Annotated in this window: 51 protein-coding genes, 1 tRNA gene and 1 riboswitch (1 of these 53 only partly in view); of the genes, 11 read left to right on the top strand and 41 right to left on the bottom strand. The window is 73.6% G+C overall.

Features of this window, described 5'->3' with window-relative positions:
- On the top strand, positions 1–834 hold the end of the coding sequence (locus LIV55_RS00485) for an acyltransferase family protein (protein ID WP_229298870.1). The gene continues 1,083 nt to the left of window position 1, outside the view; the window shows 834 of its 1,917 coding nt (coding positions 1,084–1,917); its start codon lies off the left edge, out of view; the stop codon is at positions 832–834.
- Positions 831–1,892: a nucleotidyltransferase family protein gene (locus tag LIV55_RS00480; RefSeq protein ID WP_229298869.1), complete on the top strand. Its 1,062-nt coding sequence runs from the start codon at positions 831–833 to the stop codon at positions 1,890–1,892. The genes LIV55_RS00485 and LIV55_RS00480 overlap by 4 nt, the downstream gene beginning before the upstream one ends.
- Positions 1,893–1,905: 13 nt before the next feature.
- Here LIV55_RS00480 and polA read toward each other — a convergent pair whose 3' ends face one another.
- On the bottom strand, positions 1,906–4,581 hold the full coding sequence (polA, locus tag LIV55_RS00475; protein WP_229298868.1) for a DNA polymerase I: 2,676 nt from the start codon (positions 4,579–4,581) through the stop codon (positions 1,906–1,908).
- Positions 4,582–4,789: 208 nt separating this feature from the next.
- Between polA and LIV55_RS00470 the strand changes: the two genes are divergently transcribed.
- Together LIV55_RS00470 and LIV55_RS00465 are read left to right on the top strand one after the other, a co-directional pair.
- On the top strand, positions 4,790–5,146 hold the full coding sequence (locus LIV55_RS00470) for a hotdog fold thioesterase (RefSeq protein ID WP_229299539.1): 357 nt from the start codon (positions 4,790–4,792) through the stop codon (positions 5,144–5,146).
- 8 nt (positions 5,147–5,154) lie between these two features.
- Entirely contained in the window at positions 5,155–5,907 is a 753-nt protein-coding gene (locus tag LIV55_RS00465; RefSeq protein WP_229298867.1) for a DUF554 domain-containing protein, read from the top strand.
- Between the two features lie 86 nt (positions 5,908–5,993).
- On the opposite strand, the gene LIV55_RS00460 is transcribed toward LIV55_RS00465, so the two are convergent.
- From LIV55_RS00460 to LIV55_RS00385, 16 genes are all read right to left on the bottom strand, one after another.
- Complete coding sequence (locus LIV55_RS00460; protein ID WP_123091662.1) at positions 5,994–6,602, bottom strand: ANTAR domain-containing response regulator; 609 nt, start codon at positions 6,600–6,602, stop codon at positions 5,994–5,996.
- 51 nt (positions 6,603–6,653) lie between these two features.
- Positions 6,654–6,736 (bottom strand) — tRNA-Leu (locus LIV55_RS00455).
- Between the two features lie 37 nt (positions 6,737–6,773).
- Positions 6,774–8,219: a pyruvate kinase gene (gene pyk / locus LIV55_RS00450; RefSeq protein ID WP_123091661.1), complete on the bottom strand. Its 1,446-nt coding sequence runs from the start codon at positions 8,217–8,219 to the stop codon at positions 6,774–6,776.
- A gap of 98 nt (positions 8,220–8,317) precedes the next feature.
- The gene (locus LIV55_RS00445) at positions 8,318–9,775 is read right to left on the bottom strand and encodes a glutamate synthase subunit beta (RefSeq protein ID WP_191562808.1); all 1,458 of its coding nucleotides are present in this window, start codon (positions 9,773–9,775) and stop codon (positions 8,318–8,320) included.
- On the bottom strand, positions 9,768–14,321 hold the full coding sequence (gene gltB / locus LIV55_RS00440; protein ID WP_229298866.1) for a glutamate synthase large subunit: 4,554 nt from the start codon (positions 14,319–14,321) through the stop codon (positions 9,768–9,770). Before gltB ends, LIV55_RS00445 begins: the two co-directional genes overlap by 8 nt.
- Before the next feature lie 173 nt (positions 14,322–14,494).
- Positions 14,495–15,406 (bottom strand): prolipoprotein diacylglyceryl transferase, encoded by a 912-nt coding sequence (gene lgt, locus LIV55_RS00435; protein ID WP_123091658.1) that lies wholly within the window; start codon positions 15,404–15,406, stop codon positions 14,495–14,497.
- Positions 15,406–16,176 carry a DsbA family protein gene (locus tag LIV55_RS00430; protein ID WP_123091657.1) on the bottom strand — a complete coding sequence of 257 codons (771 nt, stop codon included), beginning with the start codon at positions 16,174–16,176 and terminating at the stop codon, positions 15,406–15,408. The genes lgt and LIV55_RS00430 overlap by 1 nt, the downstream gene beginning before the upstream one ends.
- A 49-nt stretch (positions 16,177–16,225) precedes the next feature.
- A complete protein-coding gene (locus LIV55_RS00425) occupies positions 16,226–16,729 on the bottom strand; it encodes a MauE/DoxX family redox-associated membrane protein (protein ID WP_123091656.1) in 504 nt (167 codons plus the stop codon).
- On the bottom strand, positions 16,729–17,544 hold the full coding sequence (gene trpA / locus LIV55_RS00420; protein WP_123091655.1) for a tryptophan synthase subunit alpha: 816 nt from the start codon (positions 17,542–17,544) through the stop codon (positions 16,729–16,731). The genes LIV55_RS00425 and trpA overlap by 1 nt, the downstream gene beginning before the upstream one ends.
- Positions 17,541–18,818, bottom strand: a complete 1,278-nt coding sequence (trpB, locus tag LIV55_RS00415) for a tryptophan synthase subunit beta (RefSeq protein WP_229298865.1) — start codon at positions 18,816–18,818, stop codon at positions 17,541–17,543. Before trpB ends, trpA begins: the two co-directional genes overlap by 4 nt.
- Positions 18,815–19,597, bottom strand: coding sequence for an indole-3-glycerol phosphate synthase TrpC (gene trpC, locus LIV55_RS00410; RefSeq protein WP_191562802.1), 783 nt, complete (start codon positions 19,595–19,597; stop codon positions 18,815–18,817). Before trpC ends, trpB begins: the two co-directional genes overlap by 4 nt.
- Positions 19,598–19,640: 43 nt before the next feature.
- Positions 19,641–20,222, bottom strand: coding sequence for a Trp biosynthesis-associated membrane protein (locus tag LIV55_RS00405; RefSeq protein WP_229298864.1), 582 nt, complete (start codon positions 20,220–20,222; stop codon positions 19,641–19,643).
- Positions 20,219–21,796 (bottom strand): anthranilate synthase component I, encoded by a 1,578-nt coding sequence (locus LIV55_RS00400; protein WP_229298863.1) that lies wholly within the window; start codon positions 21,794–21,796, stop codon positions 20,219–20,221. The genes LIV55_RS00405 and LIV55_RS00400 overlap by 4 nt, the downstream gene beginning before the upstream one ends.
- On the bottom strand, positions 21,793–22,173 hold the full coding sequence (gene hisI, locus LIV55_RS00395) for a phosphoribosyl-AMP cyclohydrolase (protein ID WP_123091651.1): 381 nt from the start codon (positions 22,171–22,173) through the stop codon (positions 21,793–21,795). Before hisI ends, LIV55_RS00400 begins: the two co-directional genes overlap by 4 nt.
- A gap of 84 nt (positions 22,174–22,257) precedes the next feature.
- Positions 22,258–24,069, bottom strand: coding sequence for an ABC transporter ATP-binding protein (locus LIV55_RS00390; protein WP_229298862.1), 1,812 nt, complete (start codon positions 24,067–24,069; stop codon positions 22,258–22,260).
- On the bottom strand, positions 24,066–25,964 hold the full coding sequence (locus LIV55_RS00385; RefSeq protein WP_229298861.1) for an ABC transporter ATP-binding protein: 1,899 nt from the start codon (positions 25,962–25,964) through the stop codon (positions 24,066–24,068). The genes LIV55_RS00390 and LIV55_RS00385 overlap by 4 nt, the downstream gene beginning before the upstream one ends.
- 93 nt (positions 25,965–26,057) lie before the next feature.
- Here LIV55_RS00385 and LIV55_RS00380 point away from each other — a divergent pair, with 93 nt between their 5' ends.
- Positions 26,058–26,696, top strand: coding sequence for a TIGR03085 family metal-binding protein (locus tag LIV55_RS00380; RefSeq protein ID WP_123091648.1), 639 nt, complete (start codon positions 26,058–26,060; stop codon positions 26,694–26,696).
- A gap of 14 nt (positions 26,697–26,710) precedes the next feature.
- Here the strand turns inward: LIV55_RS00380 and hisF are convergent, their stop codons facing one another.
- Positions 26,711–27,499: an imidazole glycerol phosphate synthase subunit HisF gene (hisF, locus tag LIV55_RS00375; protein WP_229298860.1), complete on the bottom strand. Its 789-nt coding sequence runs from the start codon at positions 27,497–27,499 to the stop codon at positions 26,711–26,713.
- A 37-nt stretch (positions 27,500–27,536) separates the two neighbouring features.
- Here hisF and LIV55_RS00370 point away from each other — a divergent pair, with 37 nt between their 5' ends.
- Complete coding sequence (locus tag LIV55_RS00370; RefSeq protein ID WP_229298859.1) at positions 27,537–28,097, top strand: nucleoside/nucleotide kinase family protein; 561 nt, start codon at positions 27,537–27,539, stop codon at positions 28,095–28,097.
- Positions 28,094–29,185: an FUSC family protein gene (locus tag LIV55_RS00365; RefSeq protein WP_163562365.1), complete on the top strand. Its 1,092-nt coding sequence runs from the start codon at positions 28,094–28,096 to the stop codon at positions 29,183–29,185. Before LIV55_RS00370 ends, LIV55_RS00365 begins: the two co-directional genes overlap by 4 nt.
- 23 nt (positions 29,186–29,208) lie before the next feature.
- On the opposite strand, the gene LIV55_RS00360 is transcribed toward LIV55_RS00365, so the two are convergent.
- The 22 genes from LIV55_RS00360 to pyrR form a co-directional block, all read right to left on the bottom strand.
- A complete protein-coding gene (locus LIV55_RS00360) occupies positions 29,209–29,586 on the bottom strand; it encodes a PH domain-containing protein (RefSeq protein ID WP_229298858.1) in 378 nt (125 codons plus the stop codon).
- Positions 29,587–29,648: 62 nt separating this feature from the next.
- Positions 29,649–30,488, bottom strand: a complete 840-nt coding sequence (gene hisG, locus LIV55_RS00355; protein WP_123091645.1) for an ATP phosphoribosyltransferase — start codon at positions 30,486–30,488, stop codon at positions 29,649–29,651.
- Between the two features lie 15 nt (positions 30,489–30,503).
- Positions 30,504–30,767, bottom strand: coding sequence for a phosphoribosyl-ATP diphosphatase (locus LIV55_RS00350; RefSeq protein ID WP_068276158.1), 264 nt, complete (start codon positions 30,765–30,767; stop codon positions 30,504–30,506).
- 11 nt (positions 30,768–30,778) lie between these two features.
- A complete protein-coding gene (locus LIV55_RS00345; protein WP_229298857.1) occupies positions 30,779–31,543 on the bottom strand; it encodes a nicotinamide mononucleotide transporter family protein in 765 nt (254 codons plus the stop codon).
- A 12-nt stretch (positions 31,544–31,555) separates the two neighbouring features.
- Positions 31,556–31,681: riboswitch (FMN riboswitch) on the bottom strand.
- A 104-nt stretch (positions 31,682–31,785) separates the two neighbouring features.
- Positions 31,786–32,445 carry a ribulose-phosphate 3-epimerase gene (gene rpe / locus LIV55_RS00340; RefSeq protein ID WP_229298856.1) on the bottom strand — a complete coding sequence of 220 codons (660 nt, stop codon included), beginning with the start codon at positions 32,443–32,445 and terminating at the stop codon, positions 31,786–31,788.
- 14 nt (positions 32,446–32,459) lie between these two features.
- Positions 32,460–32,843, bottom strand: a complete 384-nt coding sequence (locus LIV55_RS00335; protein WP_068276167.1) for a VOC family protein — start codon at positions 32,841–32,843, stop codon at positions 32,460–32,462.
- On the bottom strand, positions 32,843–34,333 hold the full coding sequence (locus LIV55_RS00330; protein WP_229298855.1) for an RsmB/NOP family class I SAM-dependent RNA methyltransferase: 1,491 nt from the start codon (positions 34,331–34,333) through the stop codon (positions 32,843–32,845). Before LIV55_RS00330 ends, LIV55_RS00335 begins: the two co-directional genes overlap by 1 nt.
- Complete coding sequence (gene fmt, locus LIV55_RS00325; protein WP_229298854.1) at positions 34,326–35,273, bottom strand: methionyl-tRNA formyltransferase; 948 nt, start codon at positions 35,271–35,273, stop codon at positions 34,326–34,328. Before fmt ends, LIV55_RS00330 begins: the two co-directional genes overlap by 8 nt.
- 23 nt (positions 35,274–35,296) lie before the next feature.
- Positions 35,297–37,384, bottom strand: a complete 2,088-nt coding sequence (locus tag LIV55_RS00320) for a primosomal protein N' family DNA-binding protein (protein ID WP_229298853.1) — start codon at positions 37,382–37,384, stop codon at positions 35,297–35,299.
- 47 nt (positions 37,385–37,431) lie between these two features.
- Positions 37,432–38,655: a methionine adenosyltransferase gene (gene metK, locus LIV55_RS00315; RefSeq protein ID WP_229298852.1), complete on the bottom strand. Its 1,224-nt coding sequence runs from the start codon at positions 38,653–38,655 to the stop codon at positions 37,432–37,434.
- Positions 38,656–38,775: 120 nt separating this feature from the next.
- Positions 38,776–40,029, bottom strand: coding sequence for a bifunctional phosphopantothenoylcysteine decarboxylase/phosphopantothenate--cysteine ligase CoaBC (gene coaBC / locus LIV55_RS00310; protein ID WP_229298851.1), 1,254 nt, complete (start codon positions 40,027–40,029; stop codon positions 38,776–38,778).
- 10 nt (positions 40,030–40,039) lie between these two features.
- Positions 40,040–40,396, bottom strand: coding sequence for a DNA-directed RNA polymerase subunit omega (rpoZ, locus tag LIV55_RS00305; protein WP_068276183.1), 357 nt, complete (start codon positions 40,394–40,396; stop codon positions 40,040–40,042).
- Between the two features lie 8 nt (positions 40,397–40,404).
- A complete protein-coding gene (gene gmk, locus LIV55_RS00300) occupies positions 40,405–41,016 on the bottom strand; it encodes a guanylate kinase (protein ID WP_191562793.1) in 612 nt (203 codons plus the stop codon).
- The gene (gene mihF, locus LIV55_RS00295) at positions 41,013–41,330 is read right to left on the bottom strand and encodes an integration host factor, actinobacterial type (RefSeq protein ID WP_123091635.1); all 318 of its coding nucleotides are present in this window, start codon (positions 41,328–41,330) and stop codon (positions 41,013–41,015) included. Before mihF ends, gmk begins: the two co-directional genes overlap by 4 nt.
- A 46-nt stretch (positions 41,331–41,376) precedes the next feature.
- Positions 41,377–42,297: an orotidine-5'-phosphate decarboxylase gene (pyrF, locus tag LIV55_RS00290; RefSeq protein WP_191562792.1), complete on the bottom strand. Its 921-nt coding sequence runs from the start codon at positions 42,295–42,297 to the stop codon at positions 41,377–41,379.
- Positions 42,294–43,319, bottom strand: a complete 1,026-nt coding sequence (locus LIV55_RS00285; protein ID WP_308012850.1) for a dihydroorotate dehydrogenase — start codon at positions 43,317–43,319, stop codon at positions 42,294–42,296. Before LIV55_RS00285 ends, pyrF begins: the two co-directional genes overlap by 4 nt.
- On the bottom strand, positions 43,319–44,230 hold the full coding sequence (locus tag LIV55_RS00280; RefSeq protein WP_229298850.1) for a dihydroorotate dehydrogenase electron transfer subunit: 912 nt from the start codon (positions 44,228–44,230) through the stop codon (positions 43,319–43,321). Before LIV55_RS00280 ends, LIV55_RS00285 begins: the two co-directional genes overlap by 1 nt.
- Positions 44,227–47,532 (bottom strand): carbamoyl-phosphate synthase large subunit, encoded by a 3,306-nt coding sequence (gene carB, locus LIV55_RS00275; protein WP_229298849.1) that lies wholly within the window; start codon positions 47,530–47,532, stop codon positions 44,227–44,229. The genes LIV55_RS00280 and carB overlap by 4 nt, the downstream gene beginning before the upstream one ends.
- A complete protein-coding gene (gene carA / locus LIV55_RS00270) occupies positions 47,532–48,710 on the bottom strand; it encodes a glutamine-hydrolyzing carbamoyl-phosphate synthase small subunit (RefSeq protein ID WP_229298848.1) in 1,179 nt (392 codons plus the stop codon). The genes carB and carA overlap by 1 nt, the downstream gene beginning before the upstream one ends.
- Positions 48,707–50,026, bottom strand: a complete 1,320-nt coding sequence (locus LIV55_RS00265) for a dihydroorotase (protein ID WP_229298847.1) — start codon at positions 50,024–50,026, stop codon at positions 48,707–48,709. The genes carA and LIV55_RS00265 overlap by 4 nt, the downstream gene beginning before the upstream one ends.
- The gene (locus LIV55_RS00260; RefSeq protein ID WP_229298846.1) at positions 50,023–51,036 is read right to left on the bottom strand and encodes an aspartate carbamoyltransferase catalytic subunit; all 1,014 of its coding nucleotides are present in this window, start codon (positions 51,034–51,036) and stop codon (positions 50,023–50,025) included. The genes LIV55_RS00265 and LIV55_RS00260 overlap by 4 nt, the downstream gene beginning before the upstream one ends.
- The gene (gene pyrR, locus LIV55_RS00255) at positions 51,033–51,623 is read right to left on the bottom strand and encodes a bifunctional pyr operon transcriptional regulator/uracil phosphoribosyltransferase PyrR (protein ID WP_068276210.1); all 591 of its coding nucleotides are present in this window, start codon (positions 51,621–51,623) and stop codon (positions 51,033–51,035) included. Before pyrR ends, LIV55_RS00260 begins: the two co-directional genes overlap by 4 nt.
- A 141-nt stretch (positions 51,624–51,764) precedes the next feature.
- Between pyrR and LIV55_RS00250 the strand changes: the two genes are divergently transcribed.
- The 4 genes from LIV55_RS00250 to LIV55_RS00235 all read left to right on the top strand — a co-directional run bounded on the left by LIV55_RS00250 (position 51,765) and on the right by LIV55_RS00235 (position 55,466).
- Positions 51,765–52,721, top strand: a complete 957-nt coding sequence (locus LIV55_RS00250; RefSeq protein ID WP_229298845.1) for a pirin family protein — start codon at positions 51,765–51,767, stop codon at positions 52,719–52,721.
- Between the two features lie 105 nt (positions 52,722–52,826).
- Positions 52,827–53,834, top strand: coding sequence for a methionine ABC transporter ATP-binding protein (locus LIV55_RS00245; protein ID WP_443667656.1), 1,008 nt, complete (start codon positions 52,827–52,829; stop codon positions 53,832–53,834).
- A complete protein-coding gene (locus LIV55_RS00240; RefSeq protein WP_068276216.1) occupies positions 53,831–54,532 on the top strand; it encodes a methionine ABC transporter permease in 702 nt (233 codons plus the stop codon). The genes LIV55_RS00245 and LIV55_RS00240 overlap by 4 nt, the downstream gene beginning before the upstream one ends.
- 85 nt (positions 54,533–54,617) lie before the next feature.
- Complete coding sequence (locus tag LIV55_RS00235) at positions 54,618–55,466, top strand: MetQ/NlpA family ABC transporter substrate-binding protein (RefSeq protein WP_068276219.1); 849 nt, start codon at positions 54,618–54,620, stop codon at positions 55,464–55,466.
- A 36-nt stretch (positions 55,467–55,502) separates the two neighbouring features.
- Here LIV55_RS00235 and LIV55_RS00230 read toward each other — a convergent pair whose 3' ends face one another.
- Positions 55,503–57,029, bottom strand: a complete 1,527-nt coding sequence (locus tag LIV55_RS00230) for an AI-2E family transporter (protein ID WP_225985041.1) — start codon at positions 57,027–57,029, stop codon at positions 55,503–55,505.
- Positions 57,030–57,184 lie beyond the last annotated feature (155 nt).

Raw genomic sequence — 57,184 nt, 5'->3', positions numbered from 1 at the left:
CGCGCCGTCGCCGTCGCCTCGGTCCCCGCGCTCGTCGTCGGGGCCGCGACCCTGCCCGCCCTCGGCTCGGCCCTGCGCCCGGCGAGCACCGACCCCGCCGACGTCGTGACGATCCAGGCCGGCCCCTACCGACCCGGGCCGGAGCGCCTCGACGTGCTCCTCGTCGGCAACTCGGTGCCGGCGAGCCTGCTCGAGGCCTACGACTCCTCCGCCTACCCCGACCTCGCCGTCACCGGGCACACGCACGTCGGGTGCGACGCCCTGCCGGCCGACAAGGTCAACGGCGGCGCCCTCGTGCGCACCCCCGCCGAGTGCCGCCAGTGGCGCGACGACTGGTCGGCGGCGGTGCTCGAGGCCAAGGCGGACGTCGTCGCGCTCTTCGTGCCGCACACCTTCCTCACAGACCGGTCCGTCGACGGGCGGACGCTGACCTTCGGCAGCCCGGAGTACGAGCGATACCTGCGCGAGCAGCTCGCCGCGATGGTCGACGACCTCTCCGTCGGCGGCGCCCGCGTCGTCCTCGTCGACGTCGCGTGCCACCGCATGCCCGACCTCGGCGGCAACGAGGAGGTCACGCGCACCAACGACGACCGCTACGTGCAGCGGCTCAACGACGTCGTCCGCGACTGGGCGAGCACCCGCGACCTGCCCGTCGTCGACCAGTACGCCCTGCTGTGCGACGGCGGGTACCGCCCGATGCTCGGCGACGACGAGCTCTACGGCGACGGCATCCACTTCACGCAGGACTCCGGCGAGACCTTCTGGACCTGGCTGGCGCCGCAGCTGCAGGCCGTCGGCGAGGACCGCCCGCTGACGACCCTCGCCGGGTCGTGAGCGTCTCCCCCGCGGCCGGTGTCGTTCTCGCCGGCGGGCTCGGCACCCGGATGCGTCCGCTCACCGCGAGCACCCCGAAGCCCCTCCTGCCGGTCGGTGGCGAGCCGGTCGTCGTGCACCAGCTGCGCATGCTCGCCGAGATCGGCGTGCGCGAGGTCGTCGTCGCGACCTCCTACCGTGCTGCGGACTTCGCCGTCCTCGACCCGGTCGCCGAGGACCTCGGGCTGCGGCTGCGCTGCTCGGTCGAGGAGGAGCCGCTCGGCACCGGCGGTGCGCTCGGGGCGGCGCTCGGTGCGCTCCTCCCCGGCGAGCCGGACGACCCGGTCGTCGTGCTCAACGGCGACCTGCTCACCGGTCACGACCTCGCCGCCCAGCTCGCCGTGCTCGCGTGCTCCCCGCGGGAGGTCGAGGTGGTGCTCCACGTCCGCGAGGTGGCCGACGCCCGGGCGTACGGCAGCGTCGTCGTCGAGGGCGAAGGGGTGGTCACCGCCTTCGTCGAGAAGTCCGACGCTCCCCCGTCCCGGCTCGTCAACGCCGGCACCTACGTCGTGCGGCGGCGACTGGGGCGAGACCTCGGCGCGAGCGGTGACGCACCGCTCTCGCTGGAGCGCGACGTGCTGCCCGGGCTCGTCGCGCGGCGCACGGTGCGCGCGCACGTCGACGACGCGTACTTCGTCGACGTCGGGTCCCCCGCCGCCCTCGTCGCCGCGTCGGCGGACGCCGTGCTGCGCGGCAGCCCCCGCGCCGAGCGAGCGACCGGTGCGACCGCGTGGGTGCACCCCGAGGCCCACGTCGACCCTCGCGCGCAGGTCGGGGCGGGGAGCACCGTGCACGCCGGGGCGTGGATCGGCCCGGGCGCGGTCGTGACGGGCAGCGTCGTCATGGCCGACGCGGTGGTCGAGGACCGTGCCGAGGTCGAGCGCAGCGCGCTCGGCCCGGGCGCGGTCGTCGCAGCCGGTGCCCGGCTGACCCGGTGCGCGCTCGGCGCCGGGGCGCGGACCGACGAGCGGGCCCGCCTCGCTGACGCCCTCGTCGACGGGCCGACGGATACGCGCTGAGGGCTGCGAGCGCCTAGTGCGCGGCGTCGTGCCAGGAGCGCCCAGAGCCGATGCTCACCTCGAGCGGGACGTCCATCGGCACCGCGCTGCCCATCTGCTCGCGCAGGAGAGCCTCGACCTGGTCGCGCTCGCCGTGGGCGACCTCGACGACGAGCTCGTCGTGGACCTGGAGGAGCACCCGTGAGCTCAGCTGCTGCTCGCGCAGCGCGGTGTCGACGCCGAGCATCGCGACCTTGACGACATCGGCCGCCGACCCTTGGATCGGTGCGTTGAGCGCCATCCGCTCGGCCATCTCGCGACGCTGCCTGTTCGAGCTCGTGAGATCGGGCAGGTAGCGACGGCGGCCGAGCATCGTCTCGGTGTAGCCGGTGGCGCGGGCCTGGACGACGACCTCCTGGAGGTAGTCACGCACCCCGCCGAAGCGCTCGAAGTACTCGTCCATGAGGCCCTTGGCCTCGCCGGCGCTGATCGTCAGCTGCCTAGAGAGGCCGAAGGCCGACAACCCGTAGGCCAGGCCGTAGCTCATCGCCTTGACCTTGCTGCGCATCTCGGACGTGACGTCCTGCGGCTCGACCCCGAAGACGCGCGACCCGACGAAGCGGTGGAGGTCCTCGCCGGACTGGAAGGCCTCGATGAGCCCCTCGTCACCGGACAGGTGGGCCATGATGCGCATCTCGATCTGGCTGTAGTCGGCCGAGAGCAGGCACTCGGCCTCGGGCCCGACGACGAAGACCTCACGGATGCGCCGGCCCTCCTCGGTGCGGATCGGGATGTTCTGCAGATTGGGGTCGGTCGAGGACAGCCGGCCGGTCGCGGCGATCGTCTGCTGGTAGGTCGTGTGGATCCGCCCGTCGTCGGCGACGGACTTGATGAGCCCCTCGACGGTGATCCGCAGCCGGGCGGCGTCACGATGACGCAGCAGCGCCTCGAGGAAGGGGTGCTCGGTCTTGACGTAGAGGTCGGCCAGCGCCTCGGCGTCGGTCGTGTACCCGGTCTTCGTCCGGCGCGTCTTGGGCAGGCCGAGGGTGTCGAAGAGGACGACCTGGAGCTGCTTGGGCGAGCCGAGGTTGATCTGCTCGTCGCCGATCGCCTCCCACGCGTCCTGCTGGGCCTGGGAGACCTTGTCGGCGAAGTCGGCCTCGAGGGTGGTCAGCGCCTCGCGGTCGGCGGCGATGCCGGCCTGCTCCATCGCCGCGAGCACGTGCACGAGGGGGAGCTCGACGCCGTGCAGCAGCTCGGTGCCACCGGTCTGCTCGACCTGGTCGACGAGCACCTCGGCGAGGTCGACGACCGCCCGGGCCCGGACCATCGAGGCCTGGGCGGCCTCGTCGTCGTCCGCGGAGAAGTCGAGCTGGCCCTGGTCGGCGTCGCCGCTGTCCTCGACGCGCAGCTCGCGACCGAGATGACGCACGACGAGGTCGCCGAGGTCGTAGGAGCGCTGGTCGGGCCGCACGAGGTAGGCCGCGAGGGCGGTGTCGACGCTCAGCCCGTCGACGACCCATCCACGGGCCCGCAGCGCGTGGATCGGCCCCTTCGCGTCGTGCATCGCCTTCGGCCGGGCCGGGTCGGCCAGCCAGGCCGCGAGGGCGGCGTCGTCGCGCGGGTCGAGGTCGACGACGTCGACCCAGGCCGCCTCGCCCTCGCCGGTGGACAGCCCGAGCGCGCTCACCTCACCGCTCCCCCGGCCCCAGGACCCGACGACGTCGAGACCGACGAGCGCGTCGGTGCTCGCGTGCTCCTGCAGCCACGGGGCCAGCTCGCCCCCGGCGAGAACGGAGCCCTGGACCTCGAGACCGCCGCTCACCTCGTCGGTCGTCGTCTCGAAGGTCTCGAAGAGCCGGTCGCGCAGCACGCGAAACTCGAGGCTGTCGAAGACCCGGTGCACCTCCTCGCGGTCCCACGAGACGCGCTCCAGGTCGGCGATCTCGACCGGCAGCTCGAGGTCGCGCAGGAGGTGGTTGAGCCGCCGGTTGCGCAGGACGTCGGGCAGGTGAGCCCGCAGGGACTCCCCCGCCTTGCCCTTGATCTCGTCGGCGTGGGCGACGACGCCCTCGAGGTCGCCGTACAGTCCGAGCCACTTCGCCGCGGTCTTCGGGCCGACGCCCGGCACACCGGGCAGGTTGTCGCTCGTCTCGCCGACGAGGGCGGCGAGGTCGCTGTAGCGCTCGGGCGGCACGAGGTACTTCGTCTCGACGGCCGCAGGGTCCATCCGCCACACCTCCGAGACGCCTCGCACGGGGTAGAGCAGCGAGACCTGCGGGCTGACGAGCTGGAAGGCGTCGCGGTCGCCGGTGCAGATGACGACCTCCATGTCCTGCGCCCGGGCCATCGTCGTCAGGGTCGCGATGACGTCGTCGGCCTCGTAGCCCTCGATGCCGACGTGCCGGATGCGCAGCGCGTCGAGGATCTCGCGGACCAGCGCGACCTGGCCCTGGAACTCGCCGGGGGTGGCCGAGCGGGTCGCCTTGTACTCCGCGTACTGCTCGCTGCGGAAGGTCTGGCGGGAGATGTCGAAGGCCACCGCGACGTGGGTCGGCTGCTCGTCGCGCAGGACGTTGATGAGCATCGCCGTGAAGCCGTACACCGCGTTGGTGTGCTGCCCGGTGCTCGTGGAGAAGTTCTCCACCGGCAGGGCGAAGAACGCGCGGTAGGCCAGGGAGTGCCCGTCGAGGAGGAGAAGTCGGCTCACGGCCACCACCCTAGGTGGTGGAGGTGACACCCCAGGGTGTCCGGGTCGCGACGGCCCCGGTCGTAGTCTGAGCCGGTCCGACCCGTTGCCGCACCGCCGCCCAAGGAGCCCGACCGTGCCCGAGAACCCCCTCGCCGACCTCCCCCCGCTCACCGACGAGGAGCGCGAGCAGCTCGCCGCCACCGGCCGCGGCACGCTCGTCGAGCGGATGGACATCGAGCTGCTCCAGGCCTCGGCGGAGCGCGTCGTCGGGCGCATGCCGGTCCTCGGCAACACCCAGCCCTACGGCCTGCTCCACGGCGGCGCCTCCGTCGTCCTCGCCGAGACCCTCGGGTCGATCGGCTCGGCGCTGCACGCCGGCGAGGGACGCATCGCCGTCGGGCTCGACATCAACGCGACGCACCACCGCGCCGCCCGCTCCGGCCACGTCGTCGGTGTCGCGACACCGCTCTCGCTCGGTCGCTCCGTCGCGGCCTGGGAGGTCGTCATCACCGACGACGAGCACCGTCGCGTGTGCACCTCGCGCATCACCTGCATGCTGCGCGACGCCCCTCCCGGCGCCTGAGCCCCGAGATGACCTTCGTCGGTCTCGGCACCGCGCTCAACGTGCTCACCGTGCTCGTCGGCGGGGGGCTCGGCATGCTCGTCGGCGGCCGCCTGCCCGAGCGCACCCGGGACGTCGTCACCGACAGCCTCGGGCTGGTCACCCTCCTCATGGCGGGCCTGTCGGCGGTCGAGGTGACCTCGCCGGTGCTGCGCGACGCCCTCGGCTCGGGCGCCCCCGTGCTCGTCGTCCTCGGCTCGCTGCTCGTCGGCAGCATCATCGGCTCGCTGCTGCGCATCGAGGAGCGTCTCGAGCGCGTCGCCGGCACCGTGCAGCGGGCCGTGGGCCGCGGGGGCACGAGCCACGAGTCGAGGGAGCGCTTCGTCGAGGGGTGGCTCACCGCGAGCCTGCTCTTCTGCGTCGGGCCGCTCACGATCCTCGGCAGCCTCGACGACGGGCTCGGCCGTGGCATCGACAAGCTCGCGCTCAAGTCGGTGCTCGACGGCTTCGCCGCCCTCGCCTTCGCCTCGACCTTCGGCGTCGGGGTGCTCTTCTCGGCGGTGAGCGTCCTCGTCGTGCAGGGCGCCCTCACGCTCGCCGGGGTACTCCTCGGCTCGGTGCTGCCCGAGCCGCACATCCTCGCGCTCACCGCGACCGGCGGGCTCGTCCTCGTCGGCATCGCCCTGCGCCTGCTGCGCATCCGCGAGATCCCCGTGGGCGACATGCTGCCCGCGCTCCTCGTCGCGCCCCTGCTCACCCAGCTCGTCGTCGTGCTGCGCTGAGGCTGCGGGCGGACGCACGAAGGGGGACCCGAGGGTCCCCCTTCGTCATGCGTGGTGCTGCGGTCGCCGGCGGGATCCCCCTTCGCTCAGGCCTTGTCCATCCCGGCGACGACGGCGTCGGAGACCTCTCGCATGCCCATGCGGCGGTCCATCGCGGTCTTCTGGATCCAGCGGAAGGCCTCGGCCTCGGAGATCTTCAGCTTCTTCATGAGCACGCCCTTGGCCTTCTCGACGGCCTTGCGGGTCTCGAGACGCTCGCCGAGGTCGGCGACCTCGGACTCGAGCGCCTTGAGCTCGGACCAGCGCGAGCTGGCGACCTCGATGGCCGGCAGGACGTCGGAGGCGCTGAAGGGCTTGACGACGTAGGCCATGACACCGGCGTCACGGGCGCGCTCGACGAGCTCCTTCTGGCTGAAGGCGGTGAGCATGATGACCGGGCAGATGCGCTGTCCGCCGACGGCCTCGGCCGCGGCGAGACCGTCCATGACGGGCATCTTGATGTCGAAGATCGCGAGGTCGGGCTTCAGCTGCTCCGCGAGCGAGACGGCCTGCTGGCCGTCGCTCGCCTGGCCGACGACCTCGTAGCCCTGCTCGGTGAGCATCTCGGCGAGGTCGGTACGGATCAACGCCTCGTCCTCGGCGATGAGGATCCGCAGGGCGGAGGAGCCGGTGGCGCTGGTCTCGGTGGAGCTCATGGTGACCTCACTCGTCGTGTCTCGACGGACTCGGGGACGGGGTGGAGCGGGTGCCGGGAGCGGGACTTGAACCCGCACGCCCTTGCGGGCAAAGCATTTTGAGTGCCTCGTGTCTGCCATTCCACCACCCCGGCGGGGGGCGGTTGGCAGCCTACCGGTGCGCCCGCCGGGTCACATCATGCGGTAGGCGCTCGCGACGCCGTTGCGGGCGTCGCCGATGCGGTGGACGCGCACGGCGTTCGTCGATCCCGGGATGCCGGGCGGGGAGCCGGCGACGATGACGACCTTGTCGCCCTCCTCGACCCGGCCCGCGTCGAGCAGGATCTCGTCGACCATCATCGCGTACTGGTCGGTGCTCGTCACGGGCGGCGTCAGGAAGGTCTCGATCCCCCACACGAGGGCGAGCTGGGAGCGCACGCTCTGGGTGGGGCTGAAGGCGAGCGTCGGCAGGGCGGGCCGCAGCTGGGCCAGCCGGCGCGCGCAGCCACCGGTCTGGGTGAAGGCGATGAGGTACTTGACGTCGAGCTCGGTGCCGATCTCCGCCGCCGCGCGGGTGATGACCGCGCCCTGGGCCGTGCCCATGCCGGAGAGGTGGTCGATGCGCTCGAGACCGTTGTCCTCGGTGCTCTCGATGATCCGGGCCATGACGGTGACGGCCTCGATGGGGAACGCCCCCGCAGCGGTCTCGCCGGAGAGCATGAGCGCGTCGGCGCCGTCGAGGACGGCGTTGGCGGCGTCGGATGCCTCGGCCCGCGTCGGCCGGCTGCTCTCCATCATCGACTCGAGCACCTGGGTGGCGACGATGACGGGCTTGGCCTTGCGGCGAGCCATGTCGACCGCGCGCTTCTGCACGAGCGGGACCTCCTCGAGCGGCATCTCGACGCCGAGGTCGCCGCGGGCGACCATGATCCCGTCGAAGGCGTCGACGATCGCGTCGAGGTCGTCGACGGCCTGGGGCTTCTCGATCTTGGCGATGACGGGCAGGCGGGCGCCCTCCTCGTCCATGATCTCGTGCACGCGGTCGATGTCACGGGCGCTGCGCACGAAGCTCAGCGCGACGAAGTCGACCCCGAGCCGCACGGCCCAGCGCAGGTCGTCCTCGTCCTTCTCCGACAGCGCGGGCACGGAGACCGCGACGCCGGGCAGGTTGATCCCCTTGTTGTTCGACAGCGGTCCGCCGTAGACGACGACGCAGCGCACGTCGGTCTCGGTGACCTCCTCGACGGTCAGCGAGATCTTGCCGTCGTCGACGAGGATGCGGTCTCCCGCGCTGACGTCGCCGGGCAGGCCCGCGTACGTCGTGCCGACGACCTGCTCGTCGCCCGGCACGTCGCGGGTGGTGATGGTGAAGTGCTCGCCGGGCGTGAGGGTGATCGGCCCGTCGGCGAAGCGCCCGGTGCGGATCTTGGGCCCCTGGAGGTCGGCGAGGGTGCCGACGGCGCGGCCGGCCGCGTCGCCCGCGGCGCGCACGGCGCGGTAGTTCGCCTCGTGGACGGCGTGGTCGCCGTGCGAGAGGTTGAGCCGGGCGAGGTCCATGCCCGCGGCGACGAGCTCCTGGATCTTCTGCGGGGTGGAGGTCGAGGGGCCGAGGGTGCAGACGATCTTCGCGCGACGCATGATCCTCATCCTACGACCGGGGGCAGGACGCACGTGACCCGCACCACAGGGCGTGGTGCGGGTCAGCGGTCGTGCGAAGGGGGGTCGCCCCGGCCTGCTCAGGCCATGAGCGGGCGGTCGGTCGGGTTGACCGGGCGCGGGAGCTTCGAGCTGCCCATGAGGTAGCGGTCGACCCCGTGCGCGGCGGCGCGGCCCTCGGCGATCGCCCACACGATGAGCGACTGGCCCCGGCCCGCGTCGCCGGCGACGAAGACGCCGGGCACGGTGCTCATGTACTGGGCGTCGCGCACGACGTTGGAGCGCTCGTCGAGGTCGACGCCGAGCTGCTCGACGAGCCCCTGGGCCTGCGGCCCGAGGAAGCCCATGGCGAGGAGCACGAGCTGCGCGGGCAGCTCGCGCTCGCTGCCGGGCACCGGCGTGAAGCCGTCGGCCCCGCGCTCGACCTCGGTGAGGCGAAGCCCGCTGACGCGGCCCTGCTCGTCACCGACGATCTCCGTGGTCGACACGGCGTAGAGGCGCTCGCCGCCCTCCTCGTGGGCCGAGGCGACCCGGAAGAGCGAGGGGTAGGTCGGCCAGGGCTGCCCGGCGGCCCGCTCCTGCTCGGGCTGCGGCATGATCTCCAGGCTCGTCACCGAGCGGGCGCCCTGGCGGATGGACGTGCCGAGGCAGTCCGCGCCGGTGTCGCCGCCGCCGATGATGACGACGTCCTTGCCCTCGGCGGTGACCTGGCCGGGCGCCTCCTCGCCGACGGCGACCCGGTTGGCGTCGGGCAGGAAGTCCATCGCCTGCATGACGCCCTCGAGCTCGCGGCCCGGGACGGGCAGGTCGCGCGGGACGGTCGCGCCGACGGCCAGGACGACGGCGTCGTAGCGGTCGCGCAGCTGCTGGCCGGTGATCTCGACGCCGACGTCGACGCCGGAGCGGAAGCGGGTGCCCTCCGAGCGCATCTGCGCCAGGCGGCGGTCGACGACCCGCTTCTCCATCTTGAACTCGGGGATGCCGTAGCGCAGCAGCCCACCGGGCTTGTCGGCCCGCTCGTAGACCGCGACGGTGTGGCCGGCGCGGGTCAGCTGCTGGGCGGCGGCGAGCCCGGCCGGGCCGGAGCCGACGACGGCGACGGTCTTGCCGGTGAGCCGGTCGGGGATCTGCGGGGCGACGTCGCCGCGGCCGAAGGCCTCCTCGATCGTCGTCACCTCGACCTGCTTGATCGTCACCGCGGGCTGGTTGATGCCGAGGACGCACGCGGTCTCGCACGGCGCGGGGCACAGCCGACCGGTGAACTCCGGGAAGTTGTTCGTCGCGTGCAGCCGCTCGATCGCGTCGTGCCACTCGCCCTTCCACGCGAGGGTGTTCCACTCGGGGATGAGGTTGCCCAGCGGGCACCCGGAGTGGCAGAAGGGGATGCCGCAGTCCATGCAGCGGCCGGCCTGGCGCTCGAGCTGCGCGAGCTCCTGCTCCTCGTACACCTCCTTCCAGTCCTTGATCCGGACCTCGACGGGCCGCCGCTTGGGCAGCTCCCGCTCGCGGGTGGTGAGAAAGCCCTGGGGGTCAGCCACGGGAAGCCTCCATGATCCGGTCCCAGACCTGCGCGCCGTCGGCGTCGAGGCCCTCGGCCTCGGCCTCGGCCCGCACGTCGAGGACGCGCTGGTAGTCGCGAGGGAGGACGAGCGAGAAGCGGGCCAGACCCGCCTCCCCCTCGTCGAGGAGCCGTTGGGCCACGGGCGAGCCGGTGTGCTCGACGTGGGCCTGCAGCAGCCGGCGCACGACCGGCTCGTCGCCGGTGCGCAGCGGGGTGACGTCGACGAGCTCGGTGTTGACGAGCGCGTCGTCGAGGTCGAGGACGTAGGCCTGGCCGCCGGACATGCCGGCGGCGAAGTTGCGGCCCGTGGCGCCGAGCACGAGGACCGTGCCACCGGTCATGTACTCGCAGCCGTGGTCGCCGACCCCTTCGACGACCGCGGTCGCCCCGGAGTTGCGCACGCAGAAGCGCTCGCCGACGACACCACGCAGGTAGATCTCACCCGAGGTCGCGCCGTAGCCGATGACGTTGCCGGCGATGACGTTGTCCTCTGCGACGAGGGCCGAGTCCTCCGGCGGGGTGACGACGACGCGGCCGCCGGACAACCCCTTCGCCACGTAGTCGTTGGCGTCGCCGACGAGGCGCAGCGCGACCCCCTTCGGCAGGAAGGCGCCGAAGGACTGGCCGGCGCTGCCGCGCGCGGTGATGTCGACGGTGCCCTCGGGCAGGCCCTCGGGGTAGCGCTTGGTCAGCTCGTGGCCGAGCATCGTGCCGACCGTGCGGTTGACGTTGCGGATCTCGACCTCGCCGCGGGACGGCGCGCCGTCCTGCAGTGTCGGCTGGGCGATCTCGACGAGCCGGTGGTCCAGCGCGCGCTTGAGGCCGTGGTCCTGCGCCTTCGTGTGGCGGATGCCGGAGCCGTCGAAGGCCTCGACCTTGGCCAGGACCGGCGCGAGGTCGAGCCCGGCGGCCTTCCAGTGCTCGACGGCCCGACGGGTGTCGAGCATGCCGATCTGGCCGATGGCCTCCTCGACGGAGCGCAGGCCGAGGGCGGCGAGGTGCTCGCGCACCTCCTGGGCGATGTACTCGAAGAAGGTCTCGACGAACTCGGGCTGACCGGAGTAGCGCGCCCGCAGCTCGGGGTTCTGCGTCGCGATGCCCACGGGGCAGGTGTCGAGGTGGCAGACGCGCATCATGATGCAGCCGCTGACGACGAGCGGTGCGGTCGCGAAGCCGAACTCCTCCGCGCCGAGCAGCGCCGCGATGACGACGTCGCGGCCGGTCTTGATCTGCCCGTCGACCTGCACGACGATCCGGTCGCGCAGGCCGTTGAGCACGAGGGTCTGCTGGGTCTCGGCGAGGCCGAGCTCCCAGGGGCCGCCCGCGTGCTTGAGCGAGGTGAGCGGGGAGGCGCCGGTGCCGCCGTCGTTGCCCGAGATGAGCACGACGTCGGCGTGGGCCTTGCTCACGCCCGCCGCGACCGTGCCGACGCCGACCTCGGAGACGAGCTTGACGTGGATGCGGGCCGCCGGGTTGGCGTTCTTGAGGTCGTGGATGAGCTGGGCGAGGTCCTCGATCGAGTAGATGTCGTGGTGCGGCGGCGGGCTGATGAGACCCACGCCGGGGGTCGAGTGACGGGTCTTGGCCACCCACGGGTAGACCTTGTGGCCCGGCAGCTGCCCCCCTTCGCCCGGCTTGGCACCCTGCGCCATCTTGATCTGGATGTCGTCGGCGTTCGTCAGGTACGCGCTCGTCACGCCGAAGCGGCCCGAGGCCACCTGCTTGATCGCGCTGCGACGCTCCGGGTCGACGAGACGCTCGAGGTCCTCGCCGCCCTCGCCGGTGTTGGACCGGCCGCCGAGACGGTTCATCGCGACGGCGAGGGTCTCGTGCGCCTCCTGGCTGATCGAGCCGTAGCTCATCGCGCCGGTGTTGAAGCGCTTGACGATCTCGCTCACCGGCTCGACCTCGTCGACGCTGATCGGCTCGCGCCGCTCGCCGCCGCCGAGCTCGAAGAGCCCGCGCAGGGTCATGAGGCGCTCGGACTGGTCGTCGACGCGCTGGGTGTACTGCTTGAAGATGTCGTAGCGCCGGGCCCGCGTCGAGTGCTGGAGGCGGAAGACGGTGTCGGGGTCGAAGAGGTGCGGCTCGCCCTCGCGGCGCCACTTGTACTCGCCGCCGGTGGCGAGGTGACGGTGCGGCAGGGCCATCCCGTCCGGCGGGTAGGCCGTCGAGTGACGGGCGGCGGTCTCCGCGGCGACGACGTCGAGACCGACGCCGCCGAGCTGGCTGACCGTGCCGGTGAAGAACTCGTCGACGAGCTCCTGCGAGAGGCCGAGCGCCTCGAAGACCTGCGCGCCGCGGTAGCTCGCGACGGTCGAGATGCCCATCTTCGACATCACCTTGAGCACGCCCTTGCCGAGGGCCTTGATGAGGTTCTTCACGGCCTGCTCCTCGCTCACCCCCTCGATGACGCCGCGACGGACCATGTCCTCGACGGACTCCATGGCGAGGTAGGGGTTGACGACGGCGGCGCCGTAGCCGATGAGCAGGGCGACGTGGTGGACCTCGCGGACGTCGCCGGCCTCGACGAGCAGACCCACCTGGGTGCGGGTCTTCTCGCGGATGAGGTGGTGGTGCACCGCCGAGGTGAGCAGCAGCGAGGGGATCGGGGCGAGGTCGCGCCCCGAGTCCCGGTCGGACAGGACGATGAAGCGGGCACCCTGCTCGATCGCGGCGGAGACCTCCGCGCAGATCTCCGTGAGCCGGGCGCGCAGGGCGGCCTCGCCGCCGCTGACGTCGTACAGGCCGCGCACGACGAGGGTCGCGTAGCCGGGCAGGTCGCCGTCGGCGTTGATGTGGACGATCTTCGCGAGCTCGTCGTTGTCGATGACGGGGAAGGGCAGGATCACCTGGCGCGCGTGGGCGGGCTCGGCCGTCAGGGCGTTGCCCTCCGGGCCGATCGCCGTGCCGAGGGCGGTGACGAGCTCTTCGCGGATGGCGTCGAGCGGCGGGTTGGTCACCTGCGCGAACATCTGGTTGAAGTAGTCGAAGATGAGGCGGGGCTTGCTCGAGAGCACGGCGATGGGGGTGTCGGTGCCCATCGAGCCGAGCGCCTCGCCACCCTGCCTGGCCATCGGCGTGAGGAGGATCGACAGCTCCTCCTCGGTGTAGCCGAAGGTCTGCTGGCGGCGGCGCACGGAGGCCGGCGTGTGCATGACGTGCTCGCGCGGCGGCAGGTCGGCGAGCATGATGCGGCCGGCGTGCAGCCAGTCCTCGTAGGGGTTGGCCTCGGCGAGCCGGGACTTGATCTCCTCGTCCTCGACGATCCGCCCCTCCTGGGTGTCGACGAGGAACATCTTGCCGGGCATGAGCCGGCCCTTGCGCACGACCCGCTCGGGCTCGATGTCGAGGACGCCGGACTCCGAGGCGAGGACGACGAGACCGTCGTCGGTCACCCAGTAGCGGCCGGGGCGCAGCCCGTTGCGGTCGAGGACGGCGCCGGCGAGGCGGCCGTCGGTGAAGGTCACGCAGGCCGGGCCGTCCCACGGCTCCATGAACATCGAGTGGAACTCGTAGAAGGCCTTGCGGGCCGGGTCCATGCTCTCGTGGTTCTCCCAGGCCTCCGGGATCATCATGAGCACGGCGTGCGGCAGGGAGCGCCCGCTGAGGTGGAGCAGCTCGAGGACCTCGTCGAAGGAGGCCGAGTCCGAGGCGCCAGGGGTGCAGATGGGGAAGAGGCGAGAGATGTCGCCGGGGATGAGCGGGGAGGTCAGCTGCGACTCCCGGGCGTGCATCCAGTTGCGGTTGCCCTTGACCGTGTTGATCTCGCCGTTGTGGGCGATGAAGCGCATCGGGTGGCTGAGCGGCCAGCTCGGGAAGGTGTTCGTCGAGAAGCGCGAGTGCACGAGCGCGAGCTCGGTCTCGAAGCGCTCGTCGCGCAGGTCGGGGTAGAAGGGCTCGAGCTGGGTGGTCGTCAGCATGCCCTTGTAGACCATGGTGCGCGAGCTGAGCGAGGCGAAGTAGACGTCGGCCTCGCGCTCGGCGCGCTTGCGCACGCAGTAGGCGAGGCGCTCCAGGGTCATGCCGGTGATCTCGCCCTCCGGGGCGGCCACGAAGAGCTGGCGGAAGAGCGGCATGACCTCGCGGGCCATGTCGCCGACGATGTCGCGCTCGACGGGCACGTCGCGCCACCCGAGGACGACGAGTCCCTCCTCGCGCACGATCGTCTCGATCGCGGCGATCACCTCGGTGCGCTGGTCGTCCTCGCGCGGGACGAAGGCGGTGCCCACGGCGTACGCGCCGGCAGCGGGCAGCTCGAAGTCGACGACCTCGCGCAGGAAGCGGTCGGGGACCTGGGTGAGGATGCCGGCGCCGTCGCCGACGAGCGGGTCGGCCCCCGTCGCGCCGCGGTGGTCGAGGTTGATGAGCGCGAGCAGCGCGTGGTCGACGATGTCGCGGCCTGCGTGCCCCCGCATGGTGGCGACCATGGCGACGCCGCAGGCGTCGTGCTCGGCCTCACGGCGGTAGAGCCCCGTGTCGGCCGGGTGCGCTGAGAAGCGGTGGAAGGGCGAGGTCGTCACCGACGATCACCGTCCTTATCTCTCGAGGGGGACGCCCTGGCGTCGCCGCAGCGATGGGACGTGCAGGCGGGCCCGAGGCGTGCGGGCGGCGTGGACGGCAGCGGCCACGCGGCGAGAGTAGCAGGACAGCGTCTTACCTGGTGACCGCCCGATCTCGAATGGCGAGACGCGGCTCAGCCGGTGGTCGTCGAGGGCGTCTCGACCCGGTCCTCCGGGGCGTCCGGGGCGCCGGTCGCGCCCTTCGCCCGCCGTCCGGCGAGCACCCAGATCACCGCGCCGATGACGACGACGACGAGGCTGGTCCACACGTTGAGGCGCTGCCCGAGGACGATCTGCGCCTCGTCGGTGCGCATCGTCTCCAGCACGACCCGGCCGAGCGGGTAGCCCATGACGTAGGCGCCGAAGAGCTGCCCCGGGTGCAGCGAGCGGCGCCGGTCGAGCAGGAGCAGGGCGAGGGCGAGGAGCAGGCAGAAGATCGACTCGTAGAGGAAGATCGGGTGGAAGGTCCCGATGACCTCGGCCTGGCCGGAGGCGTCGAGGACGGCCCGTCCCGTGGAGCTGTCCCAGCGGTGGATCTCCAGCGCCCACGGCACGTCGGTCTCGCGCCCGTAGAGCTCGTTGTTGAACCAGTTGCCCCAGCGCCCGATCGCCTGGGCGACGGGCAGCGCGGGCGCGACCGAGTCGGCGAGGGCCCCGATCGGCACGTCGTAGCGGCGGGCCGCGATCCACGCGCCGACCGCTCCCCCGGCGACGGCGCCCCAGATGCCGAGCCCGCCGTTCCAGATCTGCAGCGCGGCGACGAGCGAGCCTCCGGGCCCGAAGTAGGGCTCTGGGGTGGTGATGACGTGGTAGACCCGCGCGCCGATGATGCCGGCGGGCACCGCCCACAGGGCGATGTCGAGGACGACGCCCTCACGCCCGCCGCGGGTCTCGATCCGCTTCTGGGCGATCCAGACGGCGGCCATGATGCCGGCGAGGATGCACAGCGCGTAGGCGTGGATCGTCAGCGGGCCGATGCTCCACGCGCCGACCTCTGGGCTGGGCAGCGCGGCCGGGACGGCGACGGTCGGGGGTGCGAGGCTCATCAGGAGACCACCATGTCCTTCGGGACCTCACCGCTGGTGACGATCCGGGTGAACGCGGCGACGTCGGGCCGGCCGTCCGGCACGAGGGCGCCCCAGCTCAGCTGGGTGCCGTCGACGACGATCGTCGGGGTCGAGGTGATCTGGTCCTTGACCGACTGGTCGTCGACGCTGCGCACGTACGCCCGGTAGACGCCCGCGTCGCTGCACTCCTGCCACGCGTCGAGCTGGTCACCGGACAGGCCCCCGGCCTTCGCGCCCTGCTCGAGCTGGTCCTTCGTGAACTCGCCGGGCTCCGTCGGCTGGTTGGCGAAGAGCCACTGGTGCATGCCGGTCCAGCCGCCCTGGTCCGCCGCGCACAACGCGCTGCTCGCGGCGATCGAGGAGCCCTCCTGGCCGAAGTTGGAGTCGATGACCGTCTTGAGGTGGACCCGCAGCTCGATCTTGCCCTCCTGGGCGAGGTCGCCGACGGTCTGCCCGAAGGCCTGCTCGAAGAGCTTGCACGCCGGGCACCGGAAGTCCTCGTAGACGTCGAGCGTCGGCGCGCCCTCGACAGTCGGGGCGTCCGGGTAGGGGTCGAAGGGCTGTCCCATCTGGGTCCCGGGCGGCGGGCCGCCGGTCTGGACGGCGTCCTTCTGGCTCGACCACACGACGCCGGCGACGACGACGACCACCGCGACGATCAGCACGACGCCCCCGACGAGGAGGGGGTTGGCGCCGGTGCGCTGCCCCTTCGCCGCCGCCTGGATCTTGGCCTGCCTGTCCTGGCTCATCACGTGCCTGCCTTGCTGTGCGTCTGGTCGGGTGGGGACGAAGGAGGGTTCAGCGCCCGAGGAGGGCGCGGTCGAGACCGGCGAGGGTGCGCGGTCGCACGACGAGGTAGGCGCCGCACAGGGCCAGGCCGAGGTCACGCAGGATCTCGGTGCCGTACTCGGTCTGGTCGGCGGCGACCTGGCCGCCGCCGCCGAAGCAGCCGCAGTCGATGGTCAGGCCGCGGGCCCAGGCCTGGGCGATGCCGACGACGAAAACCACCATGAGCAGACCCCCGAGCACCGCGCTCGCCCGGGTGAAGAGCCCGAGGACGAGGAGCAGGCCGAGGATCACCTCGACGTAGGGCAGCCCGTAGCCGACGACCCGGGCCACCTCGAAGGGCAGGACGTCGTAGGCCTGGACGGCACGGGCCGAGCCGGAGGGGTTGCCGATCTTCAGCCCGCCGGCGAGCAGGAGCGCCCCGCCGAGGACGAGCCGGGCGAGCAGCCCGAGGACGTCGAGGACGAGCGGGCGGCGCGACGTCGTCGCCGCGTCCGCGGTCGTCGTCCCGGTCATCACCGGCCCTCGCGCACGCCGGCGGCGAGCTCGCGGGTCAGCGCGTCGAGGCGCTCCAGGCCCTCCTGCGCCGGGACGTCCTGGAGGGTGGCGACGAGTGCGGACCCGACGATGACCCCGTCGGCGAAGCGGGCGATCTGCGCCGCCTGCTCGCGGGTCGACACGCCGAGACCGACGCAGACCGGGGTGTCGGTGTGCTCGCGCACCCGCGCGACGAGCTCGCCGGCGGTGTCGCCGACGCTCGTGCGCGCTCCGGTGACCCCCATCGTCGACGCGGCGTAGACGAAGCCACGGCATGCCGCGGTGACCCGCTCGAGCCGCTCCGGGGTCGAGCTCGGGGCGACGAGGAAGACCCGGTCGAGACCGTGCTCGTCGGAGGCCTCGACCCAGTCCTGGGCCTCGTCGGGCACGAGGTCGGGGGTGATGAGACCCGCTCCCCCGGCGGCGGCGAGGTCGGCGGCGTACTGCGCCACCCCGCGCCGCAGGACGAGGTTCCAGTACGACATGACGAGCGGCGGCGTGCCGGTGGCCCGCACCGCGGCCGTCGCGGCGAAGACGTCGTCGACGTGGACGCCGCGCTCCAGGGCCTCGGTGGCCGCGCGCTGGATGACCGGCCCGTCCATGAGGGGGTCGCTGTAGGGCATGCCGACCTCGACGACGTCGACCCCGGCGGCGCACATGACCTCCATCGCGCGGATCGAGGTCGGGACGTCGGGGTAGCCGACGGGCAGGTAGCCGACGAGCGCGGCGCGCCCCTCGGCACGGCACCGGGCGAGGACCTCGCCGACACCGAGGTCCGTGGTCTGCACGCTCACTCCTGCACCCCTTCGTCCTGCACGGGCGTGACGCTCTCGGCGCCGCCGTCGGCGGTCGCCTCCTCGCTCGGCGGCGGCAGCTCGCCGTCGACGAGCCCGAAGTACTGGGCGGCGGTGTGCATGTCCTTGTCGCCGCGACCGGAGAGGTTGACGAGGACGAGCCCGTCGGGGCCGAGCTCGCGCCCGAGCACGAGGGCGCCCGCGAGGGCGTGAGCCGACTCGATGGCCGGGATGATGCCCTCGGTGCGGCACAGCAGGCGGAAGGCCTCCATGGCCTCGTCGTCCGTGGCGTACCGGTACTCGGCGCGGCCGGTGTCGCGCAGGTGGGCGTGCTCGGGGCCGACGCTCGGGTAGTCCAGCCCGGCGGAGATCGAGTGGGTCTCGAGGGTCTGGCCCTCGTGGTCCTGCATGAGGTAGCTCATCGCGCCGTGGAGCACCCCGGGGTCGGCGGTGGCGAAGCGGGCGGCGTGCCGGCCCGTCGTCACCCCGGCACCCGCGGCCTCGATCCCGACGAGGCGCACGTCGGTGTCCTCGACGAAGCGGTGGAAGATCCCCATCGCGTTGGACCCCCCGCCGACGCAGGCGACGACGGCGTCGGGCAGACGACCGGTGAGCCCGAGCACCTGGTCGCGCGCCTCCTCGCCGATGATCTTGTGGAAGTCGCGGACCATCTCGGGGAAGGGGTGCGGCCCGGTCACCGTGCCGAGCACGTAGTGGGTGTGCCCGACGTTGGTCACCCAGTCGCGCAGGGCCTCGTTGATGGCGTCCTTGAGCGTCGCGCTGCCGTGCTCGACGGCGACGACCTCGGCCCCGAGGATGCGCATGCGGGCGACGTTGAGCGCCTGGCGCTCGGTGTCGACCCGGCCCATGTAGACGGTGCACTCGAGACCCATGAGCGCGGCGGCGGTCGCCGTCGCGACGCCGTGCTGGCCGGCGCCGGTCTCGGCGATGACGCGGCGCTTGCCCATCCGCTGGGCGAGCAGGCACTGCGCGAGGACGTTGTTGATCTTGTGCGAGCCGGTGTGGTTGAGGTCCTCGCGCTTGAGGATCATCCGCACCCCGCCGGCGTGCGCGGCGAAGCGCGGCACCTCGGTGATGATGCTCGGACGACCGGTGTACGTGCGGTGCAGCCGGCCGAGCTCGTCGGTGAAGTCGGGGTCGAGGACGGCCTTCTGGCGGGCCTCGTCGAGCTCCTCGAGCGCGGGGATGAGGGCCTCGGGCACGTACCGGCCGCCGAAGCGGCCGAAGCGGCCGGCCTGGACGGGGGCGCTCATCGCACGCCTCGCATCGCGGCGACCGCGGCGGCCGGGTCGCCGCCGGTGACGAGGGCCTCGCCGACGAGGATCGCGTCGGCGCCGGCAGCGGCGAAGGTGGCGGCGTCGGCGACGTCGCGGACGCCGGACTCGGCGACCTTGACGCACCCGTCGGGGACGAGCGGGGCGAGCCTGGCGAAGGTGGAGATGTCGACCTCCAGGGTCTTGAGATTGCGGTTGTTGACGCCGATGACCGAGGCGCCGGAGTCGACCGCGCGGACGGTCTCCGTCTCGTCGTGCACCTCGACGAGCGCGGTCATGCCTAGCCGGCCGGTGAGGGCGAGCAGCTCGGCGAGCTGCAGGTCGTCGAGGGCGGCGACGATGAGCAGGACGATGTCGGCGCCGTGGGCCCGGGCCTCCCACACCTGGTAGGGCGTGACGACGAAGTCCTTGCGCAGCACCGGCACGTCGACCGCGGCGCGCACGGCGTCGAGGTCGGCGAGCGAGCCGCCGAAGCGGCGCTGTTCGGTGAGCACGGAGATCGCGGCCGCCCCGCCCTGCGCGTACTGGCTCGCCAGGGCTGCGGGGTCGGGGATCTCGGCGAGGGGGCCCTTGCTCGGGCTCGAGCGCTTGACCTCGGAGATGACGCTCAGCTCGGGGGCGCGCAGCCGCGACCACGCGTCGCGCGGGGCGGGGGCCTCCTCGGCCCGTCGCTGCACGTCGCGCAGCGGAAGATCGAGCTCCCGGGCGGCGAGGTCCTCGCGCACGCCGTCGATGATCTGGGTCAGGACGCTGGGCATGGGGCCAGGTTAGTCTCCGCGGCTGGGCCCCCGGCACGCCGCCTCACGTCGTGGGGTCCTCGCCCTCGCTGAGGCGGTCCCAGTCCGAGCGCGGGGCACCCGTGCCGGTGCCGCCGGCCACGGTCGCGGAGCGCCCTCCCGAGGAGTCGGCGCCGAGCGCGCTCCACCGGCCGCCGGCGAGGAGGACGCCGAGGGCGGCCAGGGCGAAGGGGACGACGCTCGCCGCGGCGACCCACGGCCAGGCCGTCACGGATGCCTCGGCCGGCAGGGTCGCCGTGGTGCCGGAGCGGCCCCCGGCCACCGAGCCGAGCACCGCCGCGGGGTCGAGCAGGACCCGTACGACGAGCACGACGACGACGACGAGGACGCCGAGGAGGGCCAGCGCGGAGACGACGCGACCGATCCGACCGCTCGTGAGGGCCGCGACGGCGGCGGCCGCGCCGACGAGGGCGACACCGGCCAGGCCCGGGGCGGCCTCTCCCCCGGTCGCCTCGGCGGGGGTGGCCCCGGCGACGTCGGTGACGGTGCCGCTCACCCACACCCCGCGGGTGGCGGCGAGGGTGACGAGCGCCCCGAGCAGGGCGAGGAGCAGGACGACGAGCTTGCGGGTGAGCACGGACCTCATGCCGTGCCCCCGTGGCCCCGCTGCGTCGGGCCCACCGTGCGCATCGCCCCGGCCGTCGCGACCGCCCGCAGGGCGGCCCCGGCCTTGGCCACGCACTCGGCGTGCTCGAGGTGGGGCACGGAGTCGGCGACGATGCCGGCGCCGGCCTGGACGTGCGCCCGCCCGTCGACGACGAGCGCGGTGCGGATGGCGATGGCCATGTCCATGTCGCCGTGGAAGTCGAGGTAGCCGACGACCCCGCCGTAGACGCCGCGGCGGCTGCGCTCGTAGTGCTCGATGAGGGCGAGGGCACGGGGCTTGGGCGCCCCCGACAGGGTGCCGGCGGGGAAGGTCGAGACGAGGACGTCGTAGGCGCTGACCTCGGGGCGCATCCGGCCGACGACCGTGGACTCGAGGTGGGTGACGTGGCTGTAGCGCCGGACGTCCATGAGCTCGAGGCAGTCGACGGTGCCCGCCTCGCACACCCGCTGGAGGTCGTTGCGCCCGAGGTCGACGAGCATGACGTGCTCGGAGCGCTCCTTGGGGTCGGCGAGCAGCTCCTCGGCGAGGGCGATGTCCTCCTCGAGGGTCTTGCCCCGGGGCCGGGTGCCGGCGATCGGGTGGGTGAGCGCCTCGCGGCCGGTGACGGTGACGAGCGCCTCGGGCGAGCCGCCGACGACGTCGTAGGTGCTGCCGTCGGCGCGCGGCAGGCGGAAGAAGTACATGTACGGGCTCGGGTTGGCCGCCCGCAGCGCACGGTAGACCTCCGTCGGGTCAGCCGGGCAGTCCATGGAGAAGCGCTGCGAGAGGACGACCTGGAAGACCTCGCCGGCGCGGATGTCCTCCTTCGCCTCCTCGACGATCTCCTGGTAGCGCTCGGGGGTCACGTCGCTCGTCACCGAGGCCATGGCGTCGGCGACGACGTCGGGGTCGACGGTGGCGACCGTGCTGGGTGCCGGCTCGGCGAGCGCGAGCACCATCTCGTCGAGACGGGCCACCGCGTCGTCGTAGGCCTGGTCGACCCGCTCGTCGGTGTCGTCGTAGTTGATCGCGTTGGCGATGAGGAGCAACGAGCCGTCGGAGTGGTCGAGGACCGCGACGTCGGTGGCGAGCACCATGCCGACCTCGGGGACGCCGAGCACGTCGGGCAGGGTCGCCGGGACCCGCTCCCAGCGCCGGACCGCGTCGTAGGAGATCGCGCCGACCATCCCGGACGTCAGCGGCGGCAGGCCCTCGACCGGCTCGGTGCGCAGGGCCTCGAGGGTGGCGCGCAGGACCTCGACCGGCGAGCCGGTCGTCGGCACCCCGGTCGGCGGCTCGCCGATCCACAGCGCCTCGCCGTCGCGCTCGGTGAGGGTGGCGCGGCTGCGGGCCCCGATGATCGACCAACGCGACCACACGCCCTGCTCGGCGGACTCGAGCAGGAAGGTGCCGGGCTCCCCCTTCGCCAGCTTGCGGTAGACCGACAGCGGGGTCTCGGCGTCGGCCATGAGCCGGCGCACGACGGGGATGACGCGCCGGTCGCGGGCGAGGACGCCGAAGGTGTCGACATCGGGCCACGTACGTCCGTAGCCGAGCTCGGGCAGCGCGGTCATGCCGCTCCCCCGTCACTGACGACGGCGTCGAGCCGGCCCGCGTCGAAGCACGTGCGGTCCCCGGTGTGACAGGCCGCGCCGACCTGCTCGACCTGGACGAGGAGCGCGTCTCCGTCGCAGTCGAGCGCGACGGAGCGCACGTGCTGGGCATGGCCCGAGGTGTCGCCCTTGCGCCAGTACTCGCCGCGGCTGCGCGACCAGAAGGTCACCCGCCCGGTCGTCAGCGTGCGGTGCAGGGCCTCGTCGTCCATCCACCCGAGCATGAGCACCTCACGGGTGTCGTGCTGCTGGATCACCGCGGCGACGAGGCCGGCGGGGTCGCGCGAGAGCCGGTCGGCGATCTCGGCGGGCAGGGGCGAAGGGGTGGTCTCGGGCACCCGCACATCGTGCCTCAGCGACACCCGCGCCCGACAACTCGCCCGTCACCCGGGCCACCCTGACCCTTGGGCCCTGACCGACCCTCAGTGCTGCTGCTGGGCCGCCCAGGACGCGTGCAGCGCGGAGTAGGTGCCACCGGCACCGACGAGGTCGCGGTGAGGCCCACGCTCGACGATGCGCCCCGCGTCGACGACGACGACCTCGTCGGCCGCCTCCGCGGTCGAGAGGCGGTGGGCGATCGTCACCGAGGTGCGGCCCTCGAGCAACCGGTCGAGGGCGTCCTGGATCCGCACCTCCGTCGCCGGGTCGACCGCGCTCGTCGCCTCGTCGAGGACGAGGAGGTCGGGGTCGGCGAGGTAGGCGCGGACGATGGCGACGAGCTGCCGCTCGCCCGCCGAGAGCGACTCGCCGCGCGGGCCGACCTGCGAGGCCAGCCCGGCCGGCAGGCCGGACAGCCACGGGCCGAGCCCGAGGTCGTCGACGGCGGCCTGGATCCGCGCGTCGCTCGCGTCGGGCGCGCCGAGCCGGATGTTCGTCGCGAGGTCGGCGTCGAAGAGGAAGCCCTCCTGCGGCACGAGGACGACGCGCTCGCGCAGGCTGGAGAAGCGCACCCGCGAGAGCTCGACGCCGTCGAGGCGCACCTCGCCCGACGAGGGGTCGACGAGGCGGGTGAGCAGCTTGGCCAGCGTCGACTTGCCCGACCCGGTCTCGCCGACGACGGCTACACGGCTGCGCGGCTCGACCCGCCAGGTGACGTCCGTGAGCACCGGCGGCCCGCCCGGGTAGGCGAAGCCGACGTCGCTCAGCTCGACGGCCACGGGACCGCGCGGGAGCACCTCGCCGTCCTCGCCCGGGTCGGCGATGTCGGCCGGGGTCTCGACGACGTCGAGGACCCGGCGCCACCCGGCGACGGCGTTCTGCAGCTCGTTGAGGATCTCGGTGGCCTGCTGCACCGGCTGGGTGAAGAGGTTGACGAGGAAGAGGAAGGCGAGCAGCTCGCCGAGGGTGAGGTGACCGTGCACGGCGAGCCACGTGCCGACCGCGAGCACGGTGCCCAGGGTCAGGCCGGTGAAGAACTGCCCGACGCCGAAGGCGAGCGAGGAGCGGACGTGGGCCCGCACGGCGGCGGAGCGGTGGGCCTCGACCGCACCGTCGATCCGGGCTGCGGTGCGGTCCTGGACGTGGTGGGACCGGATCGTCTCGGCGCCCCCGATCGACTCGGAGATCGCGGCGAGCATGTCGCCGACGCGCTCGCGCACCGCGAGGTAGGCCCGACCGAGGACCCGCTGCAGTCGCGTCACGGCGACGAAGAGCGGCACGAAGCTCACGAGCACGACGAGGAGCAGCACCGGGCTGTAGAAGGCCATGAGGAGCAGCGAGACGAGGATCTGCCCGGTGCTGACGACGAGGATGATGCCGCCGAACTGGGCGAACTGGCTGATCGTGTCGACGTCGGAGGTCACCCGTGAGGTCATCGACCCGCGGCGCTGGGAGCTCTGGGTGAGCATCGACAGGTCGTGGATGTGCCGGAAGGCCGTCGTGCGCAGCGTCGCCAGCCCCGACTCGGAGGCCGTGAAGAGGCGGACGTTGACGAGGTAGCCGCACCACGCGGTGAGGAGCACGACGACGGCGCACACCGCGACGAGGCGCCAGACGTAGCCGGTGTCGACCCCGCCGGGAGCGCCGAAGCCGTGGTCGGTGACCTGCTGGACCGCGACCGGGATGACCACGCGGCCGAGCGTCATGAGCCCGGCGAGCGCGATCGTCACCCAGATGCCGCGGGTCAGCTCGGGCGAGAGCGCGAGACCGCGGCGCAGGGTCGACCACGTCGACCCCTGCGAGCTGACGAGACCGGGCAGGGCCTCGTCCTGCGCGGGACGGGTGTCGGTGCTCATGCGCTCGCCTCCGCGCGCTCGGCGCGCTCGGCGCGTTCGTCGGCCTGGCGCGCGTACGCGGTGACGAGGTGGGCGTAGGAGGCGTCCCGACCGAGCAGCTCGGCGTGGGTCCCCCGGTCGACGACCCGGCCGCCCTCGAGGTGGACGACCTCGTCGGCGAGCGCGATCGTCGAGAGCCGGTAGGCGACGAGCAGCACCGTGGAGCCCCCGCTGCGCTCCTGCAGGCCGTGGAGGATCGCCAGCTCGACGGAGGGGTCGACCGCCGAGGTGGCGTCGTCGAGGACGAGCAGCCGGGGCTCTCGCACGACGGCCCGGGCGAGCGCGAGCCGCTGGCGCTGCCCGCCGGACAGCGACGCACCGCGCTCGCCGACCTCGGTGTCGAGGCCGTGCGGCAGCCGGTCGACGAAGTCCCACGCCTGCGCCAGGCGCAGGGCGCGCTCGACCGCGTCGTCGTCGATCTCCTCGCCGAGGGTGATGTTGCCCCGGACGGTGTCGTCGAAGAGGAAGGTGCCCTGCGGCACGAGCGCCGCTGCCTGGCTGACCTCGCCCGCGGCGAGCTCGGTGAGGTCGACGCCGTCGTAGCGCACGGTGCCGGCGGTGGTCTCGAGCAGACGGGTGGTGAGCGCGGCGAGGGTCGACTTGCCCGACCCGGTCGGGCCGACGAGCGCCACGGTGCGCCCGGGCGCGATGCGCAGGTCGACGCCGTCGACGGCGAGCGGCCGGTCCGGGACGCCGACGGACGCGGCGACCTCGTCCTCGTCGCGCTCGGCGAGATCGGTGCGCTCGGCGCTCTCGTAGCGGAAGGAGACGCCCGCGAGGGAGAGCTCGACCGGCCCGCGGCCGTCGAGGCGCCGCGGCCCGTGGGTCGTGTGCCCGCTCTCGAGCAGGACGCGCTCGACCCGCTCGTAGGCGACGACGGTGCGCGGCAGCTCGCCGAGCACCCAGCCGAAGGCACGCACGGGGAAGGCGAGGACGGCGATGAGGTAGGCGACCTGGACGACCTCGGCGGGGGTCATCGCCCCGCTGCCCACCCGTGCGGTGCCGGCGGCGAGGACGACGAGCGTGGCGAGCTGCGGGATGGCCTCGATGACGGGGTCGAAGGTGCCGCGGGTGCGACCGACGGCGATGTTGGCCTGGCGCAGCCGGCCGGTGACCTCGGCGAAACGGCGTGTCTCGCGCTCCTCGGCCCCCATCGACTTCACGACGAGCGCCGCCTCGAGCGACTCGTGGGCGACCTCGCTCACCTCGGCGCGCAGCTGCTGGGCGGTCGTCGCCAGCGGCGTCATCCGGCGCTGGTAGACGCCGTTGGCGATCATGAGCAGCGGGAAGCAGGTGAGCCCGACGAGCATCATCACCGGGTCGACGAGAGCCATCTGGACCAGCCCGAAGGCGAGCATGACGAGCACGCCGAGCGCCATGGGCAGCGGCATGAAGACGAACCACGTCGCCTCGACGTCGGCGTTCGCGTTCGACAGGAGCTGGCCGGAGGGGTGGCGATGGTGCCACGTCAGCGGCAGACGCAGGTACTGGCGCGTGACGCGGCGTCGGTAGTCGGCCGCGATGCCGTACATGACCATCGCGCCGAAGATGCGCCGGCCGAGCACGCCGACCGTCGTCGCGGCGACGACGGCCGCGATCGCGCCGAAGATGATCGCCAGGCGGCCCCCGTCGACCTCGCCGGCGGTGACGGCGGGCGTCACGTGGTGCTCGGTGACCCAGCCGACGGCCCAGGCCATGCCCGCGGTGGCCACGCCGAAGATCACGCTGCCGACGACCGCGAGGGCGAAGGTGCCGGGGGTCACCCGTACGCCCAACCCGATGATGCGCAGCGCGCGCAGGATCGTCGCGAGCTGCCCGCGCCGCCGGAGCTGCTGCTCCACCGCGACCTCACCCATCCCAGACCCCTTCCGCCTGCTCCGCCGGGATACCCTCCCACGTCAGGACGACAGCGCAGGACACACACCGGACCACCCCAGTGAGGTAGACCCATGAGCCGACTCGCCCACGACGAGCGCGGAGCGCTCTGCGACACGATGCTCGCAGCCGGTCCCGACGCCCCGACGCTGTGCGGGACGTGGAGCGTCGCCGACCTCGCCGCGCACCTCGTCATCCGCGAGAGCGCCCGTCTCGACCTCGCCGCAGGCATCGTCGTCCCGGCCCTCGCCGGGCGCACGGACGCCGCCACCCGGTCGCTGGCCGCGCGCACCCCCTTCGCCACCCTCGTCGAGCGCGTGCGCACCGGGCCGCCGGCCTGGCACCCCACCCGCGTCGCCCGGGTCGACGAGGCGGCCAACCTCGTCGAGATGTTCATCCACCACGAGGACGTGCGCCGCGGCACCGCCGACGCCAACCCGCGCCACCTGCCCCAGGAGCTGACGACCGCCCTCGGCAAGCAGCTCGCGAAGATGGCCCCCCTGCTCCTGCGCGGGGCGAAGGGGGTCGACGTCGAGCTCGTCACGGCCAAGCACCGCAAGCGGGTCGGCACCGGCCACCCCGTCGTCGAGGTGCACGGTCACCCGGGCGAGATCCTGCTCTTCCTCTCGGGGCGCAAGGGCGTCGCCCAGGTCGAGTTCGTCGGCGAGAAGGCCGCGGTCGCCACCCTCACCGAGGCCGACCTCGGGATGTGAGGTCGGCGGGCCGCTCAGAGCGCGCGGCCCCGGCGCACCGGGTAGCCGGCACCCTCGAGGGCGTCCTTGACCTCGCCGATGCCGACCTCGCCGAAGTGGAAGATGCTCGCGGCCAGCGTGGCGTCGGCCCCGGCGGCCACCGCGGGCACGAAGTGCTCGGCGCTGCCCGCTCCCCCGCTCGCGATGACCGGCACGCCGACCTCGGCCCGGACCGCGGCGAGCAGCTCGATGTCGAAGCCGGCCTTCGTGCCGTCGGCGTCCATCGAGTTGAGCAGGATCTCGCCGGCGCCGAGCTCGGCGGCCCGCGCGCACCACCAGATCGCGTCGATGCCGGTCCCCCGACGTCCGCCGTGGGTCGTCACCTCGAAGCCCCCGACGAGCGCCCCGTCCTCGCCCCGGCGACGGCGCACGTCGGCGGACAGGACGAGCACCTGGGCGCCGAAGCGATCGGCGACCTCGCTGATGAGGTCCGGGCGGGCGATCGCCGCGGTGTTGACCCCGACCTTGTCGGCCCCGACCCGCAGCAGCCGGTCGACGTCGTCGACCGTGCGCACCCCGCCACCGACGGTCAGCGGGATGAAGACCTCCTCCGCGGTGCGGCTCACGACGTCGTAGGTCGTCGCGCGGTCGCCGCTGCTCGCGGTGACGTCGAGGAAGGTCAGCTCGTCGGCGCCCTCGGCGCCGTAGCGGCGGGCCAGCTCGACGGGGTCGCCCGCGTCTCTCAGCTCGGCGAAGTTGACGCCCTTGACGACGCGCCCGGCGTCGACGTCGAGGCAGGGGATGACACGGACGGCGACGGACACGTCGGTCAGGGTAGTGCCCCGGCTAGGCTCGCCCGTCGTGAGAGCCCAGCCCCCGGACGTCGCGCCCGCGCACGAGGTCCTGCGACGGGTCCGGGCGCTCCCGCCCTCGACCCGCACCGTCGTCGTCGGCCTCGACGGCCGCAGCGGGTCGGGCAAGACCCGCCTGGCCGACGAGCTCGCCGCGACGCTTCGCTGGCCGGTGGTGCGGCTCGACGAGATCTACCCGGGCTGGGACGGTCTGGCCACCGCCCCCGACGTCCTAGCGACGGACGTGCTCCTCCCCCTTCGCGACGGGCGCGACGCCTCCTGGCCGACGTGGGACTGGGTCGCCGGTGCTCCCGGCCCGACCGCCCACCTGCCGTGGACCCCGCACGTCCTCGTCGAGGGCTGCGGCACCGGCGCGCCGCCCGCGGGCGGGCTCGTCGACCTCCTCGTCTGGCTCGAGGCCCCCGAGGGGCTGCGCCGCGAGCGAGCCCTCTCGCGCGACGGGCAGACCTTCGCCCCGCACTGGGAGCGATGGGCCGCTCAGGAGGCCGAGGTCCTGTGCGGCGTGGCCGAGCGCGCCGACCTCGTCCTCGACACGAGCGGACTCGGATGAGCATCCGTGCCGAGATGCGCTCGCTGCGACCCCGGGCGGGCCTGCGCAGCCGCGTGCGCCGCGTGCAGGAGCGCGGCGTGCGCATCCTCACCGCGGCCTTCGGCGCGGCCCTCGCGTGGTGGCTGGCCCGTGACCTGCTCGATCACCCGCAGCCCTTCTTCGCCCCCGTCACCGTCGTCGTCACGCTCGGGCTCAGCTACGGCCAGCGGCTGCGGCGGGTCAGCGAGCTCGTCGTCGGCGTCGCCGTCGGGGTGCTCGTCGGCGACCTCTTCGTCTACCTCTTCGGCAGCGGGGTGTGGCAGCTCGCCGTCGTCGCGACCCTCGCGATGACCATCGCGACCTTCCTCGGCGCCGGGCTGCTGCTCACCATCCAGGCCGGGGTGCAGTCGATCATCATCACAACCCTCGTCGCCGCTCCCGACCAGGCCTTCTCGCGCTGGCTCGACGCGGTGCTCGGAGGCGTCGTCGCCCTCACCCTCGCGATGATCGCGCCGGCCGCCCCCGTGACGAGGCCGCGCCGCGACATCGTCGACCTCGCCGAGGAGATCGGGGCGGTCCTGCACGAGTGCACGTCGGCCGTGCGCGAGCGCGACGTCGAGGCCGCCGACGACGTCCTGCGCCGGGCGCGGGGCACCGAGGCGATGATCGCCTCGCTGCGCGACGGGGCCGGTGCGGCCAACGAGATCGCCGCGATCTCACCGCTGCACGCGCGCCATCGCGCCGAGGTGCGCCTCATCTCCTCGGCGATCAACCCGCTCGACCGGTGCGTGCGCAACATGCGCGTGCTCGCCCGCCGCACAGGTGTCGCCGTCAGGGTCGGCGAGGCCGTGCCCGAGCCCTACCTGCGGGTCGTCGACCGTCTCGCGGTCGTCGTCGAGGAGCTCGCCCGCGAGCTCGACCAGGGGCGGCTGGGCATCGAGGTGCGCGAGCAGCTCGTGCGGGTGGGGCGCGCCGCGGGTCGGGGCGAGCCCGGGGCGACCCTCTCGGCCGAGCTCATCCGGGCGCAGGTCCGCTCGATGGTCGTCGACCTGCTCATGGTCACCGGGCTCGAGTACGCCGACGCCGTCGCGCTGGTGCGCGCGGAGTAGTCGCGCTGGTGCGCGCAGAGTGATCAGCGCTGGTGGGCGCCGACGAGGTCGCTGAGCCGCTGGGCCTGGGCGAGCGAGCCGGAGCCGTCGGCCCGCTGGATCGCCATGACCGCCATGTCGTCGCCGTCGGCGAGGTCGAGGCGCACCCACGGCATGCCGTCGGAGAAGCGCACGGCCTCGATGTCCTCCCACGGCACGACCTGCTGCGGCCCGAGGTTGCGCACGAGCAGGCCGTCGGCCCGCGGCACCGCCCGGATCGTCATGTACCGGCTGAGCAGCCCGGCGACGCCGAGCCCGATGAGGAAGAAGCCGAGCCGGTCGACGAGGTGGAAGCGCTCGGGCACGAAGATCGCGACGAGCAGGAAGATGACGAGCGTGAGGACCGCGAGGACGGTCGCCACGAGGCGACCGCGCCGTGGGACGAAGGGGGCGTCAGTCCCCTCGCCGGGACGACCTCGGCCGCTCACAGCCGGCACGCGGTGATCTCGGTGACGAGGATCGCGCGGGCCCCGATGTCGTAGAGCTCGTCCATGATCGCGTTGGTCCGGCCGCGCGGGACCATGGCCCGCACGGCGACCCAGTCCTTGTCGTGCATCGGCGAGATCGTCGGCGACTCCAGGCCCGGGGTGAGGGTCACCGCCTGCTCGACGATCGTCGTCGGGCAGTCGTAGTCGAGCATGACGTAGTGGCGCGCCGTGACGACGCCCATGAGCCGGCGGTGCAGGACCTCCACCGCGGACTCGGCGGCGTCGGCCCGGCGCACGAGGACGGCCTCGCTGCGCAGGATCGGCTCGCCGAAGACCTCGAGGCCCTGGTTGCGCAGGGTCGTGCCGGTCTCGACGACGTCGGCGATCGCGTCGGCGACGCCGAGGGTGATCGCCGTCTCGACCGCTCCGTCGAGCCGCACGACCTCGGCCTGCACGCCGTGGTCGGCGAGGTGCGCGGCGACGAGCCCGGCGTAGGACGTCGCGACGCGGCGGCCCTGGAGGTCGCCGACGCCGCTCGCCGTGCCGGCCCGGCCGGCGAAGCGGAAGGTCGAGCCGCCGAAGCCGAGCGGCATGATCTCGACGGCGGCCGAGCCGGAGTCGAGGAGCAGGTCGCGACCGGTGATGCCGGCGTCGACCTGGCCCTGCCCGACGTAGACGGCGACGTCACGCGGGCGCAGGTAGAAGAACTCGACCCCGTTGTCGGGGTCGGCGACGACGAGCTCCTTGGAGTCCCGGCGCACGCGGTAGCCGGCCTCTCGGAGCATGGCGACGGACGGCTCGGACAGCGAGCCCTTGTTGGGGACGGCGATGCGCACGGAGGTCCTGCCTGATCAGAGGTGGGTGTAGACGTCGTCGAGCTCGAGGTCGTTGGCGAGCATGAGCACCTGGAGGTGGTAGAGCAGCTGGCTGATCTCCTCGGCGAGGCGCTCCTTGCCCTCGTGCTCGGCGGCCATCCACACCTCGGCGGCCTCCTCGACGACCTTCTTGCCGATGGCATGGGTGCCGGCGTCCAGCGCTGCGACGGTGCCCGAGCCCTCGGGCCGGGTCTGCGCGGTCGCCGTGAGCTCGGCGAAGAGGGAGTCGAAGGTCTTCACAGGCGCCCAGTCTAGGCGGCGCCGACGCGCTCCCCGGACCCGGTCGGGGTCGCGGCCGCGCGCCGGGTGGCCGCCACCCACTGGGTGAAGCCGTAGAGGACGAAGGCGCCGTAACCGATGTACATGACGGCGGTGGGCACGTACCCCGTGGCGAAGCCGAGCGGGACCCCGACGAGGTCGACGGCGATCCAGGCGAGCCAGAACTCGTTCCACCCGCGCGCCATCATGTACGTCGCGAGCATCGACCCGACGAAGATCCACGAGTCGCTCCAGAAGTACCACCACTGGGGCTGCCAGTACGGGTTCGGCGCCGCGGCCCACAGCGTGACGAAGGCCTGGTGCGCGACGACCGTGCCACCGATCCACACGCCGGCGACGACGAGACGCTCGCGCGAGGTCGCCCATCGCGGGACGATCGCGGCTCCCCCTTCGCTGCCGACCGCGCCCGGCTCCGCCGCGGTGCGCTCGCGCTTGATCTGGGTCCAGCGCCACCAGCCGTAGATGCTCGTGACGATGAAGAAGACCTGGCGCCCGGCCTGCCCGAAGAGCGGGATCCGCTCGTCGGCGCCGAAGAGCGCGCCGAGGTAGACGGCGAAGAGCATGATGTTGGCGCTGATGCCGACCGGCCAGGCCCACACCCACCGCTTCATCCCGAGGTAGGCGCTGACGACGCCGATGAGGATCCCGACCGCCTCGAGCCAGTACAGGGCGTAGGGCCCGATCTGCAGGTGCGCGGCGATGATCTCCTGGAAGAGGTTCTGACCCTCTGCAGGCATGACTGTCCTCCCGCAGCGCCTCTCTCGTCCGGACTATGACCGTCGGCCCTGGGGTCTCACCAGAGTTCACCGACCACCATGGCCGGGTCGCGGGCTCTCACCGCCGGTTCGGAGTTTCACCGAGTCACGAGGCACGTGCTCGGGCCATCGTCGCGCGCCCGGGCACCCGGGGCAAAACCCGCGGCGTGTGATCTCGCCGATGCCGCACCCCCGCGGGACGCGACGAGGGCGAAGGGGGACCGTCAGGCGTGGGCGTGGCGCTGCGCGAGCTCGCGCAGCTCGGCCACCGCGTCGGCCGCGGACTCGGCGCCGTACACGGCCGACCCGGCGACGAAGACGTCGGCGCCCGCCTCGGCGCACTGCTCGATGGTCCGCGCGGAGACGCCGCCGTCGACCTGCACCCAGATCTCGCCGCCGTGGCGACGCACGGCCTCGCGCACCTGGCGCACCTTCGGCATCTGGTCGGCCATGAAGGACTGCCCGCCGAAGCCGGGCTCGACGGTCATGACGAGGACCATGTCGAGCTCGGGCAGCAGGTCCTCGTAGGGCGCGAAGTCGGTGCCCGGCTTGATCGCCATGCTCGCCCGGGCGCCGGCCGCCCGCAGGTCGCGCGCGAGGCGCACCGGGTCCTTCGCCGCCTCGACGTGGAAGGTCACCGACTGCGCGCCGGCCTCGGCGTAGGGCGGGGCCCAGCGGTCGGGGTCCTCGATCATGAGGTGGCAGTCGATGGGGATCGGGCTGACCGCGAGGAGGGACTCGACGACGGGCAGCCCGAGGGTGAGGTTGGGGACGAAGTGCGCGTCCATGACGTCGACGTGGGCCCAGTCCGCCGTGCTGATGGCGGCGAGCTCGTCGGCGAGGTGGGCGAAGTCGGCGGAGAGGATGCTCGGGGAGATCTGCACGGGGTCTGGTGTCCTCAGGCTTCGTGGATGGACAGGACGTTGCCGACGGTGTCCTCGATCTGGAAGTGCAGACCGATGGCGTCGCGGGTGAGCTCGAGGCGGAAGACGAGGTCTGCGCGCTCCTTGAGCCGGCGGTACTCGAGCTCGGCGTCGGGGACCCCGAGCATGAGCACCGGGCGCGCCTCGCGCAGGCAGTGCTGCTGGTAGGCGCGGGTCAGGGGGTCGGTGATCGGCTCGAGGTTGATCTGCGCGCCGAGCTCCCACCCGGTGCTCGGGCCGAGGATGTAGAGGTCGCTGCCGGGCACGACGAGCACGTCGCGGAAGCCGAGGACCTCGGTGTAGAAGGCGTACGCCCGGGCGGGGTCGTCGACGTGCACGCCGGTGACGAGGACGTGCATCAGGCCCGCTTGCGCAGCAGGTGCAGGTACATGCCGTCCGTGCCGTGCAGGTGCGGCCACATCTGCGCCGCCGGCCCGTCGCCGAGACCGGCGAGCTCGCTGCTCGCGACCTCGCGCAGGACGGCCGGGGCGTCGAGCGCCTCGACGTCGTCACGCCGGCGGGTCACGTCGCGCACGACGAAGGAGGTCTCGGACAGGTGCGGGCTGCACGTCGCGTAGGCGAGCACGCCCCCGGGCGCCAGTGCGTCGAGCCCGCTGGCGAGCAGGTCGCGCTGGAGCGGGCCGAGACCGGCGAGATCGGCCGGGGTGCGGCGCCAGCGGGCCTCGGGCCGGCGCCGCAGGGCCCCCAGACCCGTGCACGGAGCGTCGACGAGCACCCGGTCGTACCGACCGGGCTCGTCGGCCCCTGCCTCACGCCCGTCGGCGGTGCGCACGGTCAGCTCGAGCCCGGCCTCGCGCGCGGCCTCGAGCGAGGGGCGCAGGGTGGCGCGCACGAGGTCGCTGCGGTGCTCGGAGATCTCGTTGGCCACGAGGTCGGCGCCGTGCTCGCGGGCGAGGGCGGCGAGCAGGCCCGCCTTGCCGCCGGGTCCGGCGCACAGGTCGAGCCAGCGCTCACGGCGCCCGGCCGGGGTGGTGACCGGCGCCCCCGCGAGGGCAAGGGCGAGCAGCTGGCTGCCCTCGTCCTGCACGGCCGCCCGGCCGTCGCGGACGGCGGGGATGCCCGCCGGGTCGCCCCCGAGGAGGAGGACGGCGAAAGGAGAGTGGTCGCCCGGGGCGGTCTCGAGGTGCTCGGCGGTGAGCAGCTCCTCGACGTCGGACAGACCCGGCCGAGCGACGAGCGCGACGGGGGCGGCGGCGTTGTGCGCCTCGAGCAGGCGCTCGAGATCGGCGTCGACGTGCGCGGCGTCGCTCGCCCCGTGACCGACGAGGGCCTGGCGCAGCGCCTTGACGACCCACTCGGGGTGAGACGTCGAGACGGCCAGACGGGTGCTCGTCGGCTCGGCCGGCACGACCGCCTCGCGCCACTCCTCGACGGTGCGCTCGCTCACGCGACGCATGACGGCGTTGACGAGCCCGGCGGCGCCGGCGCCGTTGACCTGACGGGCCAGGGCGACGCTCTGGTCGGCGGCGGCGTGCTGGGGCACGCGCATGCTCAGCAGCTGGTGGGTGCCCAGGCGCAGGACGTCGAGCACTCCCCCGTCGAGGCGGCTCACCGGCCGGTCGGCGGCGACGGCGATGATCGGGTCGTAGAGCCCCTGCATCCGCAGGGTGCCGTAGGTCAGCTCGGTCGCGAAGCCCGCGTCGCGGCCCGACAGCCGGCGGCGGCGCAGCTCGTGCGGCAGCTCGAGGTTGGCGTAGGCGCCCTCGGCGACCGCGCGCAGGACCGTGTAGGCAGCCAGCCGGGCCGGGTCGCCCTGACGGGCTCGCTGCGCGGGGGCGTTGCGGGAGCGCTGCCGGGGGCCGCGCCGTCGCTCGTGCTGGTCAGCCATCTGCGAGCCTCTCTCCTGCCTGGACCCGGGCGCCGCGCGCCCAGTCCGCCGCCGCCATCGGCCGCTTGCCGACGGGGGTCACCTCGCCGAGCCGGACCGCCCCGTCGGCCGTGCCGACGAGCACCCAGGACTTGCCGACGGCGAGCTCGCCGGGGACGAGCTGGGGTCGAGGATCGGGCAACCGGTCGGCCGAGCGGTCCAGGGGGCCGACCCGCAGCCGGTCACCTCGGAAGGTCGTCCACGCTCCCGGGTCCGGGGTGCACCCGCGCACGTGCCGGTCGACGGCGAAGCCGGGGTCGGTCCATCGCACCTCGGCCTCCTCGACGGTGAGCTTCGGCGCGTGGCTCACGCCGTCGGCCCCCTGCGGCTGCGGGGTGATCTCGCCGCTGACGAGACCCTCGAGGCTGGCGAGCAGGAGCGGTGCCCCCGCGCCGCCGAGACGTGCGAGCAGGCTGCCGGAGGTGTCGTCGGGACGGACCTGCTCGGTCATCGTGCCGAGCACCGGCCCCGTGTCGAGGCCCTCCTCGATGACGAAGGTCGTCGCCCCGCTCACCTCGTCGCCGGCCATGATCGCCCGCTGCACCGGGGCGGCACCGCGCCAGGCGGGCAGGAGGGAGAGGTGGAGGTTGACCCAGCCGTGGGTCGGCACGGCGAGCAGCGCGGCGGGGACGAGCGCGCCGTAGGCGACGACGGCGACGACGTCGGCCTCCAGCGCCGCCAGCTGCTCGGCGACCCCCTCGTCCCGCAGGCTGCGCGGGGCGAGCACGGGCACGCCCGCCTCCTGCGCGACGACGCGGACCGGCGAGGGGGTGAGGGTGCGGCCCCGACCGGAGCGGGCGTCCGGACGGGTGAGGACCGCGACGACCTCGTGCGGGCTGTCGAGGAGCAGACGCAGGGAGGGCACGGCCACGTCAGGGGTCCCGGCAAAGATCACGCGCACCCGCGGCAGTCTAGGTGCCCTCGTCAGTCGAGCACGTGCGGCCCGACGCGGACGCGGACCGGGTCGGCGACCTTGCGCCCCGACTCGGTGGCCCGCAGCCCGGCGAGATGGGCACGGACCTGCTCGACGAGCCCCGGGTCGGCCGAGCGCGGCACCCGGACGACGAGGTGCTCCTCGCGGGCGGGGGCCGTCGACGCGGCGCCGTGCGGCCCGGCAGCATGCGCTGCCCCCGCTCCTGCTCCGGCGCCGGTCGTCGGCGCCGGCCCGCTCACCTCGGCCCCGAGGGCGAGCAGCCCGTCGCGCACCTCGCGCAGGTGGTCGCGGCTGCCGAGCACCTGCGCCGCCCACGCGGCCGGGGGCAGGTCGAGCTCGGCCCGCTCGGCGAGCTCGCGGGCGGCGAACCACGCCGGGTCCCACCGCACGAGGGCCTCGACCGCCGGGATGACGGCGTGCTCAGGGGCGCCGGCCAGGACGACCTCTCCCCCGTCGGCCCACGACCGCACGAGCGCCGCGGCGCCGAGCCAGCGCCGCACGCTCTCCTCGGAGGCGCGCAACGAGGGGCGGTCGAGCAGGGCCCAGGCGTCGAGCAGGAGGGCCGCGGCGTAGCCCCCCTCGGCGACCGGCTCCGCACCCGGGGTCGCCACGACGATCGCGGGTCGGGCGGGCACCGAGGCGACGACGTCCGGGGCGCCCGACCGCACGACCGGCACCCCGGGGAAGGCCCGACCGATCTCCTCGGACGTGCGCCGCGCGCCGACGACGCTCGCCCGCAGGGTGCGCCCGTCGCACTCGGGGCAGCTCCAGGACTCGTCTCGACGGTGGCACCAGCCGCACACGGGCTGACCGCCGGAGCCGGGCAGGGACAGCGGGCCGTGGCAGGTCGCGCAGCGCGCCGGGGCCCGGCAGGTCGCGCACCGGGTGGCGGGCACGTAGCCGCGCCGGGGCACCTGGACGAGGACGGGGCCGTGGTCGAGCGCGGCCCGGGCCGCACGCCACGCGGCGGAGGGGATGTGCGCCCGGGCGGCGGGCCCGTCGCGCTCGGCGTCGTGTCCCTCGCCCGCGACCCGCACGCGAGCGGCCGACGTGCGCTCGCCGAGACCGCCGACGGCCACGAGCTCGCCGCGCTCGACGAGGTCGACGACGTCGGTGCTCACGCTCGGGCCCGCGACGAGGGCCGCGGCGCCGGCGAGCTCTGCCCGCGCGAGCAGGACCTGCCGCACGTGGTGGTAGGGAGCCCGCGGCTCGACGTGCAGGTCGTCGCCGTCGTCCCACCACACGACGAGACCGAGGTCGTGCACGGGGGCGAAGGCGGCAGCACGGGTCCCCACGACGACCCGCACGTGACCGCGCAGCACCTTCAGCCACGCGGTGTAGCGGGCCTGAGGCCCCTGGTCGGCGTGGAGCACGACGTGCCGGTCGGGACCCAGGGTGGCCAGGAGCGCGGCGTCGACCCGGTCGAGATCACGGCGGTCGGGGACGACGAGGACGCTCCCCCGCCCCGACGCGGCGGTGGCCAGGGCGGCGTCGGCCAGGGTGCGGGGCCAGTCGGTGAGCGGGTCGTGCGACGGGGTCGTGAGGAGCGCGGCCCGCGGCGACTGCCCCGTGCTCAGTCGGCTCCACAGCGCCGCCCCGGCCCGGTAGCGGGTCCACGACACGGGCGGCTCGTCCGGGGCGTCGGGCGGGCCCACGGCCTCGGGGGCACGCTCGGTGAGGGAGCGCTCGGCGCGGGCGTGCCGTGGTGGCACGGCGAGGCGGAGCACGTCCATCACCGTGCCGGCCTGCTCGCGGGCGAGACGCTGCGCGGTCTGCAGCACGTGCGGGACGAGGACGGCCTCGTCGCTGACGACGGTGCGAAGGGGGGCGAGCCGGCCCTCGTGCTCGGCCGCCGGCACGCGCTCGAGGAGGTAGCCGCCGAGGTCCTGCCCGGCGAAGCGGACCTTGACCCGGGCGCCGGGCACGGCGCGCTCGTCGAGCTCGACGGGCACGCTGTACTCGAAGGGGCGGTCGAGGTGCGCCAGCCCGGTATCGACGAGCACACGGGCCACCGGCAGCGCGGGGCGCGCTCCCGTGTCCTGCTCCACCGGCCCGGCCGGCATCTCGATCTCCAGCACGTGCGTCAACCTAGCGGCCGGCCCCGACAGCCGGCCGCCCGGCGAGGTCAGCCCCGGACGGCTGCCTGGAGGGCCTCGACCTTCGTCGTGCGCTCCCAGGTGAAGGCGTCCTCGTAGCCGTCGGCCTGCGTGCGGCCGAAGTGGCCGTAGGCGGCCGTCGGGCGGTAGATCGGGCGGAGCAGGTCGAGCTCCTCGACGATGGCGAGCGGGCGCAGGTCGAAGACCGCGGTGACGGCGGCCTGGATCTTGTCCACCGGCACGGTCTCGGTGCCGAAGGTCTCGACGTAGAGACCGACGGGCTGCGCGGCGCCGATCGCGTAGGCGACCTGGACCTCGCAGCGGGTCGCCAGACCGGCGGCGACGACGTTCTTGGCCACCCAGCGCATCGCGTACGCAGCCGAGCGGTCGACCTTGCTCGGGTCCTTGCCGGAGAAGGCGCCGCCGCCGTGACGGGCCATGCCGCCGTAGGTGTCGACGATGATCTTGCGGCCGGTGAGGCCCGCGTCGCCCATCGGACCGCCGATGACGAACTTGCCGGTGGGGTTGATGAGGGTGCGGTAGCCCGAGACGTCGAGGTCGACACCGGAGTCGAGCAGGGCGTCCATCACCGGGCCGATGACGTGCTCCTGGATGTCGGCCGGCAGCTGGCGCTCGTGGTCGACCTCGGCGCTGTGCTGGGTCGAGAGCACGACGGTGTCGAGACGTACGGCACGGTCGCCGTCGTAGTCGATCGTCACCTGGGTCTTGCCGTCGGGGCGCAGGTAGTCCAGGACGCCGGTCTTGCGCACCTCGGTGAGGCGCTGGCTGAGGCGGTGGGCCAGGAAGATCGGCAGCGGCATGAGCTCGGGGGTGTCGTCGCATGCGTAGCCGAACATCAGGCCCTGGTCGCCGGCGCCCTGCTTGTCCTTGGGGTCGATCCCGCCGGTGCGGTTCTCGAAGGCGGTGTCGACGCCCTGCGCGATGTCGGGGCTCTGCTGCCCGATGGAGACCGAGACCCCGCACGAGCGGCCGTCGAAGCCCTTCTCGGAGGAGTCGTAGCCGACGCCCTCGGCGACGAGCGAGCGCACGAGCTTGGGGATCTCGACGTAGCCCTCGGTCGTCACCTCGCCGGAGATGTGCACGAGACCGGTCGTCACCATCGTCTCGACGGCGACCCGGCTGTGCGGGTCCTGCTCGAGCATCGCGTCGAGGATCGTGTCCGAGATCTGGTCGCAGATCTTGTCGGGGTGACCCTCGGTGACGGACTCGGAGGTGAAGAGGCGACCAGCCACGCGGTGCTCCTGGTGTGTGTTGGGCGTGTGTGTCGGGCAGGGTGTCGAGGTACGGGACGAGACGCACTGCTGGCAGTGCAGGCCCCGACGACGCGCGGCGTCGTGCGGGGCGCGGTCAGTCTAGGTGGCGGGCAGCAGCTCGAGCAGGAGGTCCAGCACGGCGTGGGCGAGGACGCCCTTGTCCGCGGGTCCGACCGTGCGATCGGGGTGACCGGGCCGCAGCAGGTGGACGGTGCTCGTGTCCTGGCCGAAGGTCACGCCGACCCCGACCTCGTTGACGACGAGTGCGTCGCACCCCTTGCGGGCGAGCTTGGCCCGGCCGTGCTCGAGGACCGAGCCCTCGTCGTCCCCGGTCTCCGCGGCGAAGCCGACGACGACCGGCGACGTGGGGTCGGCAGAGGCCGCCCGCGACGCGACGAGACCGGCGAGGACGTCGGGGTTGCGCACGAGGGTGATGCTCGGCGCCGAGTCGTCCTGCGGCCCGTCGTGCGACTTCTTGATCTTGCTGCCGGCATAGCTCGCAGGGCGGAAGTCGGCGACGGCCGCGGCCATGACGACGGCGTCGTGCTCGGGCCCGCGCTCGTGCACGGCGGCCTCGAGCTCGAGGGCGCTCTCGACGCGCACGACGTCGACGCCCTCGGCGGCCGTGGGCAGGGGCACCTCGACCGAGGCGGCGACGAGGGTGACGTGCGCCCCACGCTGCGCGGCGGCGCGGGCGAGCGCCACGCCCTGCTTGCCCGAGGAGCGGTTGCCGAGGTAGCGCACCGGGTCGAGCGCCTCGCGGGTGCCACCGGCGCTCACGAGCACTCGGCGGCCGCGCAGGTCCTGGGCGGGCCCGTCGACACGTCGCGCCTCGACCGCGGCCATCGCCGCGGCGTGGATCGCCTCCGGCTCGGGCAGCCGCCCGGGTCCGGTGTCGGCGCCGGTGAGACGTCCCGAGTCGGGCTCGACGACGACGACCCCGCGCTCGCGCAGGGTCGCGACGTTGGCCTGGGTCGCGGCGTGCTGCCACATCTCCGTGTGCATGGCCGGGGCCATGACGACGGGGCAGCGCGCCGTGAGCAGGACGTTCGTCAGCAGGTCGCCCGCGAGGCCGTGCGCGGCCCGCGCCAGCAGGTCGGCCGTCGCCGGGGCGACGACGACGAGATCGGCCTCCTGGCCGATCCGCACGTGCGGGACGTCGGTGATGCCCGTCCAGACGTCGGTCTGGACCGCGCGTCCCGAGAGGGCCTCCCACGTCGGGGCGCCGACGAAGCGCAGCGCCGCCTCGGTGGGCACGACGGTGACCTCGTGGCCGGACTCGGTGAGCAGACGCAGGAGCAGCGCCGCCTTGTAGGCGGCGATGCCCCCGGTCACGCCGAGGACGACGCGCACGTCAGCCCGCTCAGGCCTGGTCGGCGGGAGCGCTGCTGGTAGGAGCGCTGTCGGCGGGGGTCTCGAGCGCCGGGGCGTCCGCCACGGCGGCGCCGGACTCGTCCTGCTCGGGGGTCGGCTCGTTGGTGAGCAGGCCCTCGTTGATCTCGCGAAGGGCGATCGACAGCGGCTTCTCGTGCACCTGGGCGTCGACGAGCGGGCCGATGTACTCGAGCAGCCCCTCCTGGAGCTGGCTGTAGTAGGCGTTGATCTGACGCGCGCGCTTCGCGCCGTAGAGGACGAGGGCGTACTTGCTGTCAGCCTTCGTCAGGAGGTCGTCGATCGGCGGGTTGGTGATGCCGATGGGGTTGGCCTGGGTGCCAGACACGGGTGTCCTCACTGCTCGGGGTGGTGGTCCTTCGGTCCCGCGCGCAGGCCGGCAGAGGCCTCACGCGACGGGGATCTCATCAATGATACGAGTTCCTCGGCCGCACGCCGAACGTCGTCGTTGACGATGACCGCGTCGAACTCGCTCTGGGCGGCCAGCTCGACCTTCGCGGTCTCGAGACGCACGGCCCGCTCCTCCTCCGTCTCGGTGCCCCGGCCGACGAGCCGGGAGACGAGGTCGTCCCACGACGGGGGCGCGAGGAAGACGAACTGGGCCTCGGGCATCGACGCACGCACCTGGCGGGCGCCCTGGAGGTCGATCTCGAGCAGCGGGAGCAGGCCGTCGGCCAGCGCCTGCTCGACCGGGCCGCGCGGCGTGCCGTACGAGGCGCGGCCGTGGACGACGGCCCACTCGAGCATCTCGCCGGTCGCGACCATCTCGGCGAAGGTCTCGCCGGGCACGAAGTGGTAGTGGACGCCGTCGACCTCACCGGGTCGCGCCGGGCGCGTCGTCGCCGAGACGGAGAGCCAGACCTCGGGGTGGTGCTCGCGGATGTAGGCGGCGACGGTCCCCTTGCCGACGGCCGTCGGACCGGCCAGGACGGTCAGGCGGGCGGTCACGAGCCTTCGAACCGGGCGACGAGGGCGGCGACCTGGTGCTGGCCGAGGCCGCGCACGCGACGCGAGCGGGCGATGCCGAGCTCGTCCATGATCCGCTCCGCCTTGACCCGGCCGATGCCGGGCATCGACTCGACGAGCGCGAGCACGCGCATCTTCGCGACGGCCTCGTTGCCCCGACGGTCCTCGATGACCTCGCGGATCGACCCGCCGGAGGTCTTGAGCCGCAGACGGATCGCGGCCCGCTCGCGACGGGCCGCGGCGGCCTTCGCGAGGGCCTCGGCACGCTGCTCCGGGGTGAGGGGTGGGACGGCCACGGCGAGACTCCGATTCACGGCTGACGGACGAGGGATGGGTCGGATGCTACTCGCCGCCCGTGTCCAGGACGCCCTCGGCCACCTCGTCATCGGCGAGGTCCTCGCCGACGACCTCGGCGACCGAGGCAGCCACCGAGCGGGCGCGCGCACGAAGGGAGGCGACGTCCGGGCCGGCCGAGAGCACGTCGCGGCTGCTCGACGCGAGCACCTGCCCGAGGGCGCCGGCGAAGACCCGCCGGACGTCCGCGGCGGTCGCGCCCTGGGCCCCGAGACCGGGGGCCAGCAACGGCGCGCCGGACCCGGGCAGGTCGACCCCCAGCTCGCGCACGGCGTCGCCGACGGTGGCGCCGACGACGAGGCCGACGCTGCCCAGCTCACCCCGTGAGCGCGCGGCGGCGTTGTCCCCGGCCGCGCCCTGCGCGACACCGGCCGCGACGGAGCGACCGGCCGCGTCGCGGGCGTGCTGCACGCTGGCGCCCTCGGGGTTGGAGGTGAGCGCGAGGACGAAGACCCCGCGGCCGGTCTGCACGGCGAGGTCGATCGCGGGGCGCAGCGACTCGTAGCCGAGGTAGGGGCTGAGGGTGATCGCGTCGGCCGGCGAGGGGGCGTGCGTGCCGAGGAAGGCCTCGCCGTAGGCGTCGACCGTCGTGCCGATGTCGCCGCGCTTGACGTCGAGGACGCTCAGCGTGCCCGCGGCGCGCAGCTCGTCGAGCACGCGCTCGAGCAGGGCGACGCCCCGGCTGCCGAAGACCTCGAAGAAGGCCGACTGCGGCTTGACCGCCGCGACCGCTCCCCCGAAGGCCTCGACGCAGGTGAGGGCGAAGCGCTCGACGCCCGCGTAGTCGTAGGTGAGCCCCCACGACTCGACGAGCGAGCGGTGCGGGTCGATCCCCGCGCAGAGCGGTCCGTGCTGCGCCATCGCGGCCTGCAGCCGCGCCCCGAAGGCCGTGGTCGCTGTCTCGCTCATCCCAGTCCTCCGTCGTGGGCGATGCCGACGACGTCGGCGAGCCGGGTGATCCCACGACGCTCGAGGTCGGCGGCGAGCTCGTGCCCGACGCGCACCGGGGCGGTTGGGTCGTTGAAGGCGGCGGTGCCGACCTGGATCGCGCTCGCGCCGGCGGCGACGAGCTCGAGGGCGTCCGCCCCGGTGCGCACGCCACCGGCACCGACGACCGGCACCGTGGGGATGCGCCCGTCGCGCATCGCCGCGGTGACCTGCCAGATCGCGCGGACCGCGACGGGACGGATCGCCGGCCCGGACAGGCCGCCGGTCGTGCCCGCGAGATGGGGGCGCAGCCGGACCGGGTCGATGACGACGCCGAGCAAGGTGTTGATCATCGTCAGCCCGTGGGCACCGGCCCGCAGCACGGCCGCCGCGATCTCGGTGATGTCGGTGACGTCGGGGCTGAGCTTGGCGAGCATGGGGATGCCGCGCGGCACCTCCTCGCGCACGAGGGTGAGCACCTTGTGCGAGCTCGCCGGGTCGCACGCGAAGACGAGCCCGCGGTTGGCGACGTTCGGGCAGGAGATGTTGACCTCGATCGCCGCGACCGCCGAGGCGTAGGGCGAGCGGCACACCGTGCGCGCGACGGCGGCGAACTCGCTCGCCGTCGACCCGGCGACCGAGACGACGACCCGCGCCCCGACCGAGTGCAGCCAGGCGAGGTCGCGCTCGACGAAGGCCTGCACCCCCGGGCCCTGGAGCCCGATGCTGTTGAGCATGCCCGAGTCGGTCTCGGCCATGCGGGGCGTCCCGCGCCCGCTGACGGCACCGAGCTTGACCGACTTCGTCACGAAGGCGCCGAGCTCGGCGACGTCGACGAAGCGGTGCATCTCCCGGCCGTTGGCCGCGCAGCCGGAGGCGGTCATCATCGGGCTCGGCAGCCGCACCCCCGCGAGGTCGACGGACATGTCGACGGAGGCACCGGGGCGCTCCGTCGCGACCGGCGCGAGCTCCGGCTCGGCGTCCTCGTGGTTGTCGTGACCCATCAGCGCACCACCTCCTGAGGGGCGCCGACGGCGTCGGACGGCACGAGGCAGCGCCCGTCGACGAAGGCGTCCCACCGCACCCGGTCGCCGCGGAAGACCGGGCCCTCGACGCACGAGCGGACCATCGAGGTGACCCCGTCGTCGTCGCGCACCGGCATGACGCACGTCATGCAGATGCCGATGCCGCAGGCCATGGCCTCCTCGACCGCCACCTGGGCGACGGCGCCGTGCTCCTGCGCGATCTCGTGCAGCGAGCGCAGCATGCCCATGGGGCCGCAGCCGTAGACGACCGAGGCGCCCGTGCGCGTGATGATCTCGGGCAGGACGTCGCTCACCCACCCCTTCGTCCCGGCGGAGCCGTCGTCGGTCGTGACGCTCACGCCGTCGGCCACCCGGCGGGCCTGGACGACCCCGAAGAGCCGGTCCGCGCTCGCTGCGCCGAGGACCATCTCGACGTGGCAGCCGCGCTCGCGGAGCACCTCGGCGAGCCAGAAGAGCGGCGCCGAGCCGTACCCGCCGCCGACGAGCACGCAGGCGACCGGGGTGCTGGGCACCGGGAAGGGCCGGCCGAGCGGGCCGACGACGTTGACGTGCGCCCCGACCGCCAGCCCGACGAGCTCCTCGGTGCCGGGCCCGTGCGCGGCGACGACGACCTCGACGGTCGGGCCGTACGTGCCGCGCGGGCTCACCCGGTGGATGGAGAAGCTGCGACGCAGCAGCATCGACGAGTGCGTGCCCCCGACCGCGAGCGCGACGAAGTGCCCCGGCCGGGCGAGCTCGGGCAGCCCGGGCGCCACCACCGTCAGGTGGTGGTACGCCCCGACCCGCTGGTTGGCGATGACCTCGGCCTCGACCTGCACCACCCCGGCGCCCGGACGGGCCGCCTCGGCGCCGATCGAGCCGGTGCTCATCCCTTCGCCCCGTAGAGGTCGAGGTCGGCCGCGTGCTCCTGCAGCGGCTTGACCCGCAGCTCGCCGTGGATGCGCGCCTCGATGGCCTGGACCGCGGCGCCGAGCTGCTGCACGGTCGTGACGATCGGCTTGTCCATCGCGGTGGTCGCCGCACGGATCGCGTAGCCGTCGGCCCGCGCGTCCTGGCCCGAAGGGGTGTTGAAGACCATCTCGATCTCGCCGGCGAGGATCTGCTCGACGATGCCGGGCTCGCCCTCGGTGCGCTCGCTGTGCTTGCGGGCCACCTCGGCCTCGAGGCCGTTGCGGCGCAGCACCTCGGCGGTGCCCGCCGTCGCGACGATGGTGAAGCCGAGGTCGCGCAGACGCTTGACGGGGAAGATCATCGCCCGCTTGTCGCGGTTGGCGACGGAGACGAAGACCCGGCCCGAGGTGGGCAGCCCCGTGCTCAGCGAGCCGAGCTGGCTCTTCATGAAGGCGGCGCCGAAGTCGGTGTCGATGCCCATGACCTCGCCGGTCGAGCGCATCTCCGGGCCGAGCAGGCTGTCGACGACGTCACCCTCGCGGGTGCGGAAGCGCTTGAAGGGCAGGACCGCCTCCTTGACCGACATCGGCGCGTGGGCCGGCATCGAGCCGCCGTCGGTGTGCCGGGGCAGCATGCCCTCGTCGCGCAGCTGCGCGATGCTCGCGCCGAGCATGACGCGGGCCGCGGCCTTGGCGACCGGGACACCGGTGGCCTTGGCGACGAAGGGGACGGTGCGGCTGGCCCGCGGGTTGGCCTCGAGGACGTAGAGGACGTCCTGGGCGAGCGCGAACTGGACGTTCATCAGGCCGCGCACCCCGATCCCCTTCGCAAGGGCGAGGGTCGCCTCGCGCACGCGGCGCAGCTCGCTCTCGCCGAGGGTCGCCGGTGGCAGGGTGCAGCTGGAGTCGCCGGAGTGGATCCCGGCCTCCTCGATGTGCTCCATGATCCCGCCGAGGTACATCTCCTCGCCGTCGTAGAGCGCGTCGACGTCGATCTCGATGGCGTCGTCGAGGAAGCGGTCGACGAGGATCGGGTGCTCCGGGCTGGCGATCGCCGCGCGGGTGACGTACTCCGAGAGGGTCTCGTCGTCGTAGACGATCTCCATGCCGCGCCCGCCGAGGACGTAGCTCGGGCGCACGAGGACGGGGTAGCCGATCTCGTCGGCGATCGTCACGGCCTCGTCGGCGCTGAAGGCGGTGCCGTGCTTGGGGGCGTTGAGCCCGGCCTCGGCGAGCACGCGGCCGAAGTGGCCTCGGTCCTCGGCGAGGTCGATGGCCTCCGGCGAGGTGCCGACGACCGGCACGCCCTCGTCCTTGAGCGCCTGCGCCAGGCCGAGCGGGGTCTGCCCGCCGAGCTGGACGATGACGCCGGCGACGGGCCCGGCCTGGGTCTCCGCGTGGATGACCTCGAGGACGTCCTCGAGGGTCAGCGGCTCGAAGTACAGCCGGCTGCTCGTGTCGTAGTCGGTCGAGACCGTCTCGGGGTTGCAGTTGACCATCACCGTGTCGTAGCCGGCCTCGCGCAGGGCGAAGCTCGCGTGGACGCAGGAGTAGTCGAACTCGACGCCCTGGCCGATCCGGTTCGGCCCCGAGCCGAGGATGATGACGGCCTCGCGCTCGCGGGGCTCGACCTCGTCCTCCTCGTCGTAGGCGGAGTAGTAGTACGGCGTGCGGGCGGCGAACTCCGCCGCGCACGTGTCGACCGTCTTGTACACCGGGCGCACGCCGAGGGCGTGGCGCACGCCGCGCACGACCTGCTCGGGCATCCGGCGCAGACGGGCGACCTGGCCGTCGGAGAAGCCGTGGCGCTTGGCCTCGGCGAGCACCTCGGCGGTCAGCTGGTCGGCGTCGTGGACCTCCTGCGCGACCTCGTTGATGAGGGCGATCTGGTCGAGGAACCACGGGTCGATCTTCGTCGCGTCGTGGACCTCCTCGACGCCGCAGCCGGCGCGCATCGCCTGCTGGACGAGGACGAGACGGCCGTCGGTGGGCGTGCGCGCCTCGTCGAGCATCTCGCGCCCGCGCTCGAGGCTGGGCTGGTCGCCGTCCCAGTGGAAGGCGGCGCCCGAGCGCTCCATCGAGCGCAGCGCCTTCTGCAGCGCCTCGGTGAAGCAGCGCCCGATCGACATCGCCTCGCCGACGGACTTCATCGTCGTCGTGAGCGTGGGGTCGGCCGCCGGGAACTTCTCGAAGGCGAAGCGCGGCACCTTGACGACGACGTAGTCGAGCGAGGGCTCGAAGGAGGCCGGCGTCTCGGCGGTGATGTCGTTGGGGACCTCGTCGAGGGTGTAGCCGATGGCCATCTTCGCCGCGATCTTGGCGATGGGGAAGCCGGTCGCCTTGCTCGCCAGCGCCGAGGAGCGCGAGACGCGGGGGTTCATCTCGATGACGATGACCCGGCCGTCGGCGGGGTTGACGGCGAACTGGATGTTGCAGCCACCGGTCTCGACGCCGACCTCGCGGATGACGGCGATGCCGATGTCGCGCAGGCGCTGGTACTCGCGGTCGGTGAGCGTGAGGGCGGGCGCGACGGTGATGGAGTCACCGGTGTGCACGCCCATGGGGTCGAGGTTCTCGATCGAGCACACGACGACGACGTTGTCGGCGTGGTCGCGCATGACCTCGAGCTCGTACTCCTTCCAGCCGAGGATCGACTCCTCGAGGAGGACCTCGGTGACCGGGCTGTACTGCAGGCCGGCACCGGCGATGCGGCGCAGGTCGGTCTCGTCGTAGGCGAAGCCGGAGCCGAGGCCGCCCATGGTGAAGGACGGGCGCACGACGACGGGGTAGCCCCCGAGGCCGTCGACGGCCGCGAGGCACTCGTCCATCGTGTGGCAGATCTGCGAGCGGGCGGACTCGCCGCCGACGCGCTCGACGACCCCCTTGAAGCGCTCGCGGTCCTCGCCGAGCTCGATGGCCTCGACGTTGGCGCCGATGAGCGGGCAGCCGTAGCGCTCGAGGACGCCCGCGTCGTGCAGGGCGATCGCGGTGTTGAGGGCGGTCTGGCCGCCGAGGGTGGCCAGGACCGCGTCGGGGCGCTCGCGCTCGATGATCGCCTCGACGACCTCGGGCGTGATCGGCTCGACGTAGGTCGCGTCGGCGAACTCGGGGTCGGTCATGATCGTCGCCGGGTTGGAGTTGACGAGGATGACGCGGATGCCCTCCTCGCGCAGGACGCGGCAGGCCTGGGTGCCGGAGTAGTCGAACTCGCAGGCCTGACCGATGACGATCGGGCCGGAGCCGATGACGAGGACGCTGCGGATGTCGTCGCGCTTGGGCATCAGGCGTGGGTCTCCTGGTCGGTGGTGGGGGTGGCGTCGCCGCTCGAGCTCAGCAGGTCGACGAAGCGGTCGAAGAGGTAGGCCGCGTCGTGCGGGCCGGCGGCCGCCTCGGGGTGGTACTGGACGGAGAAGGCGCGCAGGTCGCCCTCCGGGGAGCGCAGCTCCAGGCCCTCGACGACGTCGTCGTTGAGGCAGACGTGGCTCACGGTGGCCGAGCCGAAGGGGGTGTCCGTCGCCCCGTCGAGGGGGGCGTCGACGGCGAAGCCGTGGTTGTGCGCCGTCACCTCGACCTTGCCGGTCGAGCGGTCCATGACCGGCTGGTTGATGCCGCGGTGGCCGTACTTGAGCTTGTAGGTGCCGAAGCCCAGCGCCCGGCCGAAGAGCTGGTTGCCGAAGCAGATCCCGAAGTACGGGATCCCCGCGTCGAGCACCTCGCGGAGCAGCTCGATCTCGTGGGTGGCCGCGGCGGGGTCGCCGGGCCCGTTGGAGAAGAAGACCCCGTCGGGCGCGATCTCACGGACCCGCTCGAAGGGGGTCGTCGCGGGCAGGACGTGGACCTCCATGCCGCGCTGCGCCATGAGCTCGGGGGTCATCGACTTGATGCCGAGGTCGATCGCCGCGACGGTGAAGCGCTTCTCCCCCTTCGCCTCGACGACGTAGGGCTCGGCGGTCGCGACCTCGGCGGCCAGGGCCGCGCCGGTCATCTGCGGCGCGTCCTGGACGCGCTGCAGCAGCTCCTCGGTGCCGGCGAGGGAGTCGCCGGAGAAGATGCCGACGCGCATCGCGCCACGCTCGCGCAGGTGCCGGGTCAGGGCGCGGGTGTCGATGCCGCTGATGCCGACGACGCCCTGCGTCGCGAGCTCGTCGCCGAGGCTGCGGCGGCTGCGCCAGCTGCTCGGGCGGATCGCGGGGTCGCGCACGACGTAGCCGCTCACCCAGATCCGGGTGGACTCGTCGTCCTCGTCGTTCCAGCCGGTGTTGCCGACGTGCGGGGCCGTCATGACGACGACCTGGCGGTGGTAGCTCGGGTCGGTGAGGGTCTCCTGGTAGCCGGTCATGCCGGTGGAGAAGACGGCCTCGCCGACGGTCTCGCCCGCCGCGCCGTAGGCGTCGCCGGCGAAGGTGCGGCCGTCCTCGAGGACGAGGAGGGCGGGCTGCCGGTCGGTACGGGTCGTCATGCGGTCACCTTCGTGGTCGTGCGGTCGGGACTGGTGCGGGTGAGCGCACCGCGCAGCACCGTCGCGACGACGGAGCCGGTGAGGGTGCGCCCGTGGAAGGGCGTGTTGCGCGAGAGCGAGGCCGTCGCGGCACGGTCGACGGTGACCGTGGCGCCCGGGTCGACGAGCGCGAGGTGCGCCGGCGCCCCGACGACGAGCTCGCCGCCGTGCTCGGCGAGACCGGCGATGCGGGCCGGTGCGCTCGACATGACGCGGGCCAGGCTCGCGAGGTCCATGCTCCCCTGGCGCACCATGACGTCGTGGACGACCGCGAAGGCGGTCTCCAGCCCGGTCATCCCGAAGGCGGCGTCGACGAAGGCGTGCTCCTTGTCGTGCCGGGCGTGCGGGGCGTGGTCGGTGGCGACGGCGTCGATCGTGCCGTCGGCCAGGCCCTCGCGCAGCGCCGCGACGTCCTCGTCGGGGCGCAGCGGCGGGTTGACCTTGTACACGGGGTCGTAGCCGCTCAGCAGGTCGGTCGTCAGCAGCAGGTGGTGCGGCGTGACCTCAGCGGTCATCCGGGCGCCGCGGGCCTTGGCCCAGCGCACGACCTCGAGGCCCTCGGCGGTCGAGACGTGGGCGACGTGCACCCGGCTGCCGGTGAGGAGCGCGAGCTGGGCGTCGCGGGCGATGATGCTCGCCTCGGCCGCCGCCGGCCAGCCGGGCAGCCCGAGCCGTCCGGACAGCTCGCCCTCGTGGCAGCACGCCGACGCCCCGGCGAGCTCCGGGTCCTGGCTGTGCTGCGAGACGACGCCGTCGAAGGCGCGGACGTACTCGAGCGCGCGACGCATGACGCGGGCGTCGGCGACGCACCGCCCGTCGTCGGAGAAGACGGTGACACCGGCGCGGGAGCGGTGCATCAGGCCGAGCTCGGCGAGCTCGTGGCCGTCGAGCCCCTTCGTCACCGCGCCGATCGGCTGGACGTCGACGAGACCGGCCGCGCGGCCGAGGTCGAGGACGCGCTCGGCGGCCTCGGCGGTGTCGGTGACCGGCGAGGTGTTGGCCATGGCGAGGATCGCCGTGAAGCCGCCCGCGGCGGCCGCGGCGGACCCGGTCGCGATCGTCTCGGCGTCCTCGCGTCCCGGCTCGCGCAGGTGGGTGTGCAGGTCGACCAGGCCCGGCAGGACGTGCAGGCCGTCGGCGTCGAGCACCTCGACGTCCTCCGCGGCCCGCGCGGCCTCACCGGCCCGGGCTCCGAGGGCGGCGATGCGGCCGTCCTCGACGAAGAGGTCCTGGGCGGGGCCGTCGAGCAGACGGGCCCCTGTGACGAGCAGGCTCATGCCGCAGCCCCCTTCGAGGCTCGTCCCTCGCGCCTCAGGACATCGCCCTCTCCCGAGGCCAGCAGGTGGTACAGGACGCTCATCCGCACCGCGACACCGGCGCTCACCTGGTCGAGGACGAGCGAGCTCGCCGCGTCGGCGGCGTCGGCCGCGATCTCCAGACCGCGGTTCATCGGGCCCGGGTGGCAGATGACGCCCTCCGGGCTGGCCGCGGTGAAGGTCGCGAGGCGGTCGCGGGTCAGGCCGTAGCCGACGGTGTACTCGCGCGGCGTCGGGAAGTACCCGCCGCTCATCCGCTCGTGCTGCACGCGCAGCATCATGAGCACGTCGGGCACGGGGGCGTGCGTCCCGGCGAGCACCGCGTCGAGGTCGTGGCTCAGCGCGAAGCCGTCGCGCTCGGCCCACGCCCGGGCCCCGCTCGGCATGAGCGTCGGCGGGGCGACGACGGTGACGCGGGCGCCGAGCAGGCGCAGGCTCACGAGGTTGGAGCGGAAGACCCGGCTGTGGGTGACGTCGCCGACGATCGCGACGTGGCGCCCCTCGAGCGAGCCGAGCCGCTGCTCGACCGTGTACGCGTCGAGCAGTGCCTGGGTCGGGTGCTCGTGCGTGCCGTCGCCGGCGTTGATGACGCTCGTCCCGGTGCCGAGCTCGTCGAGCCAGCGGGCGACCTGGTGGGCCGCCCCGGAGGCGTGGTGGCGCATGACGATGGCGTCGACGCCCATCGAGGCGATGGTCATCGTCGTGTCGCGCAGCGACTCGCCCTTGCTCGTCGAGGAGCCCTTGCCGGTGATGTTGATCGTGTCGGCCGACATCCACTTGCCCGCGATCTCGAAGGAGGAGCGGGTCCGGGTGCTGTCCTCGAAGAAGAGGTTGATGACGGTCCGGCCGCGCAGGGTAGGGATCTTCTTGACCTCGCGGCGCTGCACCAGGTGCATCTCGGCGGCCGTGTCGAGCAGCTCTCGCACGCCCGCGGTGTCGAGGTCGGCGACGGACAGCAGGTGACGGGTCATCGGGCTCCTCCTCGGATCGTCACGGAGTCGGCGACGCCGTCGTACCCGCGCAGCCGGACGGCGACGCGCTCGGTGTGCGAGGTCGGCAGGTTCTTGCCGACGTGGTCGGCCCGGATCGGCAGCTCGCGGTGGCCGCGGTCGACGAGCGCGGCGAGACGCACGGTGCGCGGCCGGCCGTAGTCGGCGAGCGCGTCGAGCGCCGCACGCACGGTGCGCCCCGAGTACAGGACGTCGTCGACGAGCACGACGGTGCGCCCGTCGATGCCGCCGGCGGGGATCTGGGTCTGGGCCGGGGCGCGGGTCGGCTGGGCGCGCAGGTCGTCGCGGTACATCGTCACGTCCAGCGAGCCGCAGGCCACGGGGCTGCCCTCGACCTCGGTGACGAGCGCGGCGAGCCGGCGGGCCAGCTCGACGCCGCGGCTGGGGATGCCGAGCAGGACGAGACCCTCGGCCCCGCGGTTGTGCTCGATGATCTCGTGCGCGATGCGCTTGAGGGCCCGGGCGACGTCGTCCTCGGAGAGGACCTCGCGGCCGTCGGGGGGTCCGGGGTCGCTCGCCGGACCGGGTCGTGCGGTGTCAGGACACATCAGTGCCTCAGACCTCCTTGCCTGCCTCACAGGACAGCGGTTAAAGGATGTCGGTCGCGAGCCACTCTAGGACGTCCGGGGCCCTGCCCACGACCTGGTCCGGATCGAGGGACGCCCGGGCCCGGGGCCTACCCTGACGACATGGCAGGCGAGGACGAGACGGGGCACGTCCAGGTGCTCGCGGGCCGCGAGGTCCCCCTGGGCGGCCAGCGCGCCCTCACCGTGCGCCGCACGCTCCCCCACCGCGACCGCTCCTTCGTCGGGGCGTGGTGCTTCGTCGACCACTACGGCCCGGTCCCCGTCGGGCCCGGGGAGCGCGTCATGGACGTGCCCCCGCACCCGCACACCGGCCTGCAGACCGTGTCCTGGCTCTTCGAGGGCGTCGTGCAGCACGACGACAGCGCCGGTGTGAGCGCCCGGGTCCTGCCCGGCGAGGTCAACCTCATGACCGCCGGGTCCGGCATCGCCCACTCCGAGGTGAGCACCGACGAGTCGCAGCGCCTCCACGGCGTCCAGCTCTGGGTCGCCCTGCCCGACGCCGACCGGCACGGCGGGCGCGGCTTCGAGCACCACGCCCCGGAGGCGGTCCCGCTGCCCGGCGGCGCCGGCACGGCGCTCGTCTTCCTCGGCACCCTGCCCGGCGTCGACGTCTCCCCCGTGCGCACGAGCACCCCGCTGCTCGGCGCCCAGCTCGACCTCGCCCCGGGTGCCGCGCTCGACCTCGCCGTCGACCCCGCCTTCGAGCACGGCGTGCTCCTCGACGAGGGCGAGGTGGGCGTCGACGGGGTCGCGCTCTCGCCCGCCGACCTGGCCTGCCTCGACCCGGGCCCCCGCTCGGTGCGTCTCGTCGCCGGCGACAGCGGTGCCCGGCTCGTCCTCATCGGCGGCACCCCCTTCGAGGAGGAGGTCGTCATGTGGTGGAACTTCGTCGGGCGCACCCACGACGAGGTCGTCGCCTACCGCGAGGCCTACGAGGCGGGCTCGGAGCAGTTCGGCACCGTCCCGGGGTACGACGGCGAGCGCACGCGCATCCCGGCACCCCCGCTGCCCCCCGTACGACTGCGGGCGAGGAACCGCCGGGGCCGTCTGCCCGCCTGAGCACCACCTCCGCGGCGCCGCGCGGCGGGCACCTCCCGACGTCCACCCACGGACGAGCGGACGTGTCAACCCCCGATTTGGTTCTGGAACCCATAACGCCGCATTATGTCTCTCGTGATCGAGACACCCACGCCGAGCCCGACGCCGCTGCTGCGGCTGCGGTCCCTGAGCAAGAGCTTTCGCACCCGGGCCGGGGAGGTCCGTGCGCTCGACGACATCGACCTCACCGTCGACCGCGGCTCCATCCACGGGATCATCGGCCGCTCCGGCGCCGGCAAGTCCACCCTCATCCGCACGATCACCGGTCTGGAGACGCCGACCTCCGGTCACGTCGACCTCGACGGCACGGACGTCGCCGGGCTGCGGGGCGGTGAGCTGCGCGCCTTCCGCCGGCGCTTCGGCATGGTCTTCCAGCACGCGAACCTGCTCTCCTCGCGCACCGCGGCGCAGAACATCGCCCTCCCCCTCGAGATCGCCGGCCGTCCGGCGGCCGAGCGGGCCACGCGGGTCGCCGAGCTGCTCGACCTCGTCGGCCTGGAGGGCCGCGGTGACAGCTACCCCGCGCAGCTCTCCGGCGGGCAGCAGCAACGCGTCGGCATCGCCCGCGCGCTCGCCACCCGGCCCGACATCCTCATCTGCGACGAGCCCACCTCGGCGCTCGACTCCGCGACCACCCGCTCGGTGCTCGCGCTGCTGTCCGACCTGCGCGACGAGCTCGGCATCACCGTCGTCGTCATCACCCACGAGCCCTCCGTCGTGCGCGAGATCTGCGACGTCGTCACCGTGCTCCAGGACGGCCGGGTCACCGAGAGCGGTCCCATCGCCGCGCTCGCCGCCGACCCCGCCACCCAGGTCCACCGCGACCTGCTGCCCCTGCCCGTGCCCGCGGCCGACGAGGCCGACCGCGTCGTCGAGGTCACCCTCGGGCACGGCGGGCCCGACGAGCTCGAGCAGGCCCTCACCACCCTGCGCGCCGCGGGCATGCCCGCGCGCGTCCACGCCGCGACGATCGAGACGATCGACGACGTCACCCTCGGCCGGGCTCGCCTGCTGCTGCCCGTCGGCAGCGACCGCGACCTCGCCGAGCGCACCCTGCAGGAGGCCCGGGCATGACCCCCGCTCTCGCCCTCGTCCCGCTCGAGGACGGCCGCTGGCTCGACAACCCCGTCATCCGCGAGGGGCTGCTCACCGCGACGTGGGAGACCCTCGCGATGACCGGTGTCGCCGCGCTGCTCACCGCGCTCGTCGGCATCCCCGTCGGCGTGCTGCTCCACCAGACCTCGCCGGGCGGGATCAGCCCGAGCCCCGCGGTCCACCGGGCCGTCGGCGCGGTCGTCAACGTCGGCCGCTCGTTGCCCTTCCTCATCCTCATGATCTCGATCATCCCGCTCACCCGGCTCCTCGTCGGGACGACCGTGGGCTGGCAGGCCGCGTGCGTGCCGCTGACGATCGGGGCCATCCCCTTCTACGCCCGGCTCGTCGAGACCTCTCTGCGCGAGGTGAGCGGCGGGACCGTCGAGGCCGCGACGATGATGGGCGCCACCCGCTGGGAGCTCACCCGCAAGGTGCTCCTCGCCGAGGCCCGCCCCGGGCTCGTCGCCGGCATGACGACGACCGTCATCGCGCTCATCGGCTACACCGCGATGGCCGGCGCGATCGGCGCCGGTGGTCTCGGCGCCGTCGCCATGACGTACGGCTACAACCGCTTCGAGTCCGACGTGATGATCGCCTGCGTCGTCCTGCTCCTCGTGCTCGTCCAGCTCGTCCAGATGCTCGGCGACGCGCTCGCCCGCCGGGTCGACCACCGCTGACCTGCCCCGGCCCCCGGGCCGGGCTCCCGGGACGCAGCGCCGCGTCCACCCCTTCGCCACACCCATCTCCTCGAAAGGCACGACGATGACCGCCTCCCGCACCACCCGCCTGCTCGCCCTGACCGCCGGCGCCGCTCTGGCGCTCAGCGCCTGCGGCGCGGGCAGCGACGACGCCGAGGGCCCGGCCGCCGGCTCCGACGGCGTCACGACGCTCACCGTCGGCGCGAGCTCGACCCCGCACGCGAAGATCCTCGAGTACGTCGACGAGGAGCTCGCCCCCGACGCGAAGCTCGACCTCGACATCACCGTCTTCGACGACTACGTCCAGCCCAACGTCCAGCTCTCCGAGGGCACGCTCGACGCGAACTACTTCCAGCACCTGCCGTACTACGAGGCGCAGGTCAAGGACCGCGGCTACGACTTCGCGCACTTCGAGGGCATCCACTACGAGCCCTTCGCGCTGTACAGCACCTCGGTCGAGGACGTGAAGGACCTGCCCGACGGCGCCCAGATCGGCATCAACAACGACCCGTCGAACCAGGGCCGCGCGCTCCAGCTGCTCGCCGACGCCGACCTCATCACGCTCAAGGACGGGGTCGACGCGACGTCGGCCACGCTCTACGACGTCGACGAGAACCCGAAGAACCTCGAGTTCAAGCAGACCGACCCGGCCCAGCTCGTGCGCTCGCTCGACGACCTCGACGCCTCGGTCATCAACGGCAACTACGCCATCGAGGCCGACCTCAGCCCGACGAAGGACGCCCTGCTCGTCGAGAAGGCCGAGGGCAACGTCTACGCGAACTTCCTCACCGTGCAGGCCGGCCAGGAGGACAACCCGGCCCTCAAGGAGCTCGACACCCTGCTGCACTCCCCCGAGGTGAAGAAGTACATCGAGGACACCTGGTCCGACGGCTCGGTGCTCCCGGCCTACTGAGCTCCCGGCCTGCTGAGCTCCCGGCCTGCTCAGCCGCTAGCTGCTCGCGCCGGACCCCGCGCGGCTCTCGTCCTCGCGCCAGGCCGCGCGGGCCGAGCGCACCGTGCGGGCCAGCCGCGAGCCGACGCCCGACCGACCCCGACGACCCTCGTCCTGGGCCTCACGCGCTGACGTGAGCTCCTCGGCGAGGGTCGTCGCGTCGGGCTGGTCGACGTAGCCCGCCGCGGCGAGCTCGCCCTGACGCGCGGAGATCTCTCCGTCCTTGGTGGCCACGGGCACCTCGTCGGCATGGAGGTCGCCGGTGCGCAGGTCGACCTGCTCGCTGATGTAGCGCATGACGACCGCGACGGTCGCGATGACGGGCACGGCGAGGAAGGCCCCGACGATGCCGAAGAGCGTGCTGCCCGCGGCGACGGCGAGGAGGATGACGCCGGCGTGCAGCTGCATCGAGCGCCCCTGGAGCAGCGGCTGCAGGACGTTGCCCTCGAGCTGCTGGACGGCCAGGACGATGGCGAGCACGACGAGCGCGGTAGTCAGGCCCTGCGAGACGAGCGCGACGAGGACGGCGAGCGCGCCCGCGGTCACCGCACCGATGATCGGCACGAAGCCGCCGAAGAAGGTGAGGACGGCGAGCGCGAAGGCGAGCGGCACCTGCATGACGACGAGCCCGGTGCCGATGAGCACGGCGTCGACCGCCGAGACGATGGCCTGGGTGCGGATGAAGCCGCTCAGGGTGTTCCACGACCGGACCGAGACCTCGGTGAGGTGGCGCCCGGCGGTGCGGCCGGAGACGCGGCGCACGAAGGGGAGGAAGTTCGGCCCGTCCTTGAGGAAGAAGAAGACGAGGACGAGGACGAGGGCCAGGGTGACGAGGGCGTTGCCGACGACGCTCACCCCGGTGAAGACGCCGGACGCGATGTCGCCCGAGCGCGCCCGCAGCCACTCCTGGGCCTGCGAGACCAGCTCGTCGACCGTCGTGCTGTCGACGTTGAAGGGCGGGGCGCCGAGCCGGTCCTGCAGCTCGGTGAGCCCGCCGCTCGCGGCGCTCGCGACCTCGCCGGACTGGTCGACGAGCGAGGGCGCGATGGCCGCGATGACGCCGGCGAAGACCGCCAGCGAGCCGAGCAGCACGATGATGGCCGACAGCGCCGCCGGCACCCCGTGCCGACGCAGCCAGGCGGTCGGGGGCCACAGGACGGTCGTGACGAGCAGCGCGAGGACGAGCGGGAAGACCCCCACCCACACCCGGCCGAGCAGGTAGAGGAAGCCGGCGAGCGCGAGGACGACGACGATGCCGCGCACGGACCAGCGGGCGAGGGCTGCGAGCCCCTGGCCGATGATCACCCCGCGGTCGACGCCGCGGTTGGTCGTGTCCTCCATGCCCGGCAGGGGCGGGCGCTCGGTGCCGGGCGCGGCCATCGAGCGGGTCCGCTCCCCCGCCGTCGCCGCGACCGCGGTGTCGGCGGCGAGATCCGGTGCCCCGGGGTTGCGGCGGGTCTCGTCGTCGGGCGTGGTCTCGGTGACGTCGTCACCGTCGTGCTCGGTGGCCCGGTGGGCTCCCATGCGTGCTCCTCGTCGGGTCGGTAGGTCCAGCATGCGCCAGCGCGGTGCCGGGACGCGGCGCCGGCCCCCCCCCGCGCGGGGGGGGGGGGCGGGGGGGGGGGGGGGGGGGCCCCCCGGGGGGGGGCGCCCCGCCCGCGGGGGGGGGGGCTGTGCGC

Origin of the sequence: Janibacter melonis, assembly GCF_020567375.1 — a bacterium.
In the GTDB taxonomy this organism is placed as follows: domain Bacteria; phylum Actinomycetota; class Actinomycetes; order Actinomycetales; family Dermatophilaceae; genus Marihabitans; species Marihabitans melonis.
The sequence above is the reverse complement of the archived record's forward strand: the minus strand, read 5'-3'. Positions and strand labels throughout refer to the sequence as shown.

Excerpts from the sequence above, each read along its gene's own strand:
- LIV55_RS00470 (WP_229299539.1), top strand. The coding sequence starts at position 4,790 with ATGGACATCGAGCTGCTCCAGGCCTCGGCGGAGCGCGTCGTCGGGCGC.
- LIV55_RS00465 (WP_229298867.1), top strand. The coding sequence starts at position 5,155 with ATGACCTTCGTCGGTCTCGGCACCGCGCTCAACGTGCTCACCGTGCTC.
- LIV55_RS00460 (WP_123091662.1), bottom strand. The coding sequence starts at position 6,602 with ATGAGCTCCACCGAGACCAGCGCCACCGGCTCCTCCGCCCTGCGGATC.
- pyk (WP_123091661.1), bottom strand. The coding sequence starts at position 8,219 with ATGCGTCGCGCGAAGATCGTCTGCACCCTCGGCCCCTCGACCTCCACC.
- lgt (WP_123091658.1), bottom strand. The coding sequence starts at position 15,406 with ATGAGCCTCGCACCCCCGACCGTCGCCGTCCCGGCCGCGCTGCCCAGC.
- LIV55_RS00430 (WP_123091657.1), bottom strand. The coding sequence starts at position 16,176 with ATGAGCCAGGACAGGCAGGCCAAGATCCAGGCGGCGGCGAAGGGGCAG.
- LIV55_RS00425 (WP_123091656.1), bottom strand. The coding sequence starts at position 16,729 with ATGACCGGGACGACGACCGCGGACGCGGCGACGACGTCGCGCCGCCCG.
- trpB (WP_229298865.1), bottom strand. The coding sequence starts at position 18,818 with ATGAGCGCCCCCGTCCAGGCCGGCCGCTTCGGCCGCTTCGGCGGCCGG.
- trpC (WP_191562802.1), bottom strand. The coding sequence starts at position 19,597 with ATGCCCAGCGTCCTGACCCAGATCATCGACGGCGTGCGCGAGGACCTC.
- LIV55_RS00405 (WP_229298864.1), bottom strand. The coding sequence starts at position 20,222 with ATGAGGTCCGTGCTCACCCGCAAGCTCGTCGTCCTGCTCCTCGCCCTG.
- LIV55_RS00400 (WP_229298863.1), bottom strand. The coding sequence starts at position 21,796 with ATGACCGCGCTGCCCGAGCTCGGCTACGGACGTACGTGGCCCGATGTC.
- LIV55_RS00390 (WP_229298862.1), bottom strand. The coding sequence starts at position 24,069 with ATGAGCACCGACACCCGTCCCGCGCAGGACGAGGCCCTGCCCGGTCTC.
- LIV55_RS00385 (WP_229298861.1), bottom strand. The coding sequence starts at position 25,964 with ATGGGTGAGGTCGCGGTGGAGCAGCAGCTCCGGCGGCGCGGGCAGCTC.
- LIV55_RS00380 (WP_123091648.1), top strand. The coding sequence starts at position 26,058 with ATGAGCCGACTCGCCCACGACGAGCGCGGAGCGCTCTGCGACACGATG.
- LIV55_RS00365 (WP_163562365.1), top strand. The coding sequence starts at position 28,094 with ATGAGCATCCGTGCCGAGATGCGCTCGCTGCGACCCCGGGCGGGCCTG.
- LIV55_RS00345 (WP_229298857.1), bottom strand. The coding sequence starts at position 31,543 with ATGCCTGCAGAGGGTCAGAACCTCTTCCAGGAGATCATCGCCGCGCAC.
- LIV55_RS00335 (WP_068276167.1), bottom strand. The coding sequence starts at position 32,843 with ATGCACGTCCTCGTCACCGGCGTGCACGTCGACGACCCCGCCCGGGCG.
- LIV55_RS00330 (WP_229298855.1), bottom strand. The coding sequence starts at position 34,333 with ATGGCTGACCAGCACGAGCGACGGCGCGGCCCCCGGCAGCGCTCCCGC.
- pyrF (WP_191562792.1), bottom strand. The coding sequence starts at position 42,297 with ATGAGCGAGACAGCGACCACGGCCTTCGGGGCGCGGCTGCAGGCCGCG.
- LIV55_RS00285 (WP_308012850.1), bottom strand. The coding sequence starts at position 43,319 with ATGGGTCACGACAACCACGAGGACGCCGAGCCGGAGCTCGCGCCGGTC.
- LIV55_RS00280 (WP_229298850.1), bottom strand. The coding sequence starts at position 44,230 with ATGAGCACCGGCTCGATCGGCGCCGAGGCGGCCCGTCCGGGCGCCGGG.
- carB (WP_229298849.1), bottom strand. The coding sequence starts at position 47,532 with ATGCCCAAGCGCGACGACATCCGCAGCGTCCTCGTCATCGGCTCCGGC.
- carA (WP_229298848.1), bottom strand. The coding sequence starts at position 48,710 with ATGACGACCCGTACCGACCGGCAGCCCGCCCTCCTCGTCCTCGAGGAC.
- LIV55_RS00265 (WP_229298847.1), bottom strand. The coding sequence starts at position 50,026 with ATGAGCCTGCTCGTCACAGGGGCCCGTCTGCTCGACGGCCCCGCCCAG.
- LIV55_RS00260 (WP_229298846.1), bottom strand. The coding sequence starts at position 51,036 with ATGACCCGTCACCTGCTGTCCGTCGCCGACCTCGACACCGCGGGCGTG.
- pyrR (WP_068276210.1), bottom strand. The coding sequence starts at position 51,623 with ATGTGTCCTGACACCGCACGACCCGGTCCGGCGAGCGACCCCGGACCC.
- LIV55_RS00250 (WP_229298845.1), top strand. The coding sequence starts at position 51,765 with ATGGCAGGCGAGGACGAGACGGGGCACGTCCAGGTGCTCGCGGGCCGC.
- LIV55_RS00245 (WP_443667656.1), top strand. The coding sequence starts at position 52,827 with ATGTCTCTCGTGATCGAGACACCCACGCCGAGCCCGACGCCGCTGCTG.
- LIV55_RS00240 (WP_068276216.1), top strand. The coding sequence starts at position 53,831 with ATGACCCCCGCTCTCGCCCTCGTCCCGCTCGAGGACGGCCGCTGGCTC.
- LIV55_RS00235 (WP_068276219.1), top strand. The coding sequence starts at position 54,618 with ATGACCGCCTCCCGCACCACCCGCCTGCTCGCCCTGACCGCCGGCGCC.
- LIV55_RS00230 (WP_225985041.1), bottom strand. The coding sequence starts at position 57,029 with ATGGGAGCCCACCGGGCCACCGAGCACGACGGTGACGACGTCACCGAG.